Here is a 57,671-nt window from a genome sequence, read left to right on the forward strand (position 1 = left end):
ATGTCCGACGCTCCGGCTGCCTTGCCATTGCCCACCGACCCGCAGGTGCTGCGCTATCTGGAGCATGTGCGGGTGGAGAAGCGGCTGGCGGACCGCACGCTCACGCTGTACACGCTGGACCTTGCACGGCTGGCGCAGTTCGCGCACGGGGTGAATCTGCCGCTGCTGCAGCTGACGAGTGCGCACATCCGCCGCTTCGTGGCGCAGATGCACAGCGCGGGGCGCAGCGGGCGGGGGATTGCGCTCATTTTGTCGGGCTGGCGCGGGTTCTTCACCTGGGCCGGGCGCCAGGGCCTGATCGATCACAACCCGGTGCAGGACGTGCGTGCGCCCAAGGCGCCGAAGCCCCTGCCCAAGGCGCTGGGCGTGGACGACGCGGTGCGCCTGGCCGAGTTCGACAACACTGGCGCCGACCCGTGGCTGGAGGCGCGCGACGCGGCCATGGTCGAGCTGCTGTACGGCTGCGGCCTGCGCGTGGGCGAGCTGGCGGGGTTGGACGCGGTGCCCGGCCCCGACACCCAGCGCCTGGGCCGCGGCTGGGTGGACCTGCAGGCGGGCGAGGCCCATGTGTTCGGCAAGGGCAGCAAGCGGCGCAGCGTGCCGGTGGGCCGCGCAGCCACCCAGGCGCTGCAGGCCTGGCTGGCGCTGCGGGCCGCGCCGTTTGGTGGTGAGGGCTCGGCCCGGCTCGATGCGGCGCTGTTCGTGGGCCAGCGGGGGGCGCGGCTTACTGCGCAGTCGATCTGGCTGCGCCTGCGCCAGCGCAGCCAGCAGGCCGGGCTGACCACGCCGGTGCACCCGCACATGCTGCGCCACTCGTTCGCCAGCCATTTGCTGCAAAGCAGCGGCGACCTGCGCGCGGTGCAGGAGCTGCTGGGGCACGCCAACATCACCACCACGCAGGTGTACACGCGGCTGGATTTTCAGCACCTGGCCAAGGTGTATGACGCGGCGCATCCTCGCGCTAGAAAGAAGTAGCCCTCTGAGGCGCTGCGCGCCTTCCCCGGAGGGGGACGCACCCGGTGGACTGGCAAAGCCAGTTCCACGGGAAGGATGGGTCGCCCCCTGAGCGGCTTCGCCGCTTCCCCCGAGGGGGACGCACCCGGTGGCCTGGCAAAGCCAGTTCCACGGGTGCACTGGTGGGGGCGGCGCGCGCTGCCGGCGTTGGTGGTTGCGGGGCCGGTGTCTGGCGCTGATCGGGTATGCCGGTGGGTTGGGGGGGCTCGTTGTCTGGGGGTCATGGAACCAAGATGTGAGGCCGTGCATCCGAGCAGGGGGTGCTTGCTGTAGGGCGCCTTGGAGTGTTGTGCCATGTTGCTGAAATGGGTCAAATCGAACCGTGGGTTCATCGTGTTGCTGCTGTGCTTTGGCATCTTTCGCACGGCGGTGGCGGACTGGAATCCGATTCCTTCGGGGTCCATGCGGCCTACGCTGCTGGAAGGGGATGTGGTGTTCGTCAACCGGCTGGCCTATGACCTGAAGGTGCCGCTCACCGATGTGGTGGTGGCGCGGCTGGGGGATCCGGCGCGGGGGGATGTGGTCACGTTCTCGTCGCCGCTGGACGGCACGCGGCTCATCAAACGCATTGCGGCGTTGCCGGGCGACACGGTGGAGATGCGCGACGAGGTGCTGTACCTCAACGGCCAGGCGGCGCGGTACGACGCTCCCGAGGCGGTGACCGAACATTTGGCCGAGTTGGGGGCCGAAGTGTCCGCCACGCGCTGGACGGAGCACCTGGACGGTCACGAGCGCCGCGTGCAGTGGCTGCAGGGCGTCACGGCCCACAGCAGCTTTGGCCCGGTGACTGTGCCCGAGGGGCAGTACCTGGTGCTGGGCGACAACCGGGACAACAGCGCGGACTCTCGCTACATCGGCTTCGTGCCGCGGCACCTGCTCATCGGCCAGGCGCGGCGGGTGCTGGTGTCAGCCGACATCCTGGAGAACTGGGCGCCGCGCATCGGGCGCATCGGCCACCCGCTCTGACGCGGGCGGGCCGTCAGTAAGTGCGGGGCGGCACGGCCAGCGCCCTGCAGCACTGGCCGGCGGCGGGGCGCATTCACGCGACAATCGCCCCATCATGAAAACCCTTCGCCTTCGCCCTGGCAAAGAGCGCTCGCTCTTGCGCCGCCACCCCTGGATTTTTGAATCGGCCATCGCCAAAGGCGGCGCCGACAGCGGCGAGACCGTGCGCGTGGAGTCGCACGAGGGCCAGTTCCTGGCCTGGGCCGCGTTCAGCCCCAGCTCGCGCATCCGCGCACGGGTGTGGAGCTTTGACGAGGCGCAGCGCATCGATGCTCCTTTTTTCATAGCTGCTTGCGCACGATCCATCATCGCCAGAGCCCGTTTCGATGTGCAAAGCGACGGTGTGCGCCTGGTGCACGGTGAGTCCGACGGCCTGCCCGGCCTCATCGTGGACCGCTACGGCGACACCCTGGTCGCGCAGTTCACCAGCGCCGGCACCGAGCGCTGGAAGGACGTGATCGCCGATGCCTTGCTGCGCGAGACGGGCCTGGCCAAGCTGTATGAACGCTCGGACGCCAGCGTGCGCACGCTGGAAGGCCTGGAGCCCGCCACGGGCTGGCTGCGTGGCGGCCCCACGGGCACCCCGGGCGACGGCGAAGGCCCGCCGCTCGAGCTCACCATCCACGAGCACCAGTGGAATTTGACGCTGAACATCGCCGAAGGCCACAAGACCGGCTTCTACCTGGACCAGCGCGACAGCCGCAAGCGTTTTGCCGACTACGCGCAGCGCCTGGGCTTCAAGGACGTGCTCAACTGCTTTTGCTACACCGGCGGCTTCAGCGTGGCAGCGCTGGCCGGCATGCGCGCCAGCGGCGCATCGGCGGATGGGCATGTGACGTCCATCGATTCGTCGGGCCCGGCCCTGGAGCGCGCCCGCGCCCATGTGGCGCTCAACGGGTTCGACCTGAACCACGCAAGCTTCATGGATGCCGATGTGAACGCCTCGCTGCGCCAGTTCCTCAAGGAAGGCCGGCACTTCGACGCCATCGTGCTCGACCCGCCGAAGTTTGCGCCCACTGCGGCCCACGCCGAGCGCGCTGCACGCGCGTACAAGGACATCAACCGCCTGGCGCTGCAGCTGCTCACGCCGGGGGGCGTGCTGTTCACCTTTTCCTGCTCGGGCGGCATCAGCGCCGACCTGTTTCACAAGATCGTGGCATCTGCGGGCGCCGACGCGGGCGTGGACGGCTTCATTCTGGAGCGTCTGGGCGGCGCGCCCGACCACCCGATGACGCTGGAATTCCCGGAGGGCGAGTACCTCAAGGGGCTGGTGGTGATGCGCAAGGGCTGAGCGAGGCAAGGGCTTGACAGCGTCGGTACACTGAAAACAACCCCTTGCGCCATGCATACCCGGCCCGCAGTGCCGGGCGCAGCGCATGGGCTCATCCCTTGAAGGACACACAACATGGCATTGATCCCCGTCACCATCCTCACCGGCTTCCTGGGCTCGGGCAAGACCACCTTGCTCAAGCGCCTGCTCTCTGAAGCCCACGGCCAGAAGATCGCCGTGATCGAGAACGAATTCGGCGAAGAGAACATCGACAACGACATCCTCGTGACCGAGTCCAAGGAGCAGATCGTTCAGATGAGCAACGGCTGCATCTGCTGCACCATCCGCGAAGACCTGCGCGAGACGCTGCAGCTGCTGGCCGCCAAGAAGCGCAAGAACCTGCTGGAGTTCGACCGCATCGTCATCGAGACCACCGGCGTGGCCGACCCCGGCCCCGTCGCGCAGACCTTCTTCATGGACGAGGAGATCGCCGAGACCTACCTCATCGACTCCATCATCACGCTGGTGGACGCCAAGCACGCACCCCAGCAGCTCAACGACCGCCAGGAAGCGCGCCGCCAGGTGGGCTTTGCCGATCAGATCTTCTTGTCCAAGACAGACTTGGTCTCCCAGGAAGAGACCGACGCGCTGATCCATCGCCTCAAGCACATGAACCCCCGCGCGCCCATCAAGGCCGTGCATTTCGGCGATGTGCCCTTGAAGGAAGTGCTGGACCTGCGGGGCTTCAACCTCAATGCCAAGCTCGATATCGACCCCGAGTTCCTCAAGGAAGAGGGCGATGGTCATGACCACGGTCATGACCACCACGATCATGACCACGAGCACGGCGAGCACTGCAGCCACCCCTCGCACCAGCACGACCATGGGCATGGCCACCACCATCACCATGACGACGACGTGAAGAGTTTCGTCTTTCGCTCCGAGCGGCCGTTCGATCCGGCCAAGCTGGAAGATTTTCTGGGCGCCATCGTGAATATTTACGGACCGCGCATGCTGCGCTACAAAGGCGTGCTTAATATGAAGGGCACCGAGCGCAAGGTGATCTTCCAGGGTGTGCACCAGCTCATGGGCAGCGACCTGGGCCCCCAGTGGGCCGAGGGCGAGCAGCGTTTGAGCAAGATGGTCTTCATCGGCATCGACCTGCCCAAGGACATCTTTCTGCAAGGGCTGGAGCAGAGCCTCGTTTGATCCATCCGTAGGACGGGGCGCCGATCCCGACCCGATTTGTGTTGTATCCGCAACGTTTCCGTTTGCGTCAGCCCAGGTCGATACAATCGCGCCCCGGTAAAACCCCGGAAGGCTTGCCATCCGCCCGTTGGCTGCAACTGCAGTCAAGGGCCCGCCCGTACAGCGAGGAGACCAGGAAGTGAAAGCCGACACCAGCAAACCCAAGGCCGCCACCAAGGCAACCAAGCCCGCCGCCGCCAAGAGCACGGCTGCACCGGCGCCAGCGCCCAAGGCTGCTGCGAAAGCCGCAGTGGCCAAGACCGCTGCCGCCCCCAAGGCTGTTGTTGCCAAGGTCGCCAGCCCCGCAGTCGCCCCCGCGCCAGCGCCCGTCCCCGCTGCTCCCGCCGCGACGCAGGTACCCGCGCGCACGACCCGGCCTTCTTCCCGATTGGCCCAATTGACCGTACCATCCATGGCACAGGCAGTGGCTTCCACCGCTGCCAAAGCCAGTTATCTACATACCATGCCCACGACTGCGCAAGCGCACCCCACTTTCACGGCTGCCAAAAAAGACCCCAAGCTGGCGAACAACTGGAAGACCAAGTCCGCCGCCGAGCTGACGGATGCCGAAGTCATGGCGATGCCTGACAGCGAATACATGAACGACAAGCAGATGGCGTTTTTCCGCCTGAAGCTCGTTCAGCTCAAGCAGGACATCCACAACAGCGCTGGCGAGACCACCGAACATCTGCGTGAAGACACCGTCGTGGTGCCCGACCCCGCAGACCGCGCGACCATCGAAGAAGAGCACGCCCTCGAGCTGCGCACCCGCGACCGCGAGCGCAAGCTGCTCAAGAAGATCGAGCAATCCATCGCCCGCATCGACGCTGGCGACTACGGCTACTGCGATGAAACCGGCGAGCCCATCGGTACGGGCCGCCTGATTGCCCGCCCCACCGCGACCCTGTCGCTGGAAGCGCAGCAGCGCCGCGAACTCAAGCAGAAGATGTTCGGGGACTGATCGGGCCCTGGCCTGATGCTGATCACCGCTGCGCAATCTCCGTATCTGTACCCCTGAGTCATGAGCAAGGAAGACACCACCCCGGGCGGCCTGCTATCGAAGGTGGTTCGGTTCGTGAAGAATCCCACGGTCAACTGGACAGAGCTCGACTCCATCCAGGACGACCGCGAAAGCCAGTACAGCAAGCAGATGCTCAAGGAGATGATCGAGCGCAAGCGCCGCAACGACTTCGTGCGGCGCCGCGAGTTCGATCAGCTGCGCAAACTGCGCCAGCGCGAGGTGCTGCAGGGTCACCGCACGGAAGACCCCACCGCACGGCCCTCGTTCTTTCAAAGCAGCATGGCCTCGCCCGACGAGCGCGCCGTCACGCTCAAGAAGATCGACGAGATCGAAGCGCAGATGTCCCAGCAGTGGTGGAAGAGCAAGCAAGGTGCTGACGCTCCCACCCAGCCCGGCGTCATGCCCCCGTCCGCCTCCGATACCCCCGATTCCGCGCATTCACGCGCCTATGCACCCACCGCGCCGGGCAGTTTGCCAGCCCAGCTGGACAACAAGCCGGCCGTGCAGCCGCTGTTCGCCGACGACAGCATGGCCGTGGGACGATTTGGCAGCACGGACGCACAGATGGGGGCGGGCGGCACAGAGGAGGCATCCTTCAGCCCTGACGCGACCGCGGCTGCCACGGCAGCGCCGGCACCTGAACCGGAGGAATTTGTGCACGAACCCGACCTAGAAGAAGCCGCCATCCGGTTTGCCAACGGTGACCACGCCGGCGCGGAGGCGGGCCTCATGGATGTACTGGCCCAGCACCGCCAGGACCCTCCTGCCGAGCAGCAGGAAATCTGGATGACGCTGTTCGACCTGTACCGCGCAACGGGGCAGCACGACCGCTTCGAAACCCTGGCCATCGACTACGCCGCGCAGTACAGCCGCTCGGCCCCGCTGTGGTTCTCGATCCCTGAGCAACTGGGCCTGGCGCCCGCGTCGCCAGCCTCTGCAGCAGCCACACCCGCCATGCCGGCGCGCAAGGATTTCAGCTGGAACGCACCGGCCGCGCTGGGCGTGTCGTCCGTGGCAGCGCTGCAGGCATCGCTGGCGCGGTCCGCCTCGCCATGGACTCTGTCCTGGTCGCGCATCGCGTCGATCGACGACGCTGCCGTGCCGCTGCTGGCCGACCAGTTCAGCCTGTGGGCGGAGCGCGACGGCCAGCTGGTGTTTTCGGGTGTCGAAAAACTCAATGCCCTGCTGGACGCCAAGACCCAGTCGGGCGACCGTGCCACCAGCCCCGAGTGGTGGCGCCTGCGCATGGCGGCGCTGCGCCTCATGGGCAAGCCCGACGAGTTCGAACTGGTGGCGCTCGACTACTGCGTGACCTATGAAGTCTCGCCGCCATCCTGGGTGTCGCCGCGCTGCGGGTACTCGGACAACGAAGGCGCTTCGTCGGGTGCCGCGCCACTGGCGGCAGACAGTGATTTCGCAGCGTCGGATCTGTCCGGCGACGTCTCGGTGCCTGCATCGCTCGACGCCGGCCCGGTGGCCGTGCTGAGCGGCCATATCGAAGGCGACGCCGCGCCGCTTCTGGAGCCCTTCCAGGCGTTCATGAAGGCGGGCGTGCCGCTCACCATCGCGTGCGACAAGCTCATCCGGGTGGATTTTGCGGCCGCAGGTTCGGTGCTCAACTGGGCCGCCGAGCAACAGGGCCAGGGCCATGTGGTGCAGTTCCACAACCTGCAGCGCCTGGTTGCGATCTTCTTCAACGTGATCGGCGTGAATGAACACGCCTGGGTGATCCCTCGCAAGAACTGATCGGCCTGAGGTGCGCTGTGGTGCGTTGCGCTTCTGCGTGGCGGGTGGTGTCTTGCCAGTGCACGCGTTGCAGGCGCACAGATCGCCGCATGGCGCAATGGAACGCGATAAAGCACGGTGGATAGTCGCGGGGCTGAATGGAGTGTGGCGTTGCGTGATGGGCGCGTGGGCTCTCAAGGGTCCCGGCCTTGCTTGAAAGCCGCGCCCGCGCCCCCAAATGCGGCAGCTATGGATTCATCTCAAAACACCCCGGTGTTCCACGGCACCACCATCCTGAGCGTGCGGCGCCAGACCCCTGACGGCATCCAGGTCGCGATTGGCGGCGACGGCCAGGTCACCCTGGGCAATATCGTGGTCAAGGGCACGGCGCGCAAGGTGCGCAAGCTCTACCACGGCAAGGTGCTTGCAGGTTTTGCCGGCGCCACGGCCGATGCGTTCACCCTGTTCGAGCGCTTCGAGGCCAAGCTCGAAAAGCACCAGGGCCACCTGACGCGCGCGGCCATCGAGCTCACCAAGGACTGGCGCACCGATCGCGTGCTGCGCCGCCTGGAGGCCATGCTGGCGGTGGCCGACGCCAGTGCCTCGCTCATCATCACCGGCAACGGCGACGTGCTGGAGCCCGAGCAGGGCATCGTGGCCATCGGGTCGGGCGGCGCGTACGCCCATTCGGCCGCCAAGGCGCTGCTCAACCACACCGACCTGTCGGCCCAGGACATCGTCAAGAAGTCGCTGGAGATCGCGGGCGAGCTGTGCATCTACACCAACATGAACCACACCATCGAGACGCTGTGAGCGTCGATGGTGATTTACTCTCAATTTGATAGCTGCTAGCGCTTGTACAGAAAGCGGTAGCGGCTGTTTTTGCTCAGAATTTTGAAGGCAGGCCCCGCATGTCCTCCATGACCCCCCAGGAAATCGTCTCCGAACTCGACCACCACATCGTGGGCCAGGCCAGCGCCAAGCGCGCGGTGGCCATCGCGCTGCGCAACCGCTGGCGCCGCCAGCAGGTCGAAGGCAGCCTGCGCCACGAGATCACGCCCAAGAACATCCTCATGATCGGCCCCACCGGCGTGGGCAAGACCGAGATCGCGCGCCGCCTGGCCAGACTGGCCGATGCGCCCTTCATCAAGGTCGAGGCCACCAAGTTCACCGAGGTGGGCTACGTGGGCAAGGACGTCGACTCCATCATCCGCGACCTGGCCGAGATGGCCGTCAAGCAGACCCGCGAGACCGAAACCAAAAAGGTGCGCGACCGCGCTGTCGACGCTGCCGAAGAGCGCATCCTCGACGTGCTGATCCCGCCCGCCCGCGCCGCTGCAGGCACGGAGCCTGCAGCGGACAACACCGCGCGGCAGGTGTTCCGCAAGAAGCTGCGCGAAGGCGCGCTCGACGACAAGGAGATCGAGATCGACGTGGCCGAGAACCGGCAGCCGCTCGAGATCATGGGCCCCCAGGGCATGGAAGAGATGACCGAGCAGCTGCGCGGCATGTTCAGCTCCATGGGCCAGGACAAGCGCAAGACCCGCAAGCTCAAGATCGCCGAGGCGCTCAAGCTGCTGACCGACGAAGAGGCCGGCAAGCTCGTCAACGAGGAAGAGATCAAGGCCCGCGCGGTGGCCAATGCCGAGCAGAACGGCATCGTGTTCATCGACGAGATCGACAAGGTGGCCACCCGCCAGGAAACCAGCGGCACCGACGTATCGCGCCAGGGCGTGCAGCGCGATCTGCTGCCGTTGGTGGAGGGCACCACCGTGACCACCAAGTACGGGATGATCAAGACCGACCACATCCTGTTCATCGCCTCCGGCGCGTTCCACCTGTCCAAGCCCAGCGATCTGATTCCCGAGCTGCAGGGTCGCTTTCCGATCCGGGTCGAACTCGAGTCGCTGTCGGTCCAGGACTTCGAGGCCATCCTCACGCAGACCCACGCGTCGCTGGTCAAGCAGTACCAGGCGCTGCTGGCCACCGAAGGCGTCACGCTCGAATTCGCACCCGAAGGCATCACGCGCCTGGCGCACATCGCTTTCGAAGTGAACGAGCGCACCGAGAACATCGGTGCGCGCCGCCTGTCGACGGTGATGGAGCGTCTGCTCGACGAGGTGAGCTTCGACGCCACGAAGCTCTCGGGCCAGACCATCACGGTCGACGCGGCCTATGTGGATGGCCGCCTGCAGACGCTGAGCCAGGACGAGGACCTGTCGCGCTACATCCTGTGACGACACGGTAGAACCGGGCCGGGCTTGAGAGGTCACTTTCATAGCCCGCCGTAAGTTCTTATTTTTCAACGACTTTTAGCGTTCCGTCGGCTGCAGAGTCGCGCCTAAGTTGTTGATTTCATTACAAAAGTTTGGTGGACGCCCTCTTGTTCGGCGTGCTTTTCCTGCTACAGTGCAAAAAAGTGCAATTAAGTGGTGAAAAGTGCCCTTCAAGCCCGGATCGGGCTCTGAAGGATCTAAAGATTCCGAACTGGAAAATCCTCCGTGTTTCAAGGTGCCTCGTCGCTAAGTCTCGATGCGAAGGGTCGGCTGTCCGTGCCGACCCGGCATCGTGACGTGCTCGCGGCCACCGCAGCGGGCCAGCTCACGATCACCAAGCACCCGCACGGCTGCCTGATGGTGTTCCCCCGTCCCGAGTGGGAAAAGTTTCGCGAGCGCATCGCCGAGCTGCCCATGTCCGCCCAGTGGTGGAAGCGCATCTTCCTGGGCAACGCCATGGACGTGGAGATGGACGGCACCGGCCGCGTGCTGGTCTCGCCCGAGCTGCGCCAGGCGGCCGGCATCTCCAAGGACACCATGCTGCTGGGCATGGGCAACCACTTCGAACTCTGGGACAAGGCCACCTACGACGAGCAGGAGGCCAAGGCCATGCAGGGTGACATGCCGGATGTCTTCAAGGACTTCTCCTTCTGACCATGACATCCCCTTCTCTTCTTCAACACACCACCGTCCTGCTGGACGAAGCCGTGGACGCGCTGCTGGGCGGCGCCGGGCCCGAGCCTGCGGGCACCTGGGTGGACGGCACCTTCGGGCGCGGAGGGCATTCGCGGCTCATCTTGCTGCGGCTGGGGCCCCAAGGGCGCCTTGTAGCCTTTGACAAGGACCTTGAAGCCATCGCCGAAGCAACGCGCATCACCGATGCGCGTTTTTCCATTCGGCACGAAGGTTTCAGCCACATCGCCGACCTGCCGGCCGGCAGCGCAGCGGGTGTGCTCATGGACCTGGGGGTGAGCTCGCCCCAGATCGACAGCCCGGAGCGGGGGTTCAGCTTCCGTTTCGACGGTCCGCTGGACATGCGCATGGACACCACGCGCGGCGAAAGCGTGGCCCAGTGGCTGGCCACTGCCGAGGTTCAACAGATTGCGGAGGTGATACGTGACTACGGTGAAGAACGGTTTGCTGGCCCCATTGCAAAGGCGATTGTTGCTCGGCGCGAAGAACGGGGCCCTCTTGCAACCACCGCCGAACTGGCCGATCTCGTGGCTGGCACGGTCAAAACCCGCGAGCCGGGCCAGAACCCTGCAACGCGCACATTTCAGGCTCTTCGGATTTTCATCAACGCTGAGCTTGAAGAACTGCAACAGGCGCTAGAAGCCACGCTGTCGGTGCTGCAGCCGGGCGGGCGCCTGGTGGTGATCAGCTTTCACTCGCTGGAAGACCGCATCGTCAAGCAGTTCATCGCCAAGCACTCCAAAGAGGTGTACGACCGCCGCGCGCCGTTTGCCGCGCCGCAGGCCATGAAGCTCGTGGCGCTGGACCGCATCAAGCCCAGCGCCGCCGAGGTGGCCGGCAACCCGCGCTCGCGCAGCGCGATCATGCGCGTGGCCGAGCGCACCGAGGTTGCATGACATGAGCCGCCCCCTGTGTCTTTGCGTGATGTCGGCCTTGCCAAAGGCGGTGTGCTCGCTGCCGGGCCAACTTGCGGCTGCTGCTGCCACGGCCGCTGCATGCATACGGTGCAGCTACTGACATGACACGCTTGAACATCGTCCTGCTGCTGGCAGTGCTGGCGAGCGCGATCTACCTGGTGCACACCCAGTACGAGTCGCGCCGCCTGTTCACCGAGCTTGACCGCGCCACGGTCGAGGCGCGCCGCCTGGAGACCGAGCACCAGCGCCTGCAGGTCGAAAAGCGCGCCCAGGCCACGCCGCTGCGCGTCGAGAAAATCGCGCGGGCGCAGCTCAACATGCGCACGGCCACGCCGGCCATCACGCAGTACGTGTCCGACCCCCAGGGTGTGGCGGCTGCCGCAGCAGCAGCAGCAGCGGCCGCTGCGCCGGGTGGCGCACCCGCACCGGTGCAGGGAGTGCAGCCATGAGCCGCAGCGTGGTCTACACCGCCAGCCCCTTGCTGGCCAGCAAGACGCCCGTCTGGCGCAGCAAGTTCATCGTGGCCATGATCGCCCTGGGCTTTTTGGCGCTGGCCGGGCGCGCAGCCTATGTACAGGTGTTCGGCAACGCGTTCTTTCAGCGCCAGGGCGAGGTGCGTTTTGCGCGCACCCTGGAGCTGCCCGCCAACCGCGGCAAGATCCTGGACCGCAATGGCCTGATCCTCGCGTCCAGCGTACCGGCGGCCAGCATCTGGGCCATCCCCGAAGACGTGGAACAGGACAAGCCCGAGACCCGTGCCAAGCTCAAGCAGCTGGCCAAGCTGCTCGACATGCCGCTGGCCGAGCTGCAAAAGAAGCTGGCTGACGAAGACAAGACCTTCGTCTGGATCAAGCGGCAGCTCGACTGGGATGTGGGCCGCGAGATCGCGGCGCTCGACATCAAAGGCATCTACCAGCGCAAGGAATACAAGCGCCAGTACCCCGAAGGCGAGGCCGCTGCCCACGTGGTGGGCTTTACCAACGTGGAAGACCACGGCCAGGAAGGCATGGAGCTGGCCTTCGACAAGGACCTGGCCGGCAAGGCCGGGTCTCGCCGCGTGATCAAGGACCGCCTGGGCCGCGTGGTCGAGGGCGTGGGCGAGACGGTGCAACCCGTCGACGGCAAGGACATGCAGCTGTCCATCGACAGCAAGGTGCAGTTTTTCGCATACCAGAAGCTGCGCGACCAGGTCGCGCTGCACAAGGCCAAGGCGGGCAGCGTGGTGGTGCTCGATGCCCACACCGGCGAGCTGCTGGCGCTGGCCAACTACCCGAGCTATGTGCCCGACAAGCGCCAGAACCTGACCGGCGAGCAGCTGCGCAACCGCGCGCTCACCGACGTGTTCGAGCCCGGCTCGACCATGAAGCCCTTCACCATCGGCCTGGCCCTGGAGAGCGGGCGCGTGCGCCCCGAGACGCCGGTGGACACCAACCCCGGCCGCATCAACATCACCGGCTCCACCATCTCGGACACGCACAACTACGGCCTGCTCACGGTCGAGGGCGTGATCCAGAAGTCGAGCAACGTGGGCACCACCAAGATCGCCATGCAGATGCCTGCCCGCGAGATGTGGGAAACCTTCTCGGCCGCGGGCTTCGGCCAGAAGCCGCAGCTGCACTTCCCCGGCGTCGTGACCGGGCGCCTGCGGCCCTACAAGACCTGGCGCCCTGTCGAGCAGGCCACCATGTCCTACGGCTACGGCCTGTCGGCCAGCCTGTTCCAGATGGCGCGGTCGTACACCGTGTTCGCCAACGGCGGCCGCGTGATCCCGGCCACCATGTTCAAGACGTCCGAGCCTGCGCTGGGCGTGCCCGTGTTCTCCGAGCGCACGGCCGACCAGGTGCGCAAGATGCTGCAGATGGCCGCCGGCCCCGGCGGCACGGGCCAGAAGGCGCAGACCCTGGGCTACTCGGTGGGTGGCAAGTCCGGCACGGCGCGCAAGCAGGTCGGCAAGAACTACGCATCGGGCAAGTACCGCGCCTGGTTCACCGGCATGGCGCCCATCGACAAGCCGCGCATCATCGTGGCCGTGATGATCGACGAGCCCAGCAACGGCGTGTTCTACGGCGGTGCCGTGGCCGCGCCCGTGTTCAGCGAAGTGGTGCAGCAGACCCTGCGCATGATGGGCGTGCAGCCGGACATGGCCGTCAAGCCCCAGATCGTGGCCAACACGGTGGAGGAATCGCTATGACGGCAAGCACGCTGCCCCTGCTGGCCTCGGTGCACGACGCCGTGGCCTGGCTGCGCGAACGCGTCACCGGCACGCTGCAGACCGACAGCCGCCTGGTCCGCGCGGGCGATGGCTTCATCGCCTGGCCCGGCGCAGCCACCGATGGCCGCGCGCACATCGGCGACGCTTTGGCACGCGGTGCTGTGGCATGCCTGGTGGAGCACGAAGGCGTCGAGGCCTTCCCGCTCGACGGCTGGCCCGTGGCGGCCGTGCACGGCCTGAAAGCCGCCACCGGGCTGATCGCGGCCGACTGGTTCGGCCACCCCACGCAGCGCCTCGACGTGCTGGCCGTGACCGGCACCAACGGCAAGACCAGCACCACCTGGTGGCTGGCCGAGGCCTTGAATGTGCTATCAAAAAATGAGCTTATTGCGCACGGTGGATGCGCGGTAGTGGGCACTTTGGGCATCGGCGTGCCGCCTGCGCTCACCACCACCGGCATGACCACGCCCGACCCGGTGCGGCTGCAGCACGCCTTCCAGCAGTTCACCGACGCGGGCCGCACGGCGTGCGCCATCGAAGCTTCGTCCATCGGCCTGGCCGAGCACCGCATGGCCGGCAGCCGCATCCGCGTGGCGCTGTTCACCAACTTCACGCAGGACCACCTGGACTACCACCCCAGCATGGCCGCCTACTGGCAGGCCAAGGGCATGCTCTTCGAGTGGCCCGGCCTGCAGGCGGCGGTGGTCAACATCGACGACCTGCGCGGCGCCGAGCTGTACGCATCCCTTTCAGACCGCATGCTGGACCTGTGGAGCGTGTCGATTTCCGGCCCCGCGCGCCTGGCCGCGCGCGACATCGGCATGGGGGACGGCGGCCTGCGCTTCACCGTGGCCGAAGGCGTGCACACGCATGTGCTGCAAACGCGCGTGATCGGGCTGTACAACGTCTCCAACCTGCTCGGGGTGCTGGCCGGCCTGCGGGCTCTGGGCGTGCCGCTGGAGCACGCGCTGTATGCGTGTGCCCAGCTCACGCCGGTGCCCGGCCGCATGGAACAAATCCACAGCCCCGGCCAGCCGCTGGTGGCCGTGGACTACGCCCACACGCCCGATGCGCTGGAAAAAGCCCTGCAGGCGCTGCGCCCCATCGCGGCCGAGCGGGGCGGGCAGCTGTGGTGCGTGTTCGGCTGCGGCGGCGACCGCGACGCGGCCAAGCGCCCTCTGATGGGCGCGGTGGCGCAGCGCCAGGCCGACCATGTGGTCGTGACCAGCGACAACCCGCGCAGCGAAGACCCCGCCACCATCGTGCACCAGATCCTGCAAGGCACCATCGCCGGCCGCACTGTGCGCGCCGAGCCCGACCGTACCGCCGCCATCGCCCTCGCAGTGGCCGAGGCTGCGCCGGCCGATGTGGTGCTGATCGCCGGCAAGGGCCACGAAGACACCCAGGAGACCGCGGGCGTGCGCGTGCCGTTCTCCGACAAGGCCCATGCGCGCACTGCGCTGCAGGCACGGGAGGCCCGCCCATGAGCGCCGCCACCATGATGACCCTGCAGCAGGCGTTCTGCCTCGTGCAGCCGCGCATTCCCACGGCGCGCCTGGTGGGCGACGGCGCCACGCCGCTGGCCCGCGTGTACACCGACACGCGCACGCTGCAGGCGGGTGATTTGTTCGTGGCGTTGAAGGGCGAGCGTTACGACGCCAATGCCTTCCTGGCCGATGCCCGTGCGGGTGGCGCTGCTGCAGCCATCGCCCAGGGCGGCCTCGAAGCCGCCGGCCTTGCAGGCATCGAAGTGCCCGACAGCCTGGCAGCGCTCGGTGCGCTGGCCACCGGCTGGCGTGCGCAGTTCGGCCTGCCGCTCGTCGGCGTGACCGGCAGCAATGGCAAGACCACCGTGACGCAGATGATCGCGTCCATCCTGCGCGCCTGGAAGGGCGAGGCCGCGTTTGCCACGCAGGGCAATTTCAACAACGACATCGGCGTGCCGCTGATGCTGCTGCGCCTGCGCGCCGGCCACGCCGCCGCCGTGATCGAAATGGGCATGAACCACCCCGGCGAGATCGCGCTGCTGGCCGCCATGGCGCAGCCCACGGTCGCGCTGGTCAACAACGCCCAGCGCGAGCACCTGGAGTTCATGCACACCGTGGAGGCCGTGGCGCGCGAGAACGGCTCGGTGTTTGCCAGCCTGCCTGCCGATGGCGTGGCGGTGTTCCCGGCAGGCGATGCGTACACCGACCTGTGGCAATCGCTCGCGCAGGGCCGCCGCACCGTCACCTTTGGCGACGGCGGCGATGTGACCTGCCGCAGCGCGGCCTGGGAGCAGGGCGCCTGGGCTGTCACGATGGCCACGCCGCAGGGCGAAGTCGCCACGCAGCTGCACATCGCCGGGCGCCACAACGTGAGCAACGCCCTGGCCGCCGCCGCCTGCACCCTGTCGGCAGGCGCGCCCCTGGCCGCCATCGCGCAGGGGCTGTCCAGCTTCACGCCGGTCAAGGGCCGCTCGCGCGCCTTCAGCGTGCGCATCGCGGGCCGCGAAGTCACCGTGGTGGACGACACCTACAACGCCAACCCCGACTCCATGCGTGCCGCCATCGACGTGCTGGCCGAGCTGCCCGGCCCGCAACTGCTGGTGCTGGGCGACATGGGCGAGGTGGGCGACCAGGGGCCGCAGTTCCACGCCGAGGCCGGCGCGCACGCGCGCACGGCCGGCATCCCCCGCCTGTTCGCGCTGGGGGATCAATCGGTGCACGCCACCGCGTCGTTCGGCAACGGCGAAGGCGGCGAGGCACGTCATTTCAACGATAGGGGCGCGCTGCTGGATGCAGTGCGCCAGGCCCTGCCCACCGTGGGCAGTGTGCTGGTCAAGGGATCTCGATTCATGAAGATGGAACAGGTGGTGGAGGCAATCGCTTCTGCCGCACAAGTGCAGGACGACCCCAAACAACAAGAGCGACAACCGCCCGCGCAGGTACTGGAGGGACACCATGGTGCAACGCAGTAAGAACGTGCGGGCCTTCAAGGCCGCCTCCAGCATCCCCGCGGTGCGGCAACCTGCCGGAGGTGCCGCATGCTGCTAGTCCTGTCCCAATGGCTGCAGGGCCTGTCGCCCGAGTTCGGCTTCTTCCGCGTGTTCCAGTACCTCACCTTCCGTGCGGTGATGGCGGCCATGACGGCGCTGCTCATCGGCCTGGTGGCGGGGCCCAAGGTGATCCGCGTGTTGACCTCGCTCAAGATCGGCCAGCCCATCCGGGGCTACGCCATGCAGTCGCACCTGTCCAAGAGCGGCACGCCCACCATGGGCGGCGTGCTGATCCTGCTGTCGATCGCGATCTCGACCCTGCTGTGGTTCGACCTGTCCAACCGCTTCGTCTGGATCGTGCTCATCGTCACGCTGGGCTTTGGCGCCATCGGCTGGGTGGATGACTGGCGCAAGGTGGTCAACAAGGACCCCGAGGGCATGCGCTCGCGCGAGAAGTACCTCTGGCAGTCGGTGATCGGCCTCACGGCCGCGCTGTACCTGGTGTTCAGCATTTCCGAGAGCTCCAACGCCAAGGTGTGGGAGCTGTTCGTCGGCTGGGTGCAGTCGGGCTTCTCGCTCGACCTGCCGCCCAAGGCGGGCCTGCAGCTGCCGTTCTTCAAGGAAGTGAGCTACCCGCTGGGCGTGCTGGGCTTCGTGATCCTGACTTACCTGGTGATCGTGGGTTCGAGCAACGCAGTGAATCTGACCGACGGCCTGGACGGCCTGGCGATCATGCCCGTGGTGATGGTGGGCTCGGCCCTGGGCGTGTTCGCGTACGTCACCGGCAGCTCGGTGTATTCCAAGTACCTGTTCTTCCCGCACATCCCCGGCTCGGGCGAGTTGCTGATCTTCTGCGCCGCCATGGCGGGTGCGGGCCTGGCCTTCCTGTGGTTCAACGCACACCCGGCCCAGGTCTTCATGGGCGACGTGGGCGCGCTGGCGCTGGGCGGCGCCCTGGGCACCATCGCCATCATCGTGCGGCAGGAAATCGTGCTGGCCATCATGGGCGGCATCTTCGTGGTCGAGGCGCTGTCGGTGATGCTGCAGGTGACCTGGTTCAAGTACACCAAGCGCCGCTATGGCGAAGGCCGGCGTCTGCTGAAGATGGCGCCGCTGCACCACCACTTCGAAAAGAGCGGCTGGAAGGAAACGCAGGTGGTCGTGCGCTTCTGGATCATCACCATGCTGCTGTGCCTGGTCGGCCTGTCGACCCTGAAACTGCGATGAACCCGGACGATCCCCTCATCCCCGCGACCACCACCCCCTCGGTGGTGAAGCTGCCTCCAGACACGGATGCAGGCGGGGCCGTGCCTGCCGATCCAGCGGCGGAGGGCGCGGTGTCGCAGTCCGCTGGCGACGCGGCAGGTGCAGGCACTGCCGATCCGGCGGATGGCGCATCAACCGTGCCCGACATGTCCGGCACGTCCGGCAGTGCACCCACGCAGTCGTTGGTCGATGCCGAGGCATCAGCAGAATCCGTAGACCCCCAGCCCGAGGCCGAAGCTCCAGCCGCCGGCCCCGGCGCGCGCGCGGCAGCAGCCGCCGCCGCTGCGTGGGACCCCGAAAAGCCCCCGGCCATCTCCGCTGCCAAGGCTGCTGCCGACTTCGTCGCGCAGATCTTTGCCGACGTGGTGGCCGCCGACGCACCTGCGGACCCAGAGCCTGTGGCACAGCAGGACAACGCCGATGCCGCCGCGGAGCCTGCAGCTGATGCGCCCACCGAACCCCTGGGCCCCCCCGGCCAGGGCATGACGCCACTGCAGGGCCAGAACATCCTCATCCTGGGCCTGGGTGCCTCCGGCCTGGCCATGGCGCGCTGGTGCGTGCGCTGCGGCGCCGACGTCACTGTGGCCGACACGCGCGAAGCGCCGCCGCAACTCGCCACGCTGCAGCACGAGCTGCCCGGGGTGCGTTTTGTGGCCGGCGCCTTCGATGCAGCCCTGGTGGACGGCCGAGGCCTGCACGCGGTCTACCGGTCGCCAGGCCTGAGCCCCGATACGGTTGCTCCTGTTTTTGTAGCTGCTCGCGCCATCGGACTGCCGGTGGGGGGCGAATTGAGCCTGTATGCCATGGCCCTGGCCACGCTGCGGGCGTCCCACGGCTACGCGCCGGCCGTGCTGGCCATCACGGGCACCAACGGCAAGACCACCGTCACGTCGCTCACCGGCCAGCTGGTGGAGCGCTCGGACAAGACCGTGGCCGTGGCCGGCAACATCGGCCCCACGCTGCTCGACACGCTGGCGGGCCATATCGACGCGGCCACACTGCCGCAGGTGTGGGTGCTGGAGCTGTCGAGCTTCCAATTGGACGACGTGACTGTGGGGGAGGGAGCTTTCGAGCCCACGGCCGCCACGGTGCTCAACATCACGCAGGACCATCTGGACTGGCATGGCGACATGGCCGCGTATGCCGCTGCCAAGGCCCGCATCTTCGGCAAGACCGGCCTGATGATCCTGAACCGCGAGGACGCGGCGGTGATGCAGATGCTGCCGCCACCCATCAAGGTCAAGCTGCAAAAGCCCCAGGTGCGCGAGCACCTGACCTTCGGCGCCGACATGCCCCAGCGCCCCGGCGACTTCGGCATCGAGGTCGTGAGCGGCATGCCCTGGCTGGTGCGCGCCATGGACGCCGACGAGACCCGCAAGCGCGGCCGCAACGAGGCCGCCGAAGACCTGCACATCCAGCGCCTGATGCCCGCCGACGCGCTGCGCATCCGGGGCCGCCACAACGCGGTGAACGCGCTGGCCGCGCTGGCGCTGGCATCGGCCGCGGGCTGCACGCTCGCGCCCCTGCTGTACGGGCTGCGCGAGTACCGCGGCGAGCCGCACCGCGTGGAGCCGGTGGCCATCATCCGCGACGTCGAATACTTTGACGACAGCAAGGGCACGAACGTGGGCGCCACCGTCGCTGCGTTGACCGGCCTGGGTGCGGAGCGCCGCATCGTCGTCATCCTGGGCGGCGACGGCAAGGGGCAGGACTTCTCGCCGCTGGCAGCGCCCGTGTCGCGCTACGCGCGCGCCGTGGTGCTGATCGGGCGCGACGCGCCGCTGATCCGCGCCGCGCTGGCCGACAGCGGCGTGGCCCTGGTCGATGCAGAGACATTGCCCCAGGCCGTGGAGCTGGCCGCGCAGCGCGCACACGCAGGCGACGCCGTGCTGATGTCGCCCGCCTGTGCCAGCTTTGACATGTTCCGCGGCTACGAGCACCGGGCACAGGTGTTCTGCGACACCGTGCGCGCGCTGGCCGATGACGCGATGGGAGGTGTGGCATGAGCGCACCCGCCAGCAGCCTTTTGCAGCGCGTGACCGGCTGGTTCGGCGGCCTGCCGGGCAAGGCCGTGGACGTGCTGCCCGTGCGCGTGGGCGGCACCGACTACCGCCCCCGCACCACCAGCACGCCCGCGAGCGTGCTCGGCTTCGACCAGGCCCTGCTGTGGGTGGTGGTGGCGCTGCTCGCATGGGGGCTGGTGATGGTGTATTCGGCCTCCATCGCCATGCCGGACAACCCGCGCTTTGCCAACTACGCTTCCACCCATTTCCTGACCCGCCACGTGATGTACCTGGTGGTGGGCTTTGTCGCCGCGCTGCTGGCGTTCCAGATCCCGATGGCGCTGTGGGAGCGCGTGGCACCCTGGCTCTTCGTGGCAGCGTTGCTGCTGCTGGTGGCGGTGCTGATCCCGGGTGTGGGCAAGGTGGTCAACGGTGCGCGGCGCTGGCTGTCGCTCGGTCCCATCGGCTTTCAGCCGTCGGAGGTGGCCAAGTTCGCCGTCCTCATCTACGCGGCCGACTACATGGTCCGCAAGATGGAGGTGAAGGAGCGGTTCTTTCGCGCCGTGCTGCCCATGGGCGCCGCCGTGGCCATCGTGGGCGTGCTGCTGCTGGCCGAGCCCGACATGGGCGCCTTCATGGTGGTCGCCGTGATCGCCATGGGCATCCTGTTCCTGGGCGGCGTGAACGCCCGCATGTTCTTCCTGATCGCGGGCGTGCTGGTGTCGGCCTTCGGCGTGATGATCGCCAGCTCGCCCTGGCGTCGCGAGCGCGTGTTCGCCTACCTCGACCCGTTCAGCGAAGAGCACGCATTGGGCAAGGGCTACCAGCTCTCGCACTCGCTGATCGCCATCGGGCGCGGCGAGATCTTCGGCGTGGGCCTGGGCGGCAGCGTCGAGAAGCTGCATTGGCTGCCCGAAGCCCATACCGACTTCCTGCTCGCCGTGATCGGCGAAGAGTTCGGCCTGGTGGGCGTGGTCATCCTCATCGTGCTGTTTCTGTGGATGACGCGCCGCATCATGCACATCGGCCGCCAGGCCATCGCCCTCGACCGCGTGTTCTCCGGCCTCGTCGCGCAGGGCGTGGCGATCTGGATCGGCTTCCAGGCCTTCATCAACATGGGCGTGAACCTGGGCGCACTGCCCACCAAGGGGCTCACGCTGCCGCTGATGAGTTTTGGCGGGTCGGCGATCTTGATGAACCTCGTGGCGCTGGCGGTGGTGATGCGGGTGGACTACGAGAACAAACTCCTCATGAGAGGGGGGCGCGTATGACGCAGAAGACTGCCCTCATCATGGCCGGCGGCACCGGCGGCCACATCTTCCCGGGCCTGGCCGTGGCGGAAGAACTGCGTGCGCGCGGCTGGCGCGTGCACTGGCTGGGCGCGCCGGGCAGCATGGAGTCGCGCATCGTGCCCACGCATGGCTTTGCGCTCGAACTCATCGATTTTTCAGGCGTGCGCGGCAAAGGCCTCATCACGCTGGCCTTGCTGCCGCTGCGCCTGCTGCGCGCGTTCTGCCAGGCACTGGCGGTGGTGCGCCGCGTCAAGCCCGACGTGGTGGTGGGCCTGGGCGGCTACATCACCTTTCCGGGCGGCATGATGGGCGTGCTGGCCGGCAAGCCGCTGGTGCTGCACGAGCAGAACTCGGTGGCCGGCATGGCCAACAAGGTGCTGGCGGGCGTGGCAGACCGTGTGTTCACAGCGTTCCCCAATGTGTTCCCCAAGGGCCAGTGGGTGGGCAACCCGCTGCGCACCGCCTTCACCAGCAAGCCCGCACCGGCGGAGCGTTTTGCCGGGCGCACGGGGCCGCTGCGCCTGCTGGTGGTGGGCGGCAGCCTGGGCGCCCGTGCGCTCAACGAGATCGTGCCGCAGGCCGTGGCGCTGATGCCTGCGGACCAGCGCCCGGTGGTCATCCACCAGAGCGGCGCGACGCAGATCGACGCGCTGCGCGCCAACTATGCCGCGGCAGGTGTCGCGGCCGAATGCACGCCGTTCATCGACGACACCGCCAGCGCCTTTGCCGACGCCGACATCATCGTCTGCCGCGCGGGCGCGAGCACCGTGACCGAGATCGCGGCCGTGGGGGCAGCCGCACTGTTCGTGCCCTTCCCCTCGGCGGTGGACGACCACCAGACCACCAACGCCCAGTTCCTCGTGAATGCAGGCGGCGGGTGGCTCACCCAGCAGCGCGACCTGACGCCCGAAGGCCTGTCGCAGATGCTATTGAATATGGAGCGCTCCACGCTGGTAGATACAGCGTTGAAAGCCAAAAACATGCAAAAAATCAATGCCACCCGCGAAGTGGTGACCGCCTGCGAGGAGTTGGCATGAAGCACGCCATTCGCCACATCCATTTTGTCGGCCTGGGCGGCGCCGGCATGAGCGGCATCGCCGAGGTGCTGTTCAACCTGGGCTACCGCATCTCGGGCTCCGACCTGGCCGACAGCGCCACGCTGCGGCGCCTGGAGGGCCTGGGCATCAAGACCTGCCTGGGCCATGCCGCGGCGCACATCGACGGTGCCGATGCGGTGGTCACGTCCACCGCCGTGACGCCCGACAACCCCGAGGTGCTGGCCGCGCGCGAGAAGAAGATCCCGGTCGTGCCGCGCGCGCTCATGCTGGCCGAGCTGATGCGCCTGAAGCAAGGCATCGCCATCGCGGGCACGCACGGCAAGACGACGACGACCAGCCTCGTGACCAGCGTGCTGGCCGAGGCAGGGCTCGACCCGACCTTCGTCATCGGCGGCAAGCTCAACAGCGCGGGCGCCAACGCCAAGCTGGGCAGCGGCGACTACATCGTGGTCGAGGCCGACGAGTCCGACGCGTCGTTCCTGAACCTGCTGCCGGTGATGGCCGTGGTGACCAACATCGACGCCGACCACATGGAAACCTACGGGCACGACTTCGGTCGGCTCAAGGGTGCGTTCGTCGACTTCCTGCACCGCATGCCGTTCTACGGCACGGCCGTGCTGTGCGTGGACAGCCCCGCGGTGCGCGAGATCATGCCCAGCGTGACCTGCCCGATCACCAGCTACGGCTTTTCGGAAGACGCCCAGGTGCGCGCGATCAACGTGCGCGCCGAGGCCGGGCAGATGCGCTTCACCGTGCAGCGTCGCAACGGCGTCACGCTGCCCGACATGGAGGTGGTGCTCAACCTCGCGGGCGAGCACAACGTGCTCAACGCACTGTCGGCCATCGCGATCGCGGTGGAGCTCAACATCCCCGACGAAGCCGTGCAGCGCGCGCTGGCGGGCTTCAAGGGCGTGGGTCGGCGCTTCCAGCACTACGGCGACATGCCGGCCAAGGGCGGCGGCGCGTTCACCGTGATCGACGACTACGGCCACCACCCGGTGGAGATGGCCGCCACGCTGGCGGCCGCGCGCGGCGCGTTCCCCGGGCGGCGCCTGGTGCTGGCCTTCCAGCCGCACCGCTACAGCCGCACGCGCGACTGCTTCGAAGATTTCGTGAAGGTCATCGGCAACGCCGACGCCGTGCTGCTGACCGAGGTGTACGCCGCCGGCGAGGCACCCGTGGTGGCCGCCGACGGCCGCTCGCTGGCCCGCGCGCTGCGGGTGGCCGGCCGCGTGGAGCCCGTGTTTGTCGACAACGTGGCCGACCTTCCGCAGGCCATTGCCGACAACGCCCGGGCGGGCGATGTGGTGATGTGCATGGGCGCAGGCTCCATCGGGGCCGTGCCCGGCAAGGTGGTCGATTTGCTACAAAACAATGAGCTGAAGGCGCTGGAGGGGAGCGCGGTATGACTGTTTCTGAACTCGATATCGATGTGAAGGCCCTGGGCAAGGTCGCCGTTCTGATGGGCGGCGACTCTGCCGAGCGCGAGGTGTCCCTCATGTCCGGCAGCGGCGTGCTGCAGGCGCTGCGCTCCAGCGGCGTGGACGCGCATGCGTTCGACCCGGCGCAGAACGAGCTGTCGCAACTCAAGCGCGACGGGTATGCGCGCTGCTTCATCACGCTGCACGGCCGCCGGGGCGAGGATGGCACTGTGCAGGGCGCTTTGGAACTGCTGGGCATTCCGTACACCGGCCCGGGCGTGCTGGCCTCGGCCATTGCGATGGACAAGGTCATGACCAAGCGCATGTGGATTGCCGAGGGCCTGCCAACGCCGCGCTATGTGCGCCTTCCCCCTGACTTGCAGGCGCGCGAGCATGTGCGCCTGGTGCCGGACGAATTGGGCCTGCCGCTCATCGTCAAGCCACCACGCGAAGGGTCGTCCATCGGCGTATCGAAGGTGCGCGGCTACTCTGAAATGCAGGACGCGGTTGCCTTGGCTGCGAAGTACGACCCCGACGTGCTCTGCGAAGAGTTCATCGACGGCGAGGAGGTCACCTGTGCTGTGCTGGGTGAGGGCGCGCATGCGCGTGCACTGCCTGTGATCCGCATCCTTGCCCCCGAAGCGGGCTACGACTACCAGAACAAGTACTTCACCGACGACGTGAAGTACGAGTGCCCGAGCGGCATGCCGGAAGACGAAGAGCAGGAAATACAGCGCATCGTGCTGGCGAGCTACCGCGCGCTGGGATGCCGCGGCTGGGGCCGTGCCGACTTGATGATTCGCGCGAGCGACCGCAAGCCCTTCCTGCTGGAGATCAACACATCCCCTGGCATGACGGGCCACTCCCTGGTGCCCATGGCTGCGCGTGCGGCCGGTATCAGCTACGAGGAGCTGTGCCTGCGCATTCTGGCCGGGGCAGCCCTGGATGCGCCGCGTGCCGCACAAGGAGCCGCCCACCCATGACCTCCACCCTGCCGGCACCGCTGGACGTCAAGCTCATGAACTGGACCGCCTCGGCCCTGTTCGTGTGCCTGGCTGCGGGCGTGCTGGTGGCGGGGACGTGGTGGGTGCTGCGCTACCCCGGCTTTGCGGTGTCGCGCATCGTGGTGCAGGGCGACCTGGTGCACAACAACGCGGTCACGCTGCGGGCCAATGTGGCACCGCACCTGGCCGGCAATTTTTTCACGGTGGACCTGCGCGCAGCGCGCGAGGCATTCGAGCAGGTGCCCTGGGTGCGCCGCGCCGAAGTGCAGCGCGTGTACCCGGGCAGCCTGCATGTGCAGCTGCAGGAGCACGACGCGGTGGCGTACTGGGGCCCCGAGAGCGGCTCCGCCCTGGTCAACACGCAGGGCGAGGTGTTCGAGGCCAACGTGGGCGACGTGGAGCAGGAAGGCCTGCCGCGCCTGCTGGGCCCGGCAGGCAGCTCCCCCGAGGTGCTGCAGATGCATGGTTTGCTGGCGCCGGTGTTCAAGCCGCTGGGGATGGAGGTCGACACGCTGGAGCTGACCGGCCGCGGCGGCTGGCGCGTGACGCTGGACAGCGACGCGGTGGTCGAGCTCGGTGGCGGCACGCCCGCGGAGGTGGTGCAGCGCACGCAGCGGTTCACGCGCACGCTCACCCAGGTGGCGGCGCAGTACCACCGCCGTGTGGATGCGCTGGAGTCCGCAGACCTGCGGCATACCGGCGGCTACGCGCTGCGCATGCGCGGCGTGACCACGGTGGCGGCGGATGGCACGGGTGCACCGGCCGCGGTGCGCAGGAGGTAACGGCATGCAGCAACAGATCAAGGTGCGCAAGCGTACGGGCCAGGGTGTGGTGCCGACCGAGGGGCGGCCAGGCAGAACAGAGAAGGGCAGAGACTGATATGGCAAGAGAATACAAAGACGTTGTGGTGGGGCTCGATATCGGCACGGCCAAGGTCATGGCCGTGGTCGCCGAGGTGCTGCCCAATGGAGAGCTCAAGCTGGCAGGCCTGGGGGTGGCTCCGAGCAATGGCCTCAAGCGCGGTGTGGTGGTCAACATCGACGCCACCGTGCAGAGCATCCAGCAGGCCTTGAAAGAGGCCGAGCTGATGGCCGACTGCAAGATCCAGCGCGTGTACACCGGCATCACCGGCAGCCATATCCGCGGCCTCAACTCGAGCGGCATGGTGGCCGTCAAGGACAAGGAAGTCACCTCGGCCGACGTGGCGCGCGTGGTGGAGACGGCCAAGGCCATCAACATCAGCAGCGACCAGCGCCTGCTGCTGGTGGAGCCGCAGGAGTTCGTGATCGACGGGCAGGATGTGAAGGAGCCCATCGGCATGAGCGGCATCCGCCTGGAGGCCAAGATCCACATCGTGACCGGCGCCCAGAGCGCGGCCGAGAACATCATCAAGTGCGTGCGCCGCTGCGGCCTGGAGGTCGAGCAGCTCATGCTCAACCCGCTGGCCAGCAGCCAGGCGGTGCTGACCGACGACGAGCGCGAGCTGGGCGTGGTGGTGGTCGACATCGGCGCGGGCACGACCGACGTGGCGATCTTCACCGGCGGCGCGATCCGCCACACGGCGGTGATCCCGATCGCGGGCGACCTCATCACCAGCGACATCGCCATGGCGCTGCGCACGCCCACGAAGGACGCCGAGGACATCAAGGTCGAAAGCGGCTACGCCAAGCAGTTGCTGGCCGATCCCGAGGCGCAGGTGGAAGTACCCGGCCTGGGCGACCGCAGCCCCCGCATGCTGAGCAAGCAGGCTCTGGCGGGCGTGATCGAGCCGCGGGTCGAAGAGATCTTCTCGCTCGTGCAGCAGGTGGTGCGCGAGTCGGGGTATGAAGAAGTGCTGTCGTCGGGCATCGTGCTCACCGGCGGCAGCTCGGTCATGCCCGGGATGATCGAGCTGGGCGAAGACATCTTCTTGAAGCCCGTTCGGCGTGGCATTCCGAAGTATTCCAGCGCTTTGTCTGACATGGTGGCACAGCCCAGAGCTGCTACCGTCATGGGCCTTCTGGAAGAGGCGCGTCTGGCACGCCTACGCGGCTTCAAGGTGGCACAGAAAAGCGGGTCCATGAAGACGGCCTTTGGCCGCTTCAAGGACTTCATCGTGGGGAATTTCTGACCATGAAATTTCCTCTTTGGCTAGCGCGAGGCAGCCCGCACCGAACACTGCGCGGGCGATGGCGACGATGTACCGGACCGCCGCCCCCACTGCTCACGATGACATACCGAACAACCCATTGGCAGTTGCACACGAGATTGCAAACGAATTCAGCGAAAGAAACAGGAGCTCCAACATGACCATCGAAATGATCGAAGCCGAAGAATTCAACCAGGGCACCCAGATCAAGGTGATCGGCGTGGGCGGCGGCGGCAGCAACGCCGTCGAGCACATGATTGCCCGCAGCGTGCAGGGCGTGGAGTTTGTCTGCGCCAACACCGACGCGCAGGCATTGACCCGCAGCTCGGCCCACCGCCACATCCAGCTGGGTGGCAGCGGCCTGGGCGCCGGCAGCAAGCCCGACAAGGGCCGTGAAGCCGCCGAAGCCGCAGTGGACGACATCCGCCTGGCCATCGACGGCGCGCACATGCTGTTCATCACCGCCGGCATGGGTGGCGGCACGGGCACGGGTGCTGCACCCGTGATCGCCCGCGTGGCCAAGGAAATGGGCATTCTCACCGTGGGCGTGGTCACCAAGCCCTTCGACTGGGAAGGCGGCCGCCGCATGACGAATGCCGACAACGGCCTGGCCGAACTCGAAGCCAACGTCGACTCGCTGATCGTCGTGCTCAACGAGAAGCTGCTGGAAGTGCTGGGCGATGACATCACCCAGGACGAAGCCTTTGCCCATGCCAACGACGTGCTCAAGAACGCCGTGGGCGGCATTGCCGAAATCATCAACGAATACGGCCACGTGAACGTCGACTTCGAAGACGTGCGCACCGTGATGGGCGAGCCCGGCAAGGCCATGATGGGCACGGCCACCGCAAGCGGCCCGGACCGCGCCCGCATCGCTGCCGAACAGGCCGTGGCCTGCCCGCTGCTCGAAGGCATCGACCTGTCGGGCGCCAAGGGCGTGCTGGTGCTGGTGACGGCCGCGAAGGGCAGCCTCAAGCTGTCCGAATCGCGCCTGGCCATGAGCACCATCAATGCCTACGCTTCGCCCGATGCGCACGTGATCTACGGCGCCGCCTACGACGACAGCCTGGGCGACGAGATCCGCGTGACCGTGGTCGCTACCGGCCTGTCGCGCCCCAACGCGCGCCGCCAGCCGATTTCGGTGGTGCAGGGCGGCCTGCGCACCGGCACGGACAACGTGGCTTACCAAATGCCTTTGACCGGTGCGGGCACCCTGGGCTCGGCCATGGGCGTGCAAGGCGGCCACGCCGGCAGCACGCAGGCCGACTACGGCAGCATGTCGGTGCCCAGCGTGTGGCGCACCAACCGCACGCAGGCGGCAGCCCGCGTGGACGCACTGTCGTCGGGTGGCATGGACGATCTGGAGATCCCGGCTTTCCTGCGTAAACAAGCAGATTGATTCGGTACTCCCCCCTGAGCGGCTACGCCGCTTCACCCCCTCTCTCGCTGCGCGGGAGGGGGGACGACACCAGCGCGGCGGGGCGGCCCTTGCGCGGTGTCTCTGGCCTGGGTCGCGCCAGTTTTGGTCCGCCGTTGTCCGATTGAGCGGTCCTTTCGTCAGGCACCTCAAGCACAGCGTTCAGAGGCGTAGCTGTTAAACGTCCAATTGCGCAGTGACTCAACTTGCTCTCACTAACTGAATTGAACCAATCCGTTTCCTATCAAGGTCATAGGAAGCTGCGGATGGTTTTCGCGGGGTCGCCCCACTAAAATCGCCGGATGCTCCAGCAACGCACCCTCAAGACGATCACCCGCGCCGTGGGCGTGGGCCTGCACAGTGGTCAGAGGGTCGAGCTGACCTTGCGGCCTGCGCAGCCGGACACCGGGATCGTGTTCCGGCGGGTGGACCTGCCGCAGCCGGTGGACATTCCGATCCGCGCCGAGGCCGTGACCGACACCCGTCTGGCGTCCACCATCGCGGTGGGCAGTGCCAAGGTGCACACGGTGGAGCACCTGATGTCGGCCTGCGCGGGGCTTGGCATCGACAACCTGTACGTGGACATCACGGCCGAAGAGGTGCCCATCCTCGACGGGTCGTCGGCATCGTTCGTGTTCCTGCTGCAGAGCGCGGGCGTGGAGCTGCAGAACGCGCCCAAGCGCTTCATCCGCGTGCTCCGCCCGGTGGAGGTGCGCGAGGGCGAGGGTGCCAACACCAAGTGGGCACGCCTGGCGCCTTACCACGGCTACAAGCTCAGCTTCGAGATCGACTTCGACCACCCTGCGGTGGACTCCACCGGCCAGCGCGTGGAGTTCGACATGGGCGCTGGCAACTACAGCCGCGACATCGCGCGCGCCCGCACCTTCGGCTTCACGCGCGATGTGGAGATGATGCGCTCCAACGGCCTGGCGCTCGGTGGCGGCCTCGACAACGCCATCGTGATGGACGACTACAAGGTGCTCAACAGCGACGGCCTGCGCTACGACGACGAGTTCGTGAAGCACAAGATTCTTGATGCCATGGGCGACCTGTACCTCATCGGCAAGCCGCTACTGGCGGCCTACAGCGCGTTTCGCTCGGGCCACGGCATGAACAACCTGCTGCTGCGCGAGCTGCTGGCGCAGCGCGATGCCTGGGAAGTGGTGACCTTCGAAGACGAGCGCCAGGCCCCGGGCGGCTTTGCGCAGCCGGCGCGCGCCTGGTGACCGCGGGTCTGGCTGGCCGGCGGACCGGCCCTGTTGCGCACTGCTGAAAGGCACGTCCCCCATGATCATCGTTCGCTGGCTCGCCATCTTTTTGCTTCTGGCAGCGGCTGTCTCCTTCGGTTTCTACGTGGGCACAGGCCAGGCCCACTACAAGCGCATCGGCCTGGCCATCCTGAAATGGACGGTGATCGCCGCCGTGGTGTTTTTTGCGGTGGTGCTGATCGACCGCGTGACCTGACAGCTCCTGCCCTGTACCGCCGCGGTTTCCCCCAGCCCGCACAGTGGCCTATACTCGCGCCTGCTCCGGGGTGCACGTAGGGGCCTGCTTCGACAACATCGAACAGGCTGCTGGGCGTGCTGAGACGGCGGACCTTACCGCCGGAACCGCGAACTTGATCTGGTTAGTACCAGCGTAAGAAGAGCTGCAGTCGGAATTTTCCGCACCTGAGTACCAACACCACGCCCACCGGGCAGCGTTGGTGCGCAACGTGCGCACAGCAGGGGCCTGCCCAGGCCTTGGCGGTGCGCCCGGGCACCCGCCAGGGGGCGTGCGGTCCATGCCGGCCTATTGCGGAGCACAGATCCATCCCACCGATAGGAATGTGCCCGCCATGAATGCCCCCGACAAGTTCGCCCATTTGCTCGCGCTCACCCGCGAACCCTTTCCCGCTTCCACCAAGAGCTACCTGACCGGCAGCCGCCCCGATGTCCGCGTGCCCGTGCGCGACATCGCGCTCACCAATGGTGAGCAGGTCAGCGTGTACGACACCTCCGGCCCTTATACCGACCCGACGGCCACCATCGACGTGCGCCAGGGCCTGGCCAGCGTGCGCGGTGGCTGGATCGCCGCGCGCGGCGACACCGAGCTGTACGACGGCCGCCAGCGTGTGGCGCTGGACGACGGCAGCAAGAGCGAAGACGCGGCGCGCCTGGCCCAGCTGCGCACCGAAGCGGCCGCGCTGCAGCGCCCGCCGCTGCGTGCCAAGAGCGGCGCCAACGTAACCCAGATGCACTACGCGAGGAAGGGCATCGTCACGCCAGAGATGGAGTACGTGGCCCTGCGCGAGAACGGCAAGCGCGAGTGGATGGCCCAGTACATGCAGGACGCGGGCCGCGAGCAGCGCCTGATGGGCAATCCCATGGGCGCGAGCATCCCCAAGATCATCACCCCCGAATTCGTGCGCGATGAAGTAGCCCGGGGCCGCGCCATCATCCCCGCCAACATCAACCACCCCGAGGTCGAGCCCATGGCCATCGGGCGCAACTTCAAGGTCAAGATCAACGCCAACATCGGCAACTCGGCCGTCACCTCCAGCATCGAGGAAGAGGTTGAAAAGCTGGTCTGGGCGATCCGCTGGGGCGCCGACAACGTGATGGATTTGTCCACGGGCAAGAACATCCACACCACGCGCGACTGGATCGTGCGCAACTCGCCCGTGCCCATCGGCACGGTGCCGATCTACCAGGCGCTGGAGAAGGTGGGCGGCGTGGCCGAGGACCTGACCTGGGCCATCTTCCGCGACACGCTGATCGAGCAGGCCGAGCAGGGCGTGGACTACTTCACCATCCATTCCGGCGTGCGGTTGGCGTACATCCACCTCACAGCGCAGCGGCGCACGGGCATCGTCTCGCGCGGCGGCTCCATCATGGCCAAGTGGTGCATGGCGCACCACCGCGAGAGCTTCCTGTACGAGCACTTCGAGGACATCTGCGACATCATGAAGGCGTACGACGTGTCGTTCAGCCTGGGCGACGGCCTGCGCCCCGGCTGCGCATCGGACGCCAACGACGAAGCGCAGTTCGCCGAGCTGCACACGCTGGGCGAGCTGACCCAGGTGGCCTGGAAGCACGACGTGCAGACCATGATCGAAGGCCCCGGCCACGTGCCCATGCACATGATCCAGGCCAACATGACCGAGCAGCTCAAGACCTGCCACGAAGCGCCGTTCTACACCCTGGGCCCGCTGACCATCGACATCGCACCGGGCTACGACCACATCGCATCGGCCATCGGCGCGGCCATGATCGGCTGGATGGGCACGGCCATGCTGTGCTACGTGACGCCCAAGGAGCACCTGGGGCTGCCCGACCGCGACGACGTCAAGCAAGGGATCATCGCGTACAAGATCGCCGCCCACGCGGCCGATGTGGCCAAGGGCCACCCGGGTGCCCGCGCGCGCGACGACGCGCTGAGCCAGGCGCGTTTCGACTTCCGCTGGCAGGACCAGTTCAACCTGGGCCTGGACCCCGACACCGCCAAGGAATACCACGACGAGACGCTGCCGAAAGACAGCGCCAAGGTGGCGCATTTCTGCTCCATGTGCGGCCCGAAGTTCTGCTCGATGAAGATCACGCAGGAGGTGCGCGAGTTCGCCGCGCAAAAGGGCATGGCCGAGTCGGAAGCGCTGGCCCGCGGCATGGAGACCAAGGCGGTGGAGTTCCAGCGCCAGGGCGGTCAGCTGTACGTGCCCATCGTGGCCGAAGGCGCGGCGCCAGGGCAGGGCAAGGCCTGACGACCCAGGCCCCTGGACACCAAGCGAAAGGACGCCGCGTGCGTCCTTTTTTGGGGTTGTCGTATCAGTAGGGGTGTTCCCGTAGATCGCATTCACATTAGCCCGGCTACTGGCTCCAGGGTTTCCCTGCTGCGCCTGGGAAGCCGGGGCTTACCCTGTGCTTTTGACAGGCCCGCACAGCATATAGTCGCGCCCACGCCCGGCCCAGAAGGACGGGTGGTGGCGTGGCACCAAATTTGCTATGCTGGGTTGTCTGTTAAAAAATGTAAGGAAGAGCCATGAATGCTCTGGGCCGTTTTTCGATCCGCACCCGCCTGTACTTCGGAACCGTTTTTTCGCTGATATTGCTGGTCGTCATTGGCGCCATGGGTTATGTGGCACTGGACCGCACGCGCGGCACGCTGCAGGTGCTGTTCTCGGAGCGGGTGCAGACGCTGACCGACATGTCCGAGCTGCGCACCACACTGGGTGATCTGCGCCGCACCGAAAAAGACATCATCATCAATTTCAACAACTCGGTCGAAGTCTCCGCACTGCGCGAGACCTGGGCCAAGACCCTGGCCGCCCTGCGCAAGAGCCTGGCCGATGTGCGCCAGGTGCAGTCCGGCGATGCAGCGTTTGTCGAGTCCATCGACAAGTCGCTGGCCGAGATCAAGCAGTACGAAACCGGCATCTCCCCCATCTTCGAGCAGATCGAACGCGCGCAACTCGACGGTGCGGGCGGTGGCGCCTACGCCGACCGTTTCAAGGTGCACATGGAAGCCACCGACAAGCTGTTCTCCAGCCTGGCCACGTCGGCCCGCACCCAGATGGACGAGGCCCGCGCGGGCGTGGAGTCGCGCGCCAAGGCCATGTCGGCGCTGATCGGCATCGGCCTGCTGCTGGGCCTGGCGGTGCTGATTCCGCTCACGTTCTTCAGCGTGCGCTCCATCACCAAGTCCCTGGGCCAGGCGCAGGAGCTGGCCGAGCGCATCGCCGGCGGCGACCTGTCGCGCGACGTGGTGGTGATGAACCACGACGAAGTGGGCCAGCTGGTGGTGTCCATGGGCCGCATGCAGGACGCGCTGCGCGGCCTGGTGCGCCAGGTGCAGGACTCGGCCGGCAACATCTCCACCGCCAGCTCCGAGATCGCCAGCGGCAACCACGACCTGAGCCACCGCACCGAGCAGACGGCGGCCAACCTGGAAGAGACTGCATCGTCGATGGAAATGCTGACCAGCACCGTGCAGCAAAGCGCGCAGTCTTCGCGCCAGGCCAGCGACTTCGCATCGTCTGCCGCCGAGGTGGCCGCACGCGGCGGCGCCGTGGTGTCGCAGGTGGTCACCACCATGGACCAGATCACCACCAGCTCGCGCAAGATCGCCGACATCACGGGCGTGATCGACTCCATCGCGTTCCAGACCAACATCCTGGCGCTGAACGCTGCGGTCGAGGCCGCACGGGCGGGCGAGCAGGGCCGCGGCTTTGCCGTGGTGGCCAGCGAAGTGCGCAGCCTGGCCCAGCGCAGTGCGGCGGCGGCCAAGGAGATCAAGGGCCTGATCGGCTCGTCGGTGGAGCGCGTGGAAGACGGCTCGCGCCTGGTGAGCCAGGCCGGTGCGACGATGACCGAGATCGTGAGCAGCGTGCGCCGCGTGTCCGACATCATTGCGGAGATCACCGCGTCGTCGGCCGAGCAGAGCGACAACATCGGCCAGATCAGCCAGTCCGTCACCCAGCTTGACCAGATGACGCAGCAGAACGCCGCGCTGGTGGAGCAGTCCACCGCCGCGTCGGAATCCCTGCGCGAGCAGGCCGTGCACCTGACCAGTGCCGTGCGGCAGTTCCGGCTGCAGGAAGGCGCCGCGGGGTCTTCGCCGGCGTTCGGTGCGCCTGGCGAGCCCTCGGCACCCGCGGTGGCCCAGGCAGCGCGCCGGCCCGCGCTGCAGATTCGCTGACCCTGCACAGGGCACAGCCCACACGCAGAAGGCCGGGCGACCGGCCTTTTGCTTTTTGCTCAGGCCCTGCCGCGCAGGAGAATCAGCGGGCGCTGGACGCCGCAGCCGCACCGGTGGCGGCCGGCAGGGCGGTGGCGGGGTTCACGGGGGCAGCGCTGCCCGTGGCTGGCGGCACCGTGGCCGCAGACGAAGCCGCTGAAGCCGGCGCAGGCGCCGTCGCTGCCGGAGCCCGCGCAGGCGCAGTGGTCCACCGGTCGAACCACTGCAGGCGCCACGCAGCCGCCCCCAGCGCCACCACCACCACGAGCGCCGCCGCGCTCCACCACAGCGGTGCCTTCGACTCCGCAAACGGGTCCTGCAGCGTGCGGCGCGCAGTGGCAGGCACTTTGGCCGTCTGCGACAGCGAGCTGCCCAGCCGCGTGTTGATGCGCATGCGCCCGTTGATGGCCCAGCCGCTGGCATCCAGCAGCGGCCCCAGGCTGCGCTGGCGCAGCTTGAGCCAGGCGATCAGCATGCTGGGCCCCGAGATGGCCAGCACGATGCCCGCCAGCGCCAGCGGTATCCACACCCCCAGGTCCACGAACTTGGCGAACACGCCGACCAGCACTGCGCTGATGCTGCCCAGCGCGACGCCGATGGCCGCCACGGTGCCGACATCGGTGCGCCGGGGGACTGCGGCGGTGACCGTGTCGGCAGGGGTGCCGGCGGCCTTGAGCGGCGTGTTGGCCAGGGCGCCCGCCGTGGTCCCCAGCGACTTTTGCGCCCGTGCCTCGCCGGCCGCGGCGCGCTTGGCGACCTGCTCCTCGATCAACCGCACGAACTTCTTGTACGGCGACAGGAAGGCCTGGGCGATGCTGGTCGGGTTCTCGACGATGCGGGTGATGGTGGCATCCCAGTCCTGGCCCTTGCGGTCGTAGAACACGCCGTTGCGGCCCACGAAGAGGAAGTCCACATCGCCGGCGGTGAACGCCGCCACAATGCCCATCTTGTGGCCCTTGCGCGTGCACTGGCAGTAGGCCAGGTAGGTCTTGGCCAGGCCGGCCAGCTTGGCGTGCTGCGCCGCGTCGGCCACCTGCACCGTGAGGTCGCAGCTGCGGGCGTCCAGGTACAGCGTGCCCGCCTGGAAGATCGCACCCCGGCGCTGGTAGAACGCCGAAAACGACACGAAGTTGTTCAGCAGCTCCAGCAGATCGCGCTTGAAGCGCAGCAGCTTTTCCAGGTCTTTGGTGTGCTCGTTGTGCTTTTGCTCGGCCTCGTCCTCGGCGATCAAATCCATCACGCGTTGCCGCGCGTCACTGCTGTACAGCGTGTGAAGCACCTCGTCACCCAACGCATCCAGCGGTGTGGCGGGCCGGTCTGCCAGCCACTGCTGGCAGGGCGCCAGCGCCTGGCCGATGGTGTGCCATTCCTGCTGCGTCAATGCATCGGCCTGTCGCCCCAGCAGCGGCGCCACCGTGTGGTCGCGAAAGTCGCGCAGCGCGCGGGCCCAGGCCGGGTTTACGCCCTCGTTGAGCGGCAGCACGGCCTTGGGGGTGATGGGCGCCAGCGGCAACGCCGTGATGGAGGGCGACGACAGGTCCAGCTGGGTGCCCGCCATGGCGGTGTATTCCTCCAGCGACGGGTTGAGGGCCGTGGCCGCGCGCAGGTCGTAGGCCGCCAGGCGGCTGCGGGCGAAGAAGTCTTCCACCTTGTGGGCGACCGCGTTCATGGCCTGGGTGGCCTGGAGCGTGTGTTCACCCAGCGCGAGCGCAGTCGTCGCATCCCGGGCCTTGGCGGCCCAGGCGGAGATCTTGTCCAGGTCGGCAAAGAACGCCTCGGCGCGGGCCCGGTCGATGCCGGGCAGCGGCGGGTCGCCCACTGGCGGCGTGCTGCCCTGGGTCTTGAGGATGTGTTCGATGGCCTTGCGGGCGAGCGCGTCGTCCTGCGCAGTCTCCACGGTGATGATGCCGTCGCCGTTGAACCGCAGCGTGCTCAGGTGTTCGCTGCGCGCCACCACGTCGGCCAGCGATATCACGCTGGCGTCCTGCTGTCCCGACATCGACAGAATGCGCCGCGCCGCGTTCGCCAGCGCTGCACCGGGCTCGGTGCTGTCATCGATGGCCGCAATCTCCAGCGTGTCGCCGGGCTGCGTCAGCTCGTCGGGGTTGCGCAGTTGCGCGCAGGCCCAGGCGCAGGCCGCCAGCAACTCGGGGGGGCGGATGCGGCCGTCGTGGTCGGTGTCGATGAGGTCCAGCGTGCGCTCGTCGAACTCGATGCCGCGCGTGGGGCAGGCCAGCGCCACCCACAGTTTCTGGTCCAGCTCCGGCAGCCGGGCGATGTCCTGGCCGGATCGGATGATCACCTGGTCCACGCCCCCGGCGCGGAAGAATTGCCATGGGTGGGGCTGGGTGGTGGTTGGGTGCATGAAGGTTCGGGCGCTGTCGGCGATGGATGAAGGCGGAGCAACACCGGCGGATGCAGCAGATGCAGCGGGTGCACCGTCAGGTTGCCAAGCCTGTCATTCTTCTCAAAGCGGGCCCTGCGCTCCAGCGGTCACGGGCCAGTGGGTTTGTCGGACATCGCTGACAGCGGGCGCCGGGGTGCTCTGTTCGGTATCAGCCTGAAGTCACGCGGGGCCGCAGTGTGACGGGACGTTGACGTCAGGTGACGGAGGATTTTGGGATTTTTAGGCCTCTACCGCTTGTTAGGTATGCGTTAGCAGCTATTGAAAGCATAGCAATCGCTGCAAGTGCAAGGCCGGGCCAGCAATCGCTGAGAGGCCGTCAGCGGTGCAGAGGTAGCGTGAGCAGAGCGCAGCGGCGGGCTCAGCGCAGACGAAAGGGCAGGGCGCGTCAACGCCGCGCGAGCCCGGGCCCCACCACGGGCCACCCGCCACGGAGCTCTGTCAGTCGCGCGTGACGCGCAGCACTTCTTCCCGGCTGGTGATGCCCGCGGCGATGAGGCGTTCCGCATCGTCGCGCATCAGCGCCATGCCGTCGGCCATGGCGGCAGTGCGGATGTCGGCTTCGGATGCCTGGTTGTGGATCTGCGCGCGGATGGCGTCGTTGGTCACCAGCAGCTCGAACACGCCGGTGCGGCCCGTGTAGCCCGTCTGGCCACAGTGCTCGCAGCCGCTGCCATGGCAGTGGCTGCAGTACTTGCGCACCAGGCGCTGCGCCAGCACGCCCAGCAGCGACGACGACAGCAGGAAGGGCTCCACGCCCATGTCCGTCAGCCGTGTCACTGCGCTGGCCGCGTCGTTGGTGTGCAGCGTGGCCAGCACCAAGTGGCCCGTCAGCGATGCCTGGATGGCGATCTGCGCAGTCTCGAAGTCACGGATTTCGCCGATCATGATGATGTCCGGGTCCTGCCGCAGGATGGCGCGCAGGGCCTTGGCAAAGGTCAGCTCGATCTTGCTGTTGACCTGTGTCTGCCCCACGCCCGGCAGCTCGTACTCGATGGGGTCTTCCACCGTCATGATGTTGTTGCGCGTGGCGTCCAGGCGCCCCAGACCCGCATACAGCGTGGTCGTCTTGCCCGAGCCCGTGGGCCCGGTCACGAGGATGATGCCGTGCGGCTGCGAGATCAGGCCTTCGAAGCGGCGCAGCGTGTCGCCCTGCATGCCCACGGCTTCCAGGCTCAGCTTGCTTTCGCTCTTGTCCAACAGGCGCAGCACGGCGCGCTCGCCATGGGCGCTGGGCAGGGTGGACACGCGCACGTCGATGGCCCGCGTGCCCAGGCGCAGGCTGATGCGGCCATCCTGCGGCAGGCGCTTTTCGGAGATGTCGAGGTCCGCCATGATCTTCAGGCGCGAGATCAGCGCGGCGTGCAGCGCGCGGTTGGGCTGCACCACCTCGCGCAGCGTGCCGTCCACCCGAAAGCGCACGCTGGAGTGGCGCTCGTACGGCTCGATGTGGATGTCGCTCGCGCCGTCGCGCGCGGCCTGCGTGAGCAGGGCGTTGAGCATGCGGATGATGGGCGCGTCGCCGGCGGATTCCAGCAGGTCTTCCACCGCGGGCAGCTCCTGCATCATGCGCGAGAGGTCGGCATCGCTCTCGACCTCGCTCACCACCGTGGCGGCGCTCGATTCGCTGTGCGAGTACGCGGCGCTGATGCGCTGCGCCAGGCCCGGCGCGTCCAGCGGCAGCAACTGCTGCACCGCGTGCTTGCGCAGCACTTCAGACAGCGCGCCGGCGTCGGGGGCCGGGCCGTGCCACAGCACCAGCTGGTGGCCGTCATCCTCCAGCAGCAACTGGGCGGTGCGGGCAAAGGCGTAGGGCAGGGGGTGGCGCATGGTGTGGGCGGTCCCTGGCTTACAGCGGCTGCGCCGCCACCGTGGCGTTCAGCGCCAGCTTGCCGCGCACAGTGGCTGCGGCAGCCTGGGCAGCCTCTTCGGTCGCATAGGGACCCACGCGCACGCGGGTGGCTGTGCCGCGGTTGGTCTCCACCGACTGCAGCGCCAGCGGCAGCGCCGAATTGCGCAGGCGGGCCATCGAGGCCATGGACTGCGCGTCATCGCCGAAAGTGCCGACGTTGACGTAGTACAGAGACACAGTGCTGCTCATCGGCGTGGTACCCGGCACGGGCTGCGCTGGCGGCGTCACTGGTGTCAGCTCTTGCAGCGGCGCAGGTACGGGCACGACGGATGGAGGGATAGGGGCTGGACGTGCCACGGGAGCCGCGCGCTCGGCCAGTGCCGGCAGCACTGGTGCCCCGGACACCGAGCCCATCACCAAGCTTGGTGCGGGCTGGGTGGAGTGTTGCAGCGCGCGGATGGCTTCGTAGCGGTCGACCACCAAGGCTTCGCTGGTGGCGTTGTCACGCACCACGATCGGCCGCAGGAAGATCATCAGGTTGGTCTTGCTGCGCTTGCGGTTCTCACTCTTGAACAGGTTGCCCACCACGGGCAGGTCGCCCATCACGGGGACCTTGTCTTCGCCCTGCGAGTAGGTGTCCTCCAGCAGGCCGCCGATCACGATGATGCTGCCATCGTCCACCAGCACGTTCGACTCGACCGAGCGTTTGCTGGTGCTAGGGCCGTTGACGTTGTTGCGCGTGGCGTCGTCGATCTTGGAGATTTCCTGGTAGATCGCCATCTTCACGGTGCCGTTCTCGCCGATCTGCGGGCGCACCTTGAGCATCAGGCCCACGTCCTTGCGCTCCACGGTGGTGAAGGGGTTCACCGTGCTGCTGCCCGTAGAGTTGGCGTACGAGCCTGTGACGAAAGGAACGTTAGTCCCGATGAGGATACGGGCCTCTTCGTTGTCCAGCGTCATGATGTTGGGCGTCGAGAGGACATTGGCATCGCCGCTGTTCTGCAGAAAGTTGGCCAGTGCGCCCAGGTAGTACTGCCCGTTGATGCGCGGCGCCAGGGCCAGGTTCAGGCCGCCGCCCAGGCCGGCCGCCGCCGTGGCGATGGTAGTGGCGTTGCCCGAAGCGATGGCCGCTGTCACGCCCAGGATGTTGGCTCCGGCAGCGCCGGAATTCGTGCCGATGACGCCCACGGTGCCATCGCCCTGCTTGCCCAGGATGCCCTGCCACTGGATGCCGAACTGCGCCACTTTGTTGGCCGCGACTTCGACGATCAGGCTTTCCACCAGCACCTGTGCACGCCGCCCGTCGAGTTGGTCGATCACGGCACGCAGCTGGCGGTATAGCGGCTCGGGCGCCGTGATGATGAGCGAATTGGTGGTGGGGTCCGCCTGGATCTGACCGCCGGTGGACGGCTGGTTGTTGTTGGTGCTGGCGGTGCCCATGGTGTTGTTGCCACCGCCCAGCCCTCCGTTATTGCCGGCTGACAGGCCCGTACCCGTCGACAGCATGCTCCCGCTGTTGTTGCCGCCGCTCAGGCTGCCGCTCTGCGCAGCGGGGCTGCTGGCACCGCCGCCGACGGCGGCACCCCCCGAGCTGTTGCCAGTGCCCATCGCCGCCATGGCAGCGCGCAGTGTGGTCGCGAGCTTGGTGGCGTCGGCGTTCTTGAGGTAGACCACATGGATGTTGCCCGTGGCCGCACTACTGCCGGGCACGGGTGCCTGGTCCAGCCGGTCCACCAGTGCGCGTACCTGCGCCACGCGGGCCGGGTTGGCGGCGCGCAGGATCAGCGAGTTGCTGCGCGGCTCGGCGATCAGCGTGGTCTTGAACGACGTGTCCGATTGCCCCTGGCCAGCGGCCGGCACGCCAACGGCGGCACTGCCGCCGTCGATGAGGCGCGCCACCAGCGGCGCCAGGTCAGTGGCCACGGCGTTGCGCAGAGGGATCACCTCCACGTCGCTGGCGTTGGAGACGTCCATGGCCGCCACGATGCGCGCCAGGCGCTGCAGGTTGTCGGCGTAGTCGGTGATCACCAGCGAGTTGTTGCCGGGGTTCACGTTGATGGTGTTGTTGGGGCTGATCAGGGGGCGCAGCACGGGCACCAGGTTGGCCGCGTTTTCAAAGTTCAGCTTGAAGATCTGCGTGACGATCTGCCCGCCGCCGGGCGCGCTGCCGGAGCTGCCCTGCACCACGCTCACGCTGCCGCCCTGCAGCTTGGCGTCGGCCTCGGGCACCACCTTGTACAGGCCCGCCGCTTCGACCACGGTGAAGCCCTGCAGGCGCAGCGCTGCCAGGAATTGCTGGAAGGCCGCTGCCGGGGTCACGGCGCGTTCGGTGACGAGGTTGAGCTGGCCCTTCACGCGCGGGTCGACCACCACGTTGCGGCCGGTGATGGTGGCCATGGTGCGCGCGACGGCCTCGATCTCGGCGTTGGCAAAGTTCAGCGTGACCGGCTCGCCGGAGCGCACGCTGCCGGTGCGGGTGTCGATGGCGGTTTGTGCATTGATTTGGCCGCTGACGCAAGCCAGCAGGACGCTGGCAGCTATCGCTTTGAGAGCAAAGTCGAGGCGGGGTGAAAACAAGGAAGTCATAGGGTCAACCCACGGTGATGATGGAACGCGCGCCGCTGCGCCGTCCAATGATGTTCAGAAGATTGGCTAGGGCCGCCTCGCGCTCGGGCGCGGCACTGGCCTCGCCCGTGAAGCGCAGGCGCTGGCCCACCCATTGGCCCGAACCGCTAAGTTGCAGGTGTCCGTCGAGCGTGCTCAGAGTGAGCGTGGGCACCTCGCCGCCCTGCACTGCCAGCCGGTAGCTGCCCATGGGGCGCAGGGTGGACAGGCGCGATGACATCGCCCGTGCGTCCAGTTGCGCCTGGCCTGCCAGCGCCATGCGGCCCGCGCTCCAGCGGGCGGTGAGGCCGCGGGTCTGCAGCACCAGTTGGCCTTGGGGCTGCAGGGTGTTCCAGGGGGTGCCCAGGCCGGTCAACACGGACGCGGGCCACAGGCTTTCGCCGTCGATCACGGTGAGCTGTGCACCGTACAGGCCCGCGCCGATCTGCAGTTGCAGCGGCTGGGGTGTGCAGCAGTCCGCATGGATCTGCGCGCGCAGGCCGCTGAAGCTGGGGCGTATGCGCCAGTCCAGGCGGCCGGGCAGGGCGGCGCGGTCTTGGCTGGCGCTGCCGCCGGTCAACACCAGTTGCGCCGACCCGGTCCATACCGTGCCGCGCGCCTGCAGCAGCTGCACCTGCCCCCCGGTGGCGTCAGTCATGCTGTGGGCCAGCCACTGCGCCGGCGCAAACACCACCATGGCGGGCAATACGCCTGCCAGGGCGCCCGCCAGCGCCCAGCCCCAGGCAGAGCGGGGCGTTTGCGAAGCAGGTGGTCGGTGTCGGGAATAAGTGGCCACGGGGTTGGGGGATGCGTTCAGTGCGTGAAGTCGTGCAGGCAGTGCTGGTCAGGGCTGGGCGGGCGGCAGGGCCAGGACCAGCGTGCCATCCCACCGCGGCATGGCGCGCGCGCCGCCCAGCACCACGGGTGCTGCTGCCCCGTTGGCGGCTGCGGGTGCGGCCGCGGTGCTGCGTGCCAGGCGTGCCTCGATGGGCGAGGCCCGGGCGTTGCTGCGGGCCTGGGCCAGCCATTGGCCCAGCGCATCCGCAGGCGCGCCCTTGAGCGTGACGGTGGCGCGGTCGCCGATGACATTGATCTGCGCCGTGTTGCCCAAGCGCTGTGCCAGTGCCGCGCGCAGCGCACCCACCGAGTCGCCGCGTGTGTTGCGGGGGGTCGACTGCAGCTGTTGCGCTTCGGTGCGCAGGCTCTGCATGTGCTGCAGCTGGGCGTCGAGTTCGGCATGGCGCGCGGGCGCGGCGCGCAGCGTGGCCAGGGCCGGGGCCACGGCCACCCACCACAGCAGCGCAAAGGCCACGAGCCCGCTGGCGGCCAGCACCAGGTTTTGTTCGCGTGCCGCCAGTGCGTTCCAGCGGGCGCGCAGTGCGGCGCCGGAAGAAGAAGTGCGGGTGTTCATGGCGCGCCTTTCGCACTCGGTGGCAGACCGCCGTCAGCGGCACGCAGCAGCAGGCTGCCGTCGTCCACGCGGGCCTGGTAGCCTGCGGCCTGCAGGCGCGCAGTCAGCGCGGGTTCTTCGTCCGGGCCCAGTGTCACGCCGCGCAGGCGCAGCTCTCCGGGGGTGTATTCGATGGCGGTGGGCTGGCGCCCTGCAGGCAGCGCTGCGCCTGCAGCGGCCAGCAGAGGTTCCAGGTCGCGGGCCGACACGCTGCCGGCGGCTTGCCGCAGCTGCGCCAGTTCGCGCTCCATCTGCACGGGTGCGTCGACCACCACCTGCACTTTGGGGAAGGTCTGCGTCAGGGTCGAACGCACGGCGGCCTGCTTGGCCACCATGGCCTGGCGCTCCTGCCAGGCCCAGGCATTGAGGCCCACCAGATGCGCCACCAACAGCAGCGCAGCACCCCAGCGCGCGGCGCGCCACTGCGGGGCTTGCAGCAGTGCGCTGGCCAGGCTGCCCGCCTTGCGCAGTGCGCGGGTGCGGCCGGTACTGGCCAGGTCGAACTGCGCCAGGTCCCAGTCGCTGCGCGCCGCGTCCATGGCGCGCTGACTGGCGGTGTGCAGCGTCACGCGCTGGCCCAGCGTGCGCTCGGCCAGGGCCGCCACGGCCGGCTCGGCGCGGACCACCAGGTCATCGTCCTCTTCGCCGGGCACAGCGTGCGCGGCCGGCAGGCCTGCACGCGCAAGTGCCAGGGCCATGTTTGACAGCGGGAGCACGGCCACGCCGTAGTGGGCGCCCTGGCCTGTCAGCACCACGCAGGCCTCTTCGGGTGTGCCCAGTGCGCACAGCTCGGGGCGGCCGCTGGCTGTGGGGCCAGGCGCAAATTCGGGCACCACGCGCGCCACACGGCGGCCGGCGGCCTCCAGCGCTTGCAGGTTTTCGCGCAGCCAGGCGCGGTCGCACACGGCCACCCACAAGGGCTCGCCCGCCTGCGCGCCGGGCTGCAGTGCGAAATGCAGTTGCGTGGCGTCGTCCAGCAGGCGGTCTTCCAGCAGGCCGTCGAGCACCGAGCGCAGACGCGGCGTTTGCTGGCCCGCACCCAGCGGCACGCCGGGGGGCAGTTGTACGCGTTGCCACGATAGCGCGCTGGCGGGCACCACGGCCACCACTTCGCCGCCCGGGCGCGTGGGCTCGGGCAGCAGTGCCGCAGGGGCGGTGGCGTGTCGAATGGCGGTGTGGCCGTCCGCCGTCAGCGTGTAGCTGTACTCGGTGGCGGGGCCCGGACGGGCCGGCGGCAGGAAAAGGATGAGGGTGCTCATGGACGGGTTTTGCGGGCCATTTTAGGGGGCGGACTTGACACTGGCAGGCATGGGCCGCCCAGGTGTCTCCAATCCGCTGCGTCTGAGAGCGGGTTCTATCGGGGGACCTGCGCCGTGCCAGGGCCGAATTCGCGGTCGAAGGCCCCGCGCTCGCGCCACAGTGTGGTGACCTCGATGCCCTGTTTGCGGACCAGCGAACGCTCGTCCACCATGGCATCGCCCAGCCGCAACCGGCCGCGCACTTCGAAGTATGACGAGGCCACGGCGAGCGTGCTTTCGGGGATGTCGATCGTGGCTCCGAGCAGTTCGCGCACCTCGGACAGCGTGCGGAAGTGGCGCGATTCACGTGTTTGCAGGATCTTCTGTGCGCTGGCCATGTCCAGGCCGGCGATGGCTGCCAGCAGCACGTCGATGCCGGCGGTATTGATGTTCACAGGGGTGTTGGGTGGAAGCAACGACACATGGGGCGTGAGCGCGAGGACGGTGCTTTGCGACAGGCCCAGCCATCCCAGCTGCGTAATGGACGGCGGCATCAGCGGGGCGTTGCCGCTGTCTCCGCTGCCTGCAGCCTGGGCGCGTTGCATGCCGTCCACCAGCGTGCTCAGCTCCTGCTGCGGCAGGCCCAGCCGTTCGAACAGCCGCGTGAACTGCCGTTGGCCCACGTCCTGGACCTTGCCGTTGACCACCAGGTTGGCCAGGTTCAACCGCCCTTGCGCATCGGTGATCTGGCCCGACAGAAAAGCCTCGGTGGTGTCGGTGCTGGCATCGTCCACCTGGCTCACGTTCTTGTCGGCGGCCAGAAAGGTGGACAGGCGGGCCTCTTGCAGGGGCACCGCCCAGGGCTCTGCCAAGTGGTCGGCACCGCCCGAGCGGCCGTCCTCGCGCAGGATGAGGCGCGAGAAATCGAGCGAGCCGATGAGGATCCACGCCGACTGCACGCGCGCGCGCTCGGCCGTCTCGACCTCCACCGCCCGCCACTGCTGCCACATGGCCGACGCGGCGAACGTGGCCACCAGGGTGACGGTCAGCATGGCCAGCAGCAGCGCCGCGCCGCGCGCCTTGTGCAGCCGGCGCGCTCCTGCCCTGGGCTGGGGCCGCCGTGGGGCTGGCGTGGGCTGGAGATGGCCTTGGGTGGTGCCGCCTGCGGGGGCGGTAGCGGAGTCGCTGTGCTGCAAGACGGTCATGACCTGCCTCCGCCCAGCAGGGGATTGACCCAGTCGCGAGTCAGCTGCCCGACCAGGGCCTGGCCCGGGGGCAAGGTGATCTGCAGGCGCACGCCGTCGGGTATGGCGGCCGTTGAATTCTCGGCAGTCGTGCCACTGCTCGACTGCGCGTTGGACCAGGCGCCGCCGCGGTAGTAGAAGATCTGCCAGTCCTGAAGCGGCAGCAGGGTCATTTCATAGAGCCTCTCGGCATCGCCAGGGCTGCGCGCCCACTGGGCGGCCAGCGCCCAGGCCTCCTGCCACTGGGCGCGTGTGCGCACCGGGGGCGACTGCCAGCGCACCCATTGGCCAGCGCCCTGCGCGCCGCGCAGCGTCCAGGCCACCACCAGCGCGCCCTCGTCGGGCACGGCGCTGGTGCGGCGCGTCAGGCGCAGCACTTGGCCGTCCCAGTCGAGCGGCGTGGTGTTGGCAATCGGCATCAGTGCATCGAGGTCGGTGCCCCACTGGCCCAGGGACGACTGCAGCACCAGCATCTCATCGGCCCGCTGCCGCGTGATCTCCTGCGCCCGCACCATGCCATCGAGCCCCCGCCAGCTGAGGATGGCCAGCAGGCTCATCACCGCGATCGCGAGCAGCAGCTCGACCAGCGTGAAGCCGCGCGCAGTCTTCGAGGCCGATCTGCGTTGAGAAATACGGAACCGTTCACGTTGAGCTGATCCAAGCGCTGCGCGAGGCTTCGACAAGCTCAGCCCGAACGGTTTGGGTGTATGGGATACAGGGCCGCATGCAAGCGGCGCGGCGCAAGGCAAAGGCATCCGTGGAACTGACTTTTCCAAGCCATCGGGTGCGCCCCCCCAACGGGTGGAAGGCGCAAAGCGAATCGGGAGCCCTGCCAGCGTGAAGCTGCGCGCAGACGTCGCAACCGGCGCGGCGCAAGGCGAGGGCACCCGTGGAACTGGCTTCGCCAGGCCACCGGGTGCGTCCCCCCCGCGGGGGGAAGGCGCGAAGCGACTCAGGGGGGGCATTAATACCTTCCGATGATGGTCGAGACCCGCAGGATGGAATTCTCCCCATCCAGCACCTGCGCATCCACCCGCCGAAAGCTCGGGTTGGGCGTGGGGCGCACGATCACGGCCACGGTGAGCTGCCGGCCTGCCTGCTCGCAGGTGAGCGTGCTGTCGCCCACGCTGGGCATCTGGCGCGACAGCCGGGCTTTGACCAGCTCGTTCTCGGCGCACAACTGGGCCAGCACGATGTCCGACTGGCGCAGCGCATTGCGCGTGAGGGCCGTGGTGGCCTGCAGGCCCGCCATGAGGGCGATGGCCACGATGCTCAGCGCGACGAGCACCTCGACCAGCGTGAAGCCCTGCTGGTGTTGCTGCGGCTGCGGGCGCCGTGCAACCTGCCTTGGATCGCCACTCACTGCACGGTCTCGACGGTGAAGGGCCGCACGCCGTCAGTGGCGACGCTCAGCGTGCGCTCAGGAAATGCCTGGTGCGTGATCAGCACCTGCTGCCGGCCGATCAGCGGCTCCGGGCCCAGCACCAGCACGCCATTGCCGCGCACCGCCGTGCCGGCATCCAGCCATTGACTGGGCAGCGCGGCCTGTGCGCTAGGCGGCAGGCCTTCGAACTGGAAGCCGCGGGGGTTGGCACGCCACACCACCGGTATGCCGCCTCCGCGGGACTGCGCGCGGGCCGACTCCAGCAGCGCGGCCAGCCGCGCCGCCTCGCGCTCGACCAGCGTCTGACCGCTGTCGCGCATGGCAATGCCCACCCCGGCCGTGGCCAGGGCGATGATGCTGACGACGACCAGCAGTTCCAGCAGCGTGAAGCCGCGCGAGCGAAGAGACATGGAGTCAGGACCTAGCGATGCACGTCACGCTGTGTGAACTCCGCCGCCGGGCCGCCCCAAGGCGGAACGCGGCCCCCTCGGGGGGCAGGGAGCGACACGCAGTGCGCGACCGTGGGGGCCCACATGACTATTGCCAGCTGCCGATGTCCGAGTCCTTGCCCTCGCCACCGGACTGGCCGTCGGCGCCGAACGACATAACGTCGATCTCGCCCTTGATGCCGGGGTTCAGGTACTGGTAAGGGCGGCCCCAGGGGTCGTTGGGCAGCTTTTCGAGATAGAGCTTCCAGTTGTTGGGCACGGGGCCGGCCGAGGGCTTGATGATCAGCGACTGCAGGCCCTGTTCGGCCGTGGGGTAGCGTTGGTTGTCCAGGCGGTACAGCTTGAGCGCCTGCATGATGTTGGTGATGTCGGTGCGGGCGGCAGTGACACGTGCGTCGTCGGCACGCTCGAGCACGTTGGGCACGATGAGGGCGGCCAGCACGCCGATGATGACGAGCACCACCATCAGCTCGATGAGGGTGAAGCCCCGGGCCAGACTGCGGCGGGCGGAGCGCAAGAGGAGAGGAAAGGAGGTGTTCACTGCTGGCGGTCTCTCGGATGGTCGGATCGCGTGAATCATAATCCCCGCATGGTGACCAATTCACACAGCAAATGGGGCGTACGCCTGGGGACTCTGGCGCTTTGGGCTGCGGCAGGCGCCAGCGTGGTGTTCTGGGGCTTGCGCCTGTCGGCTCCGGCCGCGGGTGCGGCAGCGCCGGTGGTGCTCCCGGCGGCCGTGGCGCCCGACGCGCAAGCGCTGGCCCGCCTGCTCGGGGCCGTGCCTTCGGTGGCTAGTGCTGCGCCCGCCGCACCGGTAGCGACACTGGCCAGCCGGTTCTCGCTGATTGGTGTTCTGTCGGGCCGCGCCAGCGGCGGCGGTGCGGCGCTGATCGTGGTGGATGGCAAGCCCGCCAAGCCCTTCCGGGTGGGGGCGGCGGTGGACGAGGGGCTGGTGCTGCAGGCGCTGGGCCCGCGCCAGGCGCAGCTCGGCGGCTCGATGGATGGCCCGGCCACGCTCACGCTGGACATGCCGCTCAAGAACTGACCCGGGTGTAAGAACGCGTAAAAGCGTTCCAGTGTCCCCGTTTTCCCCTCAAGCACCTGGGCGCAGTCGCTCAGGTCAATCCCAATGTCTCCCATTCGCCCCAGCTGGGTGCTGCCACGGGCCATTCCTCCGACCGCGGCAGCGCGCTGCCATGGGCACGCAGCCAGGCAACGCAGCGGATCACCCCGGCGTGCGTGATCCACACCACATCCGGCACGGTGCCGCCCGCCAATGGGGCCTGGGCGGCAAGGCTGGCGGCTGGACTGCAATGGGCGTCCAGCGCCGCGGCCACGCGTTGCAGCACCGAGGCCAGGTTGTCGCCGCCGCCCGTCCGGTAGTTGGCAAAGCTGGCGGTCCACGCATCGATCTCCGCACGGGCGATGGTGTCCCAGGCCCGTCCTTCCCAGGCGCCGAAATCCATTTCGACCAGCCGCGCGTCGGGTTTTGATGCCAGATCGGGCCGCAGCGCTTGCAGGCTCCGCGCCAGCTGCTCACATCTTTGTAGCGTGGAGTGGTGCACACGCGCCTGGCCGGGCAGGGCGGCCGCCAGGCGTGCTGCCGCGGCGTGTGTCGCTGCGGCGTCGGCAGATACATCCAGCGCCCCGTAACAGGTGCCGGGTGCCACCAGCGGCTGTGCGTGGCGCACCAGCCAGAGGCGGGGGCCGCGCACGGCGGCCGTGCCGGTCTGTGGATGTTTCACATCCAGCGCAGGGCCAGCGCTGCGCCCAGGTAAAAGCCGATCTCGCTGACCTGCTGCGTGGCGCCCAGGCAGTCGCCGGTAAAGCCCTGCAGCCGGCGCGCAAACCAGCGCGCCATCCAGGCCGCCGACACGCCACTCAATGCGATGGAGGCCGTCAGATAGACCGCTGGCTGGGCATACGCCACCAGCGCCAGCGGCACCAGGCACCAGGCTACGGCAGCGGCCAATGCGCCACCCGAGATCTGGTCGGCCAGCGGCTTGCTCTTGGAGCGGGCCGTGTCGCCCACATGCGGCAGGCTGCGCACGATGAACAGCGGCCACAGGCGCGACAGCACATGCGCGCCCACCAGGGCCGACGTGGCGGCCAGCAGGCTGTGGGCGCCCAGCAGCGACAGCAGGCTGAGCTTGGCGAGCAGGGCCAGCACCAGCGCCATGGCGCCGTAGGCCCCGATGCGCGAGTCTTTCATGATGTCGAGTGCGCGCTCCCGGTCGGCACTGCCGCCCAGGCCGTCGGCCACATCGGCCAGCCCGTCTTCATGGAAGCCGCCCGTCATCAGCACGGTGGCCACCGTGCACAGCACCGCCGCCACGGCGGGGGCCCACGGGCTGGGAGCCAGCGCCCAGTGCAGGGCCGCATAGACGGCCACCGACAGCAGCGCCGCCAGCCAGCCGATGCCCGGAAAGTGCGCCGCGCTGGCGCGCAACATGGCGGGGCTGAAGCCCACCCAGTCGGCCAGCCGGCCGGTGACCGGAATGCGGGTGAAGAACTGCACGGCCAGCAGGTAGTGGCGCAGGGCTTGCATGGCGTGCGTGACCTGGAGTGCGGTGGGGGTTTGCTACAATTTTTATAGCTTCTAGCGCTTGTCTATCAAGCGGTAGAGGCCATTTTTGTGCATTATTTGGAGCGCAGGAACAGGCGGTAGGCCGGGTTCAGCGTCTCTTCCACATACGGGTAGCCCAGCGTGGCCAGGAAGGCGTCGAACGCGGCCTTGTCCTCGGCGGGCACCTGCATGCCCACGAGGATGCGGCCATAGTCGGCGCCCTGGTTGCGGTAGTGGAACAGGCTGATGTTCCAGGTGGGCTGCATCAGGCTCAGGAACTTGAGCAGCGCGCCGGGGCGCTCGGGGAAGGTGAAGCGCATCAGCCGCTCGTCCTGCGCCAGTGCCGAATGGCCGCCCACCAGGTGGCGCAGATGCTCCTTGGCCAGTTCGTCGTGGGTGAGGTCCAGCGCCTCGAAGCCGTGGCGGCCGAAGTTGCCGGCGATCTCCGTCGACTCGCCCCGGCCGTTGGTGGTCAGGCCCACGAACACATGCGCACGGGACTCGTCGCTGATGCGGTAGATGAACTCGGTCACGTTGCGCGGGCCGCCGGGCAGGCCGCCCACCACTTCGCAAAAGCGGCGGAAGCTGCCGCGCTCCTCGGGGATGGTGACGGCGAACAGGGCTTCGCGCTCTTCGCCCACTTCGGCGCGCTCGGCCACGAAGCGCAGGCGGTCGAAGTTCATGTTGGCGCCGCACAGGATGGCGGCGTAGGTCTCGCCCGTGGTCTTGTGCTCGGCCACGTACTGCTTGATGGCGGCCACGGCCAGTGCGCCGGCGGGCTCGACGATGCTGCGCGTGTCCACGAAGATGTCCTTGATGGCTGCGCAGACGGCGTCGGTGTCCACGGTGATGAACTCGTCCACCAGGCCGCTGGCGACGCGGAAGGTCTCTTCACCCACGAGCTTGACGGCCGTACCGTCCGAGAACAGGCCGACGTCGGGCAGCGTGACGCGCTGGTGGGCGTTGACGGACTGGATCATCGCGTCCGAGTCGTTCATCTGCACGCCGATCACCTTGATCTCGGGCCGCACGGCCTTGATGTAGTTGGCCACGCCCGAGACCAGCCCGCCGCCGCCGATGGCCACGAACACCGCATCGAGCTGGTTGCTGCCCAGACTTTGCAGCTGGCGCAGGATTTCCATCGCAATGGTGCCCTGGCCTGCGATCACGTCCGGGTCGTCGAAGGGGTGCACGAACGTCAGGCCCTGCTCCTGTTGCAGGCGGGCCGCGTGTTCGTAGGCGTCGGAGTAGCTCTCGCCGTGCAGCACCACATCGCCGCCCAGGGTGCGGACCGCATCGATCTTGAGTTGCGGTGTCGTGGTGGGCATGACGATCACCGCGCGCGTGCCCAGCTTGTGGGCGCTCATGGCCACGCCCTGGGCGTGGTTGCCAGCCGACGCGCAGATCACGCCGCGCGCCAGTTGCTCCGGCGTGAGGTGCGCCATCTTGTTGTAAGCACCGCGCAGCTTGAAGCTGAACACCGGCTGCTGGTCTTCGCGCTTCAAAAGCACCTTGTTGTGAAGGCGCCGGCTCAGGTTGTTGGCAGGCTCCAGCGCCGACTCGACGGCCACGTCGTACACGCGGGCGGTCAGGATCTTCTTGAGGTAGTCGGCGGGAGTCAGGTGCTGGGTCATGGCGGGCAGGCAGGCTGTGGAGCGCCGCCGGTTGGCGGGGCTCACATCATAGAGGGTGGGCCTTTGGGGGCTGGACCAGTGCTGTGTGCCGCCCATGGCCAGACGCAGCCGGGCAAAAAAAAGCCCCGGGCCGTAAGGCCAGGGGCTGAATCCATCCTTTGAGGAGATGGAGGAGACAATCGGTGCGTGGCAGGCCGTGAACGCGGAGCACTTCAGGCCGTGCCGTCTGCATCTTCAGCAATCACTGAAAAAAGCAGCGCATGTCCAGAAGTTTACCGCGAGACTTGTTGCGATGCAGCAAAATCTGCAGCAAATTCCCGCCGCGCGGTCAATCCGTGCGAAAAAAACCACGTCATCAAGGAGAAACATCAATGGAATGCACAGTCAGCTGGACCGGTGGCGCAGGAACGCGCTCGGGCATGGGCTTCGTGGCCGAGACCGGCAGCGGCCACGTCCTCACCATGGACGGCGCGCCCGATGCCGCCAACCCGGCCAACGGCGGCCAGAACCTGGCGCCCCGGCCCATGGAGACCGTGCTGGCGGGGACGGGCGGCTGCACGGCCTACGACGTGGTGCTGATCTTGAAGCGCGGCCGCCACGACGTGCGTGGCTGCAGCGTCAAGCTGACCACCGAGCGCGCGCAGACCGATCCGAAGGTGTTCACCAAGATCCACATGCATTTCACGGTGACGGGCAAGGCCATTCCGGCCGTGGCCGTGGAGCGCGCCATTGCCATGAGCCACGACAAGTACTGCTCGGCCAGCATCATGCTGGGCAAGACGGCTGAAATCACGACCGGGTTCGAGGTGCTGGAGGCCTGATTTGAAGCGCTGCCGGTCCACTGGCGGGGGGGTGGCCGGCCCCCTGGTCCCCCTTGTTACCTCATGGACCGGCCATTCTCCCGGCCAGGGTGAACTGGCTGGCTGGCTGACTGATCGGCCCGGCCGGGCCGAGCCGATCTGGCTCAGAGGTAGTGCGCCGTCGTGGTCATCACCTTGGCCGCCACCTTCATCGCCGCGCGGGCTGGGAACGGCAGCTCCACGGCCCCGGAGGCGCGGGCCTGCGCGGCATGGCGCTCTTCATCGTCCTTCATCCGGGCCACTACGGCGCGTGAGGGCACATCCTGCACCGGGAGCCGGTGCAAATGGCTGGCCAGATGCGCCGCCACCTGTTTTTCCGTTTCTGCAACGAACCCCAGGCTGGCGCGGTCACTGATCTTGGCCGCCACCAGTCCCAGCGCAAATGCCCCTGTGAACCACAGGGGGTTGAGCAGGCTGGGCCGCGAACTCAGGGCATCCAGCCGCTGCTGGGTCCATGCCAAGTGGTCCGTCTCTTCACGCGCTGCTTCCAGCAAATGGGCGCGCAGCGCGGCGTCGCGCGTCACCGCCGCCTGGGCGGTGTAGAGCGCCTGGGCGCACACTTCGCCCACATGGTTGACGCGCATCAACGCACCCGCCAGCCGTTTGTCGGCAGGGCTCAGGGAGGGCTCAGCCAGGCCGTGCGCCGGCGTCGGTGCGCCTGCGCGGGGCTTGGCGAAAAGTGTGCGGAGCGCGTTTTCGGCCGCAGTGAGCAAAGAATCCATGGTTGCTTTCGGAATGACAAGGGTCTGGAAACACAAGTTGCACATGGATACATGTGCGCGCTCTTGTTTTTGGGCTTGTCGCAAGGCGAAGAAGCGATTTTGCCGGTGCGCACTTAAATGTTGCAACACTGCAACGGATTTCCCCTTTCGGGCCGATTGTGGGTGAATTCCTTTGCGAAACCCGGCTGGGTCTGGTGCAATAAGAACAACTTCCCCACCAGGAGGTTGGCCCGGGGAACCGGCGGGACTGTGCAGGTGTGCATTCACCATAGACCCCCCGTACCGGCGCCCTATGTTTAACCTTGGAGTAACTCGCAATGAAAAAATCCCTGATTGCCCTGGCTGTGCTGGCTGCTTCCGGCGCTGCAATGGCTCAATCTTCCGTGACCCTGTTCGGCGTGGTTGATGCAACCTACGCTTACGGTAACGGCAGCGTCGCTAACCGTTCGCAACTGACGAACTCCGGCTACAACAGCAGCCGTCTGGGTTTCCGTGGCGTTGAAGATCTGGGTGGCGGTCTGTCCGCTTCGTTCTGGCTGGAAGCTGGTCTGAACAACGACAACGGCACCGGCGGCGTTACCAACACCAACAACCAAGCGGCTACCAGCTCTGGCGGCGGCCTGACTTTCAACCGTCGTTCGACGGTCAGCCTGAACGGCGGCTTCGGTGAAGTGCGTCTGGGCCGTGACTACACCCCACAATTCTGGAACCTGACCGTGTTCGATCCGTTCGGCACGAACGGCGTTGGCACGACCGTGACCCAAACGGCTAACCTGGGTGGCCCAACCAACACCCGCGCTTCGAACGCCATCGGCTACTTCCTGCCAGGCAATCTGGGCGGCTTCTACGGCCAAGCACAGTACTACATGGGTGAAAACCTGAGCAACGCTGCCAACAAGAAGGACGGCAACGGCCTGGCAGCTCGCGTTGGTTACGCTAACGGCCCCATCAATGTGGCCCTGGCTCTCTCGCAAACCAAGTTCCTGAATGCAGACATCAAGTCCTGGAACCTGGGTGGTCAGTACGATCTGGGCGTTGCCAAGATCATGGCTCACTACAACCAAGACGACGTGAAGAACGGACCTGAAGGCAAGGGCTTCCTGATCGGTGGTCTGGTTCCTGTTGGCGCCGGCGAAGTCCGCCTGTCGTACTCCACGTACGAAATCGAAGTTCCCGGTGCAGATCCACGTGCGAACAAGTTCGCTCTGGGCTATGTCCACAACCTGTCGAAGCGCACCGCTGTGTACGCTACTGTTGCTGCTGTGAAGAACAAGAATGGCTCCGCCATCGCTCTGAACAACGCAGTGACCGCAGCTGGCCGCAACTCCAGCGGTTACGACTTCGGTATCCGCCACAGCTTCTAATATCAAAACTGGCTTATGGCCAGTTGAGATATCAAAGCAAAGAAAAAGCCACCTTCGGGTGGCTTTTTTTGTCTGCTCGAAAAGCTTGCGAAAGACAGTGCGTGCTTGAGTGTGAATACGTGAATACGTGAATACGTGAATACGTGAACATGTGAACACGTGAGTGCGTGAGTCGTGCGATCAGCGAGGGGTCAGAGCACATCGCAAAGAGGCTGCGCACCCTGTCCCGTTATTGGGGCATCGCGGCTATTGTCTGGTGCCCAGACCGCTCGACAAGCTTGCACATGGATGCTGCTGCGCCACGGCCATCCATCAAGTCCGCAGAGCCTCTGGTTTCTTCGTCGGATATCAGTGGTAACTCCGTGCACATCAAGACGGCCAAAGCGGCACAACCCGGTTGATTTGGCCCCTCCATCCGCAGCATTCGACGGGTTCGCAGCCGCCGCGCGACTTGATATGGCTGTCACGTATTTCTTGGCACCATCTTTGCATGCAGTACAGGGTCGAAACGGCTTTCATAGGCCCTTCAGGACACCCGGGATTCAGGGATTTCCCGTTGGCTATAGAGCAACCTTTACTGCATAGTAAAACTTTTAAATCTAGAGGGTTCCATGAAACTCAAATACAGTCTTTTGTCGGTGGCTGCGGCTGCAGCCGTGCTGGCGTCGCCAGCGTTGCATGCCAAGCCATTCAAATGGGCAAGCCAGGGAGAGATCTCGACGTGGGACATCCATTCCCAGAACAACGCGCTGCAAAACGGCATTCACGCGAACGTGTACGAGACCCTGGTTTACTACAACAGCAAGACGTTTGATGTGGAGCCCGTGCTGGCCACCTCCTGGAAGGAAGTGAGCCCCACGCAGGTGCGTTTTACCCTGCGCCAGGGCGTCAAGTTCCATGATGGGTCGACACTGACCACCGACGACGCGGTCTACTCCATCCAGCGCGCGATGGCCAAGACCTCCAACTTCACGCCCTACGTGCAGGGCATCAGCAAGGTCAACAAGGTCGACGCACAGACCTTCGACGTGATCCTGTCCGCACCCAACCCCGTGCTGCTGCGCCAGATGACCGAGCTGCGCATCATGAGCAAGGCCTGGGCCGAAAAGAACAAGTCGGTCGAACCCAAGGACATCAAGGGCTCGGACGAAAACTTCGCCCACCGCAATGCCATGGGCACCGGCCCTTACACGTTGGACTCGTGGCAGCCTGACGTGAAGATGGTGTTCAAGCGCAACCCCAACTGGTGGGGCAAGATGGACGGCAACGTGACCGAGATCACCTACACGCCGATCAAGTCCAATGCGACGCGGATCGCCGCGTTGATCTCTGGCGAAGTCGACATGGTGCTTGACCCCACACCCCAGGATCTGGGCCGCCTGCGCGCCAGCCCTGACCTCAAGGTGATCGACGGCATCGAGAACCGCACCATCTTCCTGGGCATGGACCAGTTCCGCGAAGAACTGCCAGGCTCCAACATCAAGGGCAAGAACCCGCTCAAGGACGTGCGCGTGCGCAAGGCCCTGTACCAGGCCATCGACGCGGACACCATCTCGCGCAACATCATGCGCGGTCTGGGCAAGCCCACTGGCACCATCGTGGCACCCCAGGTGGCGGGCTACACCGAAGCCGTGGGCAAGCGCTTCCCGTACAGCGTCGAGGCTTCCAAGAAGCTGCTGGCCGAAGCCGGCTACCCCGATGGCTTCGAAGTGGACTTCGCCTGCCCGAACAACCGCTACATCAACGACGAAGCTATCTGCCAGGCCGTGACCGCGATGTGGTCGCGCGTGGGCGTGAAGGCCAAGCTGCGCACCTTGCCGCTGGTCAACTACTTCCCGATGATCCAGCGCTACGAAGCCAGCATCTACATGCTGGGCTGGGGCGTGCCGACCTTCGACGCGCTGTACAGCCTGCAATCGCTCACCCGCTCGGTGGGCCAGGGCGGCGACGGCAACTACAACGTGGGCCGCTACAGCAACCAGCGCATGGACTATCTGGTCGACCGCATCAAGGCAGAGACGGACGCACCTGTGCGCACCCGCATGCTGACCGAAGCGCTGCAGCTGTCCAACGACACCGTGTCCCACCTTCCTTTGCATGACCAGGTGATCCCATGGGCCATGAAGAAGAACGTGGAGCTTGTCCACCGCGCCGATAACCGCGTGGATATGCGTACGGTCAAGGTGAACTGATTTATTCTCGACACACTGAGAGCAAGGGCCACAGGGCCCTTGCTCTCTTTGGTTTAGTTTGACGACGTATTGCCCACCGGCGTCCCCGCCATCAAAAGTGGCTGCGGCGTCCCTATCGAACACTCACTCGACTTCCCGATGCTCGCCTTTATATTGCGCCGCCTGATCCAGGCTGTGATTGTCATGGTCACGGTGGCCTTCATCTCCTTCATGCTGTTCCAGTATGTGGGCGACCCCGTGGTGTTCCTTTTGGGGCAGGATGCCACCGCTGACCAGATCCGGGAGCTGCGCGCTTCCCTGGGCCTGGACAAACCCTTCTTCGTACAGTTCTGGCACTTCCTCGTGAACGCAGCACAGGGCGAATTCGGCCTGAGTCTGCGCCAGGGTGCCAAAGTGTCCCGCCTCATCGCAGAACGCTTTCCGGCGACGCTGGAGCTGGCGCTTGTGGCGGCCGTGCTGGCGCTGGTCATTGGTGTGCCCATGGGTGTGTATGCAGCGCTCAAGCGCGGCACCTTCGCCAGCCAGCTGTTCATGACGCTGTCGCTGCTGGGTGTGTCGCTGCCGACCTTCCTCATCGGCATCCTGCTCATCCTGGTGTTTGCGGTCACGCTGGGCTGGTTCCCAAGCTTCGGCCGGGGCGAGGTGGTGCAGCTGGGCTGGTGGAGCACGGGCCTGCTCAAGGCCAAGGGCTGGCACCACATCACGCTGCCGGCCATCACGCTGGCGATCTTCCAGCTCACGCTGATCATGCGGCTGGTGCGCGCCGAGATGCTGGAAGTGCTGCGCACCGACTACATCAAGTTTGCCCGCGCCCGCGGCCTGTCCAACCGGGCCATCCACTTCGGCCACGCGCTCAAGAACACGCTGGTGCCCGTGATGACCATCACCGGGCTGCAGCTCGGTGGCCTGATCGCATTTGCCATCATCACCGAGACCGTGTTCCAGTGGCCCGGCATGGGCCTGCTGTTCATCCAGGCCGTGACGTTCGCCGACATCCCCGTGATGGCCGCTTACCTGTGCCTGATCGCCCTCATCTTTGTGGTGATCAACCTGGTGGTCGACCTGCTGTATTTCGCCGTGGACCCCCGTCTGCGCGTGGGCAAGGCAGGGGGGCACTGATGAACTTTCCCCTGAGTCGCTTCGCGCCATCTCCCCAGAGTGGGGACGCCCGCACCGCAAGGGCTGGACACGCCGCCTGCGCGGCGGGGCGGCCCTTGCGCGGGAGCGCTGGCCTGGGCCGCGCCGGTTTCGCCGGCTGTGGGTGTTGCACGAACTTTCTGGACGCCTGAAATGCAGTCGCTGAAATACAAAGCCGGAGGCCGGGCGTTCGCGCAGATCGCGCAGTTCCACCCCGAGCTGACCGCGCTGCGCCGCGACCTGCATGCGCACCCCGAACTGGGCTTTGAAGAGATCTACACCGGGCACCGGGTCAAGGAAGCCCTCCGCGTGTGCGGCGTGGACGAGATCCACGAAGGCATCGGTCGCACCGGCATCGTCGCCACCATCCGGGGGCGCAGCACCTCCAGCGGCAGCATGGTCGGCCTGCGCGCAGACATGGATGCACTGCCCCTGGCCGAACACAACGACTTCTCCTGGAAGTCGTGCAAGCCCGGCCTGATGCACGGCTGCGGCCACGACGGCCACACCGCCATGCTGGTGGGCGCTGCGCGCTACCTGGCCGAGAGCCGCAATTTCGACGGCACGGCAGTGCTGGTGTTCCAGCCCGGCGAAGAAGGCCTGGCGGGCGCACGCGTGATGATGGAAGACGGCCTGTTCGACCGGTTTCCGGTGCAGTCCATCTACGCCATGCACAACTGGCCCGCGATGAAGCCCGGCACGGTGGGCATCAACTCCGGCCCCATGATGGCTGCGGCCGACCGCTTCACCATCGAGATCACAGGCCGCGGCGGCCATGGCGCCCATGCCTACCAGACGGTGGACGTGCTCGTGGTGGCGGCCCACATCATCACGGCGGCGCAAAGCATCGTGTCGCGCAATGTGCGCCCCATCGAAAGCGCCGTGGTCAGCATCTGCGCGGCGCAGGCGGGC

48 protein-coding genes (1 of these 48 only partly in view) are annotated in these 57,671 nt (G+C 67.2%); 33 read left to right on the forward strand and 15 right to left on the reverse strand.

All coding sequences use genetic code 11. The annotated features are described in order from the left end of the window. The 27 genes from ACSQ3N_RS04690 (at position 1) to ACSQ3N_RS04820 (ending at position 33,620) form a co-directional block, all read left to right on the forward strand. Positions 1–975 (forward strand): tyrosine recombinase XerC, encoded by a 975-nt coding sequence (locus ACSQ3N_RS04690; protein ID WP_436145716.1) that lies wholly within the window; start codon positions 1–3, stop codon positions 973–975. 333 nt (positions 976–1,308) lie between these two features. Continuing rightward, positions 1,309–1,980 carry a signal peptidase I gene (lepB, locus tag ACSQ3N_RS04695; RefSeq protein ID WP_436145717.1) on the forward strand — a complete coding sequence of 224 codons (672 nt, stop codon included), beginning with the start codon at positions 1,309–1,311 and terminating at the stop codon, positions 1,978–1,980. A gap of 94 nt (positions 1,981–2,074) precedes the next feature. Continuing rightward, positions 2,075–3,310 carry a class I SAM-dependent rRNA methyltransferase gene (locus ACSQ3N_RS04700; RefSeq protein ID WP_436145718.1) on the forward strand — a complete coding sequence of 412 codons (1,236 nt, stop codon included), beginning with the start codon at positions 2,075–2,077 and terminating at the stop codon, positions 3,308–3,310. A gap of 114 nt (positions 3,311–3,424) precedes the next feature. After that, positions 3,425–4,498, forward strand: coding sequence for a CobW family GTP-binding protein (locus ACSQ3N_RS04705; protein WP_436145719.1), 1,074 nt, complete (start codon positions 3,425–3,427; stop codon positions 4,496–4,498). A gap of 178 nt (positions 4,499–4,676) precedes the next feature. After that, a complete protein-coding gene (gene dksA, locus ACSQ3N_RS04710; protein WP_082517119.1) occupies positions 4,677–5,498 on the forward strand; it encodes an RNA polymerase-binding protein DksA in 822 nt (273 codons plus the stop codon). Positions 5,499–5,558: 60 nt separating this feature from the next. Then, a complete protein-coding gene (locus tag ACSQ3N_RS04715) occupies positions 5,559–7,304 on the forward strand; it encodes an STAS domain-containing protein (RefSeq protein ID WP_436145720.1) in 1,746 nt (581 codons plus the stop codon). Between the two features lie 228 nt (positions 7,305–7,532). Continuing rightward, positions 7,533–8,096 (forward strand): ATP-dependent protease subunit HslV, encoded by a 564-nt coding sequence (hslV, locus tag ACSQ3N_RS04720; protein WP_056173105.1) that lies wholly within the window; start codon positions 7,533–7,535, stop codon positions 8,094–8,096. A 98-nt stretch (positions 8,097–8,194) separates the two neighbouring features. After that, on the forward strand, positions 8,195–9,520 hold the full coding sequence (gene hslU, locus ACSQ3N_RS04725; RefSeq protein WP_436145721.1) for an ATP-dependent protease ATPase subunit HslU: 1,326 nt from the start codon (positions 8,195–8,197) through the stop codon (positions 9,518–9,520). A gap of 264 nt (positions 9,521–9,784) precedes the next feature. Then, positions 9,785–10,213, forward strand: a complete 429-nt coding sequence (mraZ, locus tag ACSQ3N_RS04730) for a division/cell wall cluster transcriptional repressor MraZ (RefSeq protein WP_056415049.1) — start codon at positions 9,785–9,787, stop codon at positions 10,211–10,213. 2 nt (positions 10,214–10,215) lie between these two features. Then, the gene (gene rsmH / locus ACSQ3N_RS04735; RefSeq protein WP_056173117.1) at positions 10,216–11,148 is read left to right on the forward strand and encodes a 16S rRNA (cytosine(1402)-N(4))-methyltransferase RsmH; all 933 of its coding nucleotides are present in this window, start codon (positions 10,216–10,218) and stop codon (positions 11,146–11,148) included. A 122-nt stretch (positions 11,149–11,270) separates the two neighbouring features. After that, positions 11,271–11,618, forward strand: coding sequence for a cell division protein FtsL (gene ftsL / locus ACSQ3N_RS04740; RefSeq protein ID WP_436145722.1), 348 nt, complete (start codon positions 11,271–11,273; stop codon positions 11,616–11,618). Continuing rightward, positions 11,615–13,360 carry a peptidoglycan D,D-transpeptidase FtsI family protein gene (locus tag ACSQ3N_RS04745; RefSeq protein WP_056173122.1) on the forward strand — a complete coding sequence of 582 codons (1,746 nt, stop codon included), beginning with the start codon at positions 11,615–11,617 and terminating at the stop codon, positions 13,358–13,360. Before ftsL ends, ACSQ3N_RS04745 begins: the two co-directional genes overlap by 4 nt. Further along, the gene (locus tag ACSQ3N_RS04750; RefSeq protein ID WP_436145723.1) at positions 13,357–14,868 is read left to right on the forward strand and encodes a UDP-N-acetylmuramoyl-L-alanyl-D-glutamate--2,6-diaminopimelate ligase; all 1,512 of its coding nucleotides are present in this window, start codon (positions 13,357–13,359) and stop codon (positions 14,866–14,868) included. Before ACSQ3N_RS04745 ends, ACSQ3N_RS04750 begins: the two co-directional genes overlap by 4 nt. Then, the gene (locus ACSQ3N_RS04755; RefSeq protein WP_436145724.1) at positions 14,865–16,340 is read left to right on the forward strand and encodes a UDP-N-acetylmuramoyl-tripeptide--D-alanyl-D-alanine ligase; all 1,476 of its coding nucleotides are present in this window, start codon (positions 14,865–14,867) and stop codon (positions 16,338–16,340) included. Before ACSQ3N_RS04750 ends, ACSQ3N_RS04755 begins: the two co-directional genes overlap by 4 nt. A gap of 66 nt (positions 16,341–16,406) precedes the next feature. Further along, on the forward strand, positions 16,407–17,585 hold the full coding sequence (gene mraY / locus ACSQ3N_RS04760; protein WP_056173130.1) for a phospho-N-acetylmuramoyl-pentapeptide-transferase: 1,179 nt from the start codon (positions 16,407–16,409) through the stop codon (positions 17,583–17,585). Continuing rightward, positions 17,582–19,630, forward strand: a complete 2,049-nt coding sequence (gene murD / locus ACSQ3N_RS04765; protein ID WP_235507496.1) for a UDP-N-acetylmuramoyl-L-alanine--D-glutamate ligase — start codon at positions 17,582–17,584, stop codon at positions 19,628–19,630. The genes mraY and murD overlap by 4 nt, the downstream gene beginning before the upstream one ends. Continuing rightward, positions 19,627–20,898, forward strand: a complete 1,272-nt coding sequence (gene ftsW / locus ACSQ3N_RS04770; RefSeq protein WP_056173133.1) for a putative lipid II flippase FtsW — start codon at positions 19,627–19,629, stop codon at positions 20,896–20,898. The genes murD and ftsW overlap by 4 nt, the downstream gene beginning before the upstream one ends. Then, positions 20,895–21,956, forward strand: coding sequence for an undecaprenyldiphospho-muramoylpentapeptide beta-N-acetylglucosaminyltransferase (murG, locus tag ACSQ3N_RS04775; RefSeq protein WP_056173136.1), 1,062 nt, complete (start codon positions 20,895–20,897; stop codon positions 21,954–21,956). Before ftsW ends, murG begins: the two co-directional genes overlap by 4 nt. Further along, positions 21,953–23,386 (forward strand): UDP-N-acetylmuramate--L-alanine ligase, encoded by a 1,434-nt coding sequence (murC, locus tag ACSQ3N_RS04780; protein WP_056173138.1) that lies wholly within the window; start codon positions 21,953–21,955, stop codon positions 23,384–23,386. The genes murG and murC overlap by 4 nt, the downstream gene beginning before the upstream one ends. After that, positions 23,383–24,381: a D-alanine--D-alanine ligase gene (locus tag ACSQ3N_RS04785; protein ID WP_056173141.1), complete on the forward strand. Its 999-nt coding sequence runs from the start codon at positions 23,383–23,385 to the stop codon at positions 24,379–24,381. The genes murC and ACSQ3N_RS04785 overlap by 4 nt, the downstream gene beginning before the upstream one ends. Then, the gene (locus tag ACSQ3N_RS04790) at positions 24,378–25,184 is read left to right on the forward strand and encodes a cell division protein FtsQ/DivIB (protein WP_056173143.1); all 807 of its coding nucleotides are present in this window, start codon (positions 24,378–24,380) and stop codon (positions 25,182–25,184) included. The genes ACSQ3N_RS04785 and ACSQ3N_RS04790 overlap by 4 nt, the downstream gene beginning before the upstream one ends. Before the next feature lie 98 nt (positions 25,185–25,282). Further along, positions 25,283–26,512 (forward strand): cell division protein FtsA, encoded by a 1,230-nt coding sequence (gene ftsA / locus ACSQ3N_RS04795; RefSeq protein ID WP_008903721.1) that lies wholly within the window; start codon positions 25,283–25,285, stop codon positions 26,510–26,512. A 175-nt stretch (positions 26,513–26,687) separates the two neighbouring features. Next, entirely contained in the window at positions 26,688–27,929 is a 1,242-nt protein-coding gene (gene ftsZ, locus ACSQ3N_RS04800; protein ID WP_056173145.1) for a cell division protein FtsZ, read from the forward strand. A 320-nt stretch (positions 27,930–28,249) separates the two neighbouring features. Next, positions 28,250–29,173, forward strand: a complete 924-nt coding sequence (gene lpxC / locus ACSQ3N_RS04805) for a UDP-3-O-acyl-N-acetylglucosamine deacetylase (RefSeq protein ID WP_056173149.1) — start codon at positions 28,250–28,252, stop codon at positions 29,171–29,173. Between the two features lie 61 nt (positions 29,174–29,234). After that, entirely contained in the window at positions 29,235–29,411 is a 177-nt protein-coding gene (locus tag ACSQ3N_RS04810; protein WP_200912413.1) for a hypothetical protein, read from the forward strand. A gap of 373 nt (positions 29,412–29,784) precedes the next feature. Beyond that, a complete protein-coding gene (gene thiC / locus ACSQ3N_RS04815; protein WP_436145725.1) occupies positions 29,785–31,686 on the forward strand; it encodes a phosphomethylpyrimidine synthase ThiC in 1,902 nt (633 codons plus the stop codon). A gap of 278 nt (positions 31,687–31,964) precedes the next feature. Continuing rightward, complete coding sequence (locus tag ACSQ3N_RS04820; RefSeq protein ID WP_436145726.1) at positions 31,965–33,620, forward strand: methyl-accepting chemotaxis protein; 1,656 nt, start codon at positions 31,965–31,967, stop codon at positions 33,618–33,620. An 82-nt stretch (positions 33,621–33,702) separates the two neighbouring features. On the opposite strand, the gene ACSQ3N_RS04825 is transcribed toward ACSQ3N_RS04820, so the two are convergent. The 11 genes from ACSQ3N_RS04825 to gspG form a co-directional block, all read right to left on the reverse strand. Continuing rightward, a complete protein-coding gene (locus ACSQ3N_RS04825; RefSeq protein WP_436145727.1) occupies positions 33,703–36,024 on the reverse strand; it encodes a hypothetical protein in 2,322 nt (773 codons plus the stop codon). A 480-nt stretch (positions 36,025–36,504) separates the two neighbouring features. Continuing rightward, positions 36,505–37,893, reverse strand: coding sequence for a GspE/PulE family protein (locus tag ACSQ3N_RS04830; protein ID WP_056173161.1), 1,389 nt, complete (start codon positions 37,891–37,893; stop codon positions 36,505–36,507). A 19-nt stretch (positions 37,894–37,912) separates the two neighbouring features. Beyond that, positions 37,913–40,501: a type II secretion system secretin GspD gene (gene gspD / locus ACSQ3N_RS04835; protein ID WP_436145728.1), complete on the reverse strand. Its 2,589-nt coding sequence runs from the start codon at positions 40,499–40,501 to the stop codon at positions 37,913–37,915. A gap of 4 nt (positions 40,502–40,505) precedes the next feature. Next, the gene (gspN, locus tag ACSQ3N_RS04840) at positions 40,506–41,315 is read right to left on the reverse strand and encodes a type II secretion system protein N (protein WP_436145729.1); all 810 of its coding nucleotides are present in this window, start codon (positions 41,313–41,315) and stop codon (positions 40,506–40,508) included. A 48-nt stretch (positions 41,316–41,363) separates the two neighbouring features. After that, positions 41,364–41,930, reverse strand: a complete 567-nt coding sequence (gene gspM, locus ACSQ3N_RS04845) for a type II secretion system protein GspM (protein ID WP_436145730.1) — start codon at positions 41,928–41,930, stop codon at positions 41,364–41,366. After that, a complete protein-coding gene (gspL, locus tag ACSQ3N_RS04850) occupies positions 41,927–43,228 on the reverse strand; it encodes a type II secretion system protein GspL (RefSeq protein ID WP_436145731.1) in 1,302 nt (433 codons plus the stop codon). Before gspL ends, gspM begins: the two co-directional genes overlap by 4 nt. Positions 43,229–43,323: 95 nt before the next feature. Further along, the gene (gspK, locus tag ACSQ3N_RS04855; RefSeq protein WP_436145732.1) at positions 43,324–44,412 is read right to left on the reverse strand and encodes a type II secretion system minor pseudopilin GspK; all 1,089 of its coding nucleotides are present in this window, start codon (positions 44,410–44,412) and stop codon (positions 43,324–43,326) included. Then, positions 44,409–45,083 (reverse strand): PulJ/GspJ family protein, encoded by a 675-nt coding sequence (locus ACSQ3N_RS04860; RefSeq protein ID WP_436147917.1) that lies wholly within the window; start codon positions 45,081–45,083, stop codon positions 44,409–44,411. Before ACSQ3N_RS04860 ends, gspK begins: the two co-directional genes overlap by 4 nt. Positions 45,084–45,415: 332 nt before the next feature. After that, positions 45,416–45,814, reverse strand: coding sequence for a type II secretion system minor pseudopilin GspI (gspI, locus tag ACSQ3N_RS04865; protein ID WP_436145733.1), 399 nt, complete (start codon positions 45,812–45,814; stop codon positions 45,416–45,418). Next, positions 45,811–46,245: a prepilin-type N-terminal cleavage/methylation domain-containing protein gene (locus ACSQ3N_RS04870; protein ID WP_436145734.1), complete on the reverse strand. Its 435-nt coding sequence runs from the start codon at positions 46,243–46,245 to the stop codon at positions 45,811–45,813. Before ACSQ3N_RS04870 ends, gspI begins: the two co-directional genes overlap by 4 nt. Before the next feature lie 127 nt (positions 46,246–46,372). Continuing rightward, entirely contained in the window at positions 46,373–46,825 is a 453-nt protein-coding gene (gene gspG / locus ACSQ3N_RS04875; protein WP_304439424.1) for a type II secretion system major pseudopilin GspG, read from the reverse strand. A 48-nt stretch (positions 46,826–46,873) separates the two neighbouring features. Here gspG and ACSQ3N_RS04880 point away from each other — a divergent pair, with 48 nt between their 5' ends. Further along, positions 46,874–47,329, forward strand: a complete 456-nt coding sequence (locus ACSQ3N_RS04880) for a type II secretion system protein N (protein WP_436145735.1) — start codon at positions 46,874–46,876, stop codon at positions 47,327–47,329. 70 nt (positions 47,330–47,399) lie between these two features. Here the strand turns inward: ACSQ3N_RS04880 and ACSQ3N_RS04885 are convergent, their stop codons facing one another. From ACSQ3N_RS04885 to ilvA, 3 genes are all read right to left on the reverse strand, one after another. Continuing rightward, the gene (locus ACSQ3N_RS04885) at positions 47,400–48,029 is read right to left on the reverse strand and encodes a histidine phosphatase family protein (protein WP_235507497.1); all 630 of its coding nucleotides are present in this window, start codon (positions 48,027–48,029) and stop codon (positions 47,400–47,402) included. Continuing rightward, positions 48,026–48,832, reverse strand: a complete 807-nt coding sequence (cobS, locus tag ACSQ3N_RS04890; protein WP_056173187.1) for an adenosylcobinamide-GDP ribazoletransferase — start codon at positions 48,830–48,832, stop codon at positions 48,026–48,028. The genes ACSQ3N_RS04885 and cobS overlap by 4 nt, the downstream gene beginning before the upstream one ends. A gap of 92 nt (positions 48,833–48,924) precedes the next feature. Further along, positions 48,925–50,484: a threonine ammonia-lyase, biosynthetic gene (ilvA, locus tag ACSQ3N_RS04895; RefSeq protein ID WP_056173562.1), complete on the reverse strand. Its 1,560-nt coding sequence runs from the start codon at positions 50,482–50,484 to the stop codon at positions 48,925–48,927. A gap of 371 nt (positions 50,485–50,855) precedes the next feature. Between ilvA and ACSQ3N_RS04900 the strand changes: the two genes are divergently transcribed. After that, complete coding sequence (locus ACSQ3N_RS04900) at positions 50,856–51,305, forward strand: OsmC family protein (RefSeq protein WP_056173189.1); 450 nt, start codon at positions 50,856–50,858, stop codon at positions 51,303–51,305. A 143-nt stretch (positions 51,306–51,448) separates the two neighbouring features. On the opposite strand, the gene coq7 is transcribed toward ACSQ3N_RS04900, so the two are convergent. Next, positions 51,449–52,066, reverse strand: coding sequence for a 2-polyprenyl-3-methyl-6-methoxy-1,4-benzoquinone monooxygenase (coq7, locus tag ACSQ3N_RS04905; RefSeq protein WP_436147918.1), 618 nt, complete (start codon positions 52,064–52,066; stop codon positions 51,449–51,451). A gap of 317 nt (positions 52,067–52,383) precedes the next feature. Between coq7 and ACSQ3N_RS04910 the strand changes: the two genes are divergently transcribed. The 4 genes from ACSQ3N_RS04910 to ACSQ3N_RS04925 form a co-directional block, all read left to right on the forward strand. Beyond that, positions 52,384–53,430: a porin gene (locus ACSQ3N_RS04910; protein ID WP_056173194.1), complete on the forward strand. Its 1,047-nt coding sequence runs from the start codon at positions 52,384–52,386 to the stop codon at positions 53,428–53,430. 611 nt (positions 53,431–54,041) lie between these two features. Continuing rightward, positions 54,042–55,622, forward strand: coding sequence for an ABC transporter substrate-binding protein (locus tag ACSQ3N_RS04915; protein WP_056173196.1), 1,581 nt, complete (start codon positions 54,042–54,044; stop codon positions 55,620–55,622). A gap of 138 nt (positions 55,623–55,760) precedes the next feature. Then, positions 55,761–56,741: an ABC transporter permease gene (locus ACSQ3N_RS04920; RefSeq protein WP_056173198.1), complete on the forward strand. Its 981-nt coding sequence runs from the start codon at positions 55,761–55,763 to the stop codon at positions 56,739–56,741. A 171-nt stretch (positions 56,742–56,912) separates the two neighbouring features. Further along, positions 56,913–57,671, forward strand: partial view of a M20 aminoacylase family protein gene (locus tag ACSQ3N_RS04925; RefSeq protein ID WP_056173200.1) — the 5' portion only. Its footprint extends 459 nt past the window's final position; only the first 759 of its 1,218 coding nucleotides appear in the window; it begins with the start codon at positions 56,913–56,915; its stop codon lies off the right edge, out of view.

The sequence above is a fragment of the Acidovorax sp. LjRoot194 genome, from assembly GCF_964253015.1.
GTDB lineage: Bacteria > Pseudomonadota > Gammaproteobacteria > Burkholderiales > Burkholderiaceae_C > Acidovorax.

What these genes read in the sequence shown, in the direction of transcription:
- ACSQ3N_RS04750 (WP_436145723.1), top strand. Translation starts at nt 13,357, where the DNA reads ATGACGGCAAGCACGCTGCCCCTGCTGGCCTCGGTGCACGACGCCGTG.
- ilvA (WP_056173562.1), bottom strand. Translation starts at nt 50,484, where the DNA reads ATGACCCAGCACCTGACTCCCGCCGACTACCTCAAGAAGATCCTGACC.
- murD (WP_235507496.1), top strand. Translation starts at nt 17,582, where the DNA reads ATGAACCCGGACGATCCCCTCATCCCCGCGACCACCACCCCCTCGGTG.
- ftsL (WP_436145722.1), top strand. Translation starts at nt 11,271, where the DNA reads ATGACACGCTTGAACATCGTCCTGCTGCTGGCAGTGCTGGCGAGCGCG.
- ACSQ3N_RS04785 (WP_056173141.1), top strand. Translation starts at nt 23,383, where the DNA reads ATGACTGTTTCTGAACTCGATATCGATGTGAAGGCCCTGGGCAAGGTC.
- ACSQ3N_RS04745 (WP_056173122.1), top strand. Translation starts at nt 11,615, where the DNA reads ATGAGCCGCAGCGTGGTCTACACCGCCAGCCCCTTGCTGGCCAGCAAG.
- murG (WP_056173136.1), top strand. Translation starts at nt 20,895, where the DNA reads ATGACGCAGAAGACTGCCCTCATCATGGCCGGCGGCACCGGCGGCCAC.
- mraY (WP_056173130.1), top strand. Translation starts at nt 16,407, where the DNA reads ATGCTGCTAGTCCTGTCCCAATGGCTGCAGGGCCTGTCGCCCGAGTTC.
- ACSQ3N_RS04690 (WP_436145716.1), top strand. Translation starts at nt 1, where the DNA reads ATGTCCGACGCTCCGGCTGCCTTGCCATTGCCCACCGACCCGCAGGTG.
- ACSQ3N_RS04715 (WP_436145720.1), top strand. Translation starts at nt 5,559, where the DNA reads ATGAGCAAGGAAGACACCACCCCGGGCGGCCTGCTATCGAAGGTGGTT.
- hslU (WP_436145721.1), top strand. Translation starts at nt 8,195, where the DNA reads ATGTCCTCCATGACCCCCCAGGAAATCGTCTCCGAACTCGACCACCAC.
- ACSQ3N_RS04820 (WP_436145726.1), top strand. Translation starts at nt 31,965, where the DNA reads ATGAATGCTCTGGGCCGTTTTTCGATCCGCACCCGCCTGTACTTCGGA.
- ACSQ3N_RS04910 (WP_056173194.1), top strand. Translation starts at nt 52,384, where the DNA reads ATGAAAAAATCCCTGATTGCCCTGGCTGTGCTGGCTGCTTCCGGCGCT.
- lepB (WP_436145717.1), top strand. Translation starts at nt 1,309, where the DNA reads ATGTTGCTGAAATGGGTCAAATCGAACCGTGGGTTCATCGTGTTGCTG.
- ftsA (WP_008903721.1), top strand. Translation starts at nt 25,283, where the DNA reads ATGGCAAGAGAATACAAAGACGTTGTGGTGGGGCTCGATATCGGCACG.
- rsmH (WP_056173117.1), top strand. Translation starts at nt 10,216, where the DNA reads ATGACATCCCCTTCTCTTCTTCAACACACCACCGTCCTGCTGGACGAA.
- ACSQ3N_RS04920 (WP_056173198.1), top strand. Translation starts at nt 55,761, where the DNA reads ATGCTCGCCTTTATATTGCGCCGCCTGATCCAGGCTGTGATTGTCATG.
- ACSQ3N_RS04790 (WP_056173143.1), top strand. Translation starts at nt 24,378, where the DNA reads ATGACCTCCACCCTGCCGGCACCGCTGGACGTCAAGCTCATGAACTGG.
- ACSQ3N_RS04700 (WP_436145718.1), top strand. Translation starts at nt 2,075, where the DNA reads ATGAAAACCCTTCGCCTTCGCCCTGGCAAAGAGCGCTCGCTCTTGCGC.
- cobS (WP_056173187.1), bottom strand. Translation starts at nt 48,832, where the DNA reads ATGCAAGCCCTGCGCCACTACCTGCTGGCCGTGCAGTTCTTCACCCGC.
- murC (WP_056173138.1), top strand. Translation starts at nt 21,953, where the DNA reads ATGAAGCACGCCATTCGCCACATCCATTTTGTCGGCCTGGGCGGCGCC.
- gspM (WP_436145730.1), bottom strand. Translation starts at nt 41,930, where the DNA reads ATGAACACCCGCACTTCTTCTTCCGGCGCCGCACTGCGCGCCCGCTGG.
- hslV (WP_056173105.1), top strand. Translation starts at nt 7,533, where the DNA reads ATGGATTCATCTCAAAACACCCCGGTGTTCCACGGCACCACCATCCTG.
- coq7 (WP_436147918.1), bottom strand. Translation starts at nt 52,066, where the DNA reads ATGGATTCTTTGCTCACTGCGGCCGAAAACGCGCTCCGCACACTTTTC.
- gspD (WP_436145728.1), bottom strand. Translation starts at nt 40,501, where the DNA reads ATGACTTCCTTGTTTTCACCCCGCCTCGACTTTGCTCTCAAAGCGATA.
- gspK (WP_436145732.1), bottom strand. Translation starts at nt 44,412, where the DNA reads ATGACCGTCTTGCAGCACAGCGACTCCGCTACCGCCCCCGCAGGCGGC.
- ftsW (WP_056173133.1), top strand. Translation starts at nt 19,627, where the DNA reads ATGAGCGCACCCGCCAGCAGCCTTTTGCAGCGCGTGACCGGCTGGTTC.
- ACSQ3N_RS04880 (WP_436145735.1), top strand. Translation starts at nt 46,874, where the DNA reads ATGGTGACCAATTCACACAGCAAATGGGGCGTACGCCTGGGGACTCTG.
- gspL (WP_436145731.1), bottom strand. Translation starts at nt 43,228, where the DNA reads ATGAGCACCCTCATCCTTTTCCTGCCGCCGGCCCGTCCGGGCCCCGCC.
- ACSQ3N_RS04825 (WP_436145727.1), bottom strand. Translation starts at nt 36,024, where the DNA reads ATGCACCCAACCACCACCCAGCCCCACCCATGGCAATTCTTCCGCGCC.
- ftsZ (WP_056173145.1), top strand. Translation starts at nt 26,688, where the DNA reads ATGACCATCGAAATGATCGAAGCCGAAGAATTCAACCAGGGCACCCAG.
- ACSQ3N_RS04705 (WP_436145719.1), top strand. Translation starts at nt 3,425, where the DNA reads ATGGCATTGATCCCCGTCACCATCCTCACCGGCTTCCTGGGCTCGGGC.
- ACSQ3N_RS04830 (WP_056173161.1), bottom strand. Translation starts at nt 37,893, where the DNA reads ATGCGCCACCCCCTGCCCTACGCCTTTGCCCGCACCGCCCAGTTGCTG.
- ACSQ3N_RS04900 (WP_056173189.1), top strand. Translation starts at nt 50,856, where the DNA reads ATGGAATGCACAGTCAGCTGGACCGGTGGCGCAGGAACGCGCTCGGGC.
- thiC (WP_436145725.1), top strand. Translation starts at nt 29,785, where the DNA reads ATGAATGCCCCCGACAAGTTCGCCCATTTGCTCGCGCTCACCCGCGAA.
- ACSQ3N_RS04755 (WP_436145724.1), top strand. Translation starts at nt 14,865, where the DNA reads ATGAGCGCCGCCACCATGATGACCCTGCAGCAGGCGTTCTGCCTCGTG.
- lpxC (WP_056173149.1), top strand. Translation starts at nt 28,250, where the DNA reads ATGCTCCAGCAACGCACCCTCAAGACGATCACCCGCGCCGTGGGCGTG.
- ACSQ3N_RS04915 (WP_056173196.1), top strand. Translation starts at nt 54,042, where the DNA reads ATGAAACTCAAATACAGTCTTTTGTCGGTGGCTGCGGCTGCAGCCGTG.
- ACSQ3N_RS04810 (WP_200912413.1), top strand. Translation starts at nt 29,235, where the DNA reads ATGATCATCGTTCGCTGGCTCGCCATCTTTTTGCTTCTGGCAGCGGCT.
- ACSQ3N_RS04870 (WP_436145734.1), bottom strand. Translation starts at nt 46,245, where the DNA reads ATGTCTCTTCGCTCGCGCGGCTTCACGCTGCTGGAACTGCTGGTCGTC.